This is a genomic window from Halalkalibacter oceani (assembly GCF_023715705.1).
GTDB classification, from domain to species: Bacteria; Bacillota; Bacilli; order Bacillales; family Bacillaceae_D; genus Halalkalibacter; species Halalkalibacter oceani_A.
The window spans coordinates 1-57258 of record NZ_JAMBOS010000024.1; the positions used below are offsets into that span (position 1 = coordinate 1).

Consider the following 57258-nt stretch of genomic DNA (forward strand, 5'->3'; position numbering starts at 1 on the left):
TATCAAGTAGATTTGTAAAATGAAGGGGGAGCAAAGGATTGCTTCCTCTTCATTTTGGACAGTGAATCCGTCAGTTTTAGGACAATTAGCGCCGTCAAGATCCAGACATTGTAGAACGTCATTAACAACATATTTTTAAAATTTTTTTAAAAAGCAGTAAACTTTGTCCTTGCACTAATTTTCTAAAATACTTTAATAGTATCTTTATGTAATCGGATTTCTTCATTAATAGAATTAAACTCATTTTTCAGATTGGAATTATGAATGCCCTTCTTTTCCTGATTTTAATTAGTAAACTTCCATTTCCAAGTTAGTTCGTATATTTTGTTCTAATTGAATGATAAAGGCTGCCCTCAAGGAAAGATTTCCTTTTAAGACAGCCTTCTATTATCCTGTTATAATTTCATCGCCGGGCCAAAAAATTCATAATGTTTCTGTTCCTCATTGATTCCCCAACTTGTTAAAATCTGATCGACAGTTTTCATAAAACCAACCGGACCGCAGAAATAAAAATCAGCATTCTTTTTTTCAATAATTGTTTGAAGCCATTCTTCATCAATATAACCAGCCTTATCATATTTTGGATCTTCAGAAGCCGGCTGCTCATAACAGTAAAATGCCCGCACATGCTCATGCTCAGCGGTCAGCTGATCCACTTCGGCGCGCAGGGCGTGATGCTTGCCATCCATTGCCGCGTGAATAAAGGTTACGTCTCTTTCTTGCTGTTCCCGCACCGCAGTTTTCAGCATACTGACAAGTGGTGTTAAACCTACGCCTCCACTGATTAGCACTAATGGACGAGCGCTCTTCGAAAGGATAAATTCACCCGCAGGGGCACTGACTAACAGTTCATCACCTTCCTGCAAATGTTGATGGAGATACGTCGAAACCTTGCCTTCCGGTTCTTTCTGATCCTCGCGCTTTACACTAATACGGTAATAATCCTGTCCCGAGACGTCCGATAAGCTGTATTGGCGAATATGCGTATATTGTTCACCCGGAATTTCAAGCTTTACACTGATGTATTGACCCGCTGAAAACGGAGGAAGTATCTTACCGTCAACCGGTTTCAAATAAAAGGATGTGATCACTTCACTTTCTTTCACTTTACGCTCAATCACAAATGGTTTGAAATCCGCCCAGCCTCCCTGCTGCGCTTCCGTCTGCTCATACATCTCTGCCTCGACCGAGATAAAAATATCAGCGATGACCCCGTAGGCGGCAGCCCATGCTTCCAGGATTTCTTCTGTCGCCGCTTCCTGCAATACGTCCTTGATCGCTTGCAGCAAGTGTTCACCTACGATTGGATAATGTTCTGCTTTGACCCCCAGGCTCCGGTGCTTATGGGCGATCTGCTTGACGACAGGTAAAATCGTTTCAAGCTGATCAATATGCACCGCCGCAGCATAGACCGCATTCGCTAAAGCGGCCTGTTGTCTGCCTTTCTTTTGATTCGCATGATTAAAAATGTTCAATAGCTCCGGATGATTGGTAAACATCGTCTGATAAAAATGTGTTGTGATTTTCTCCCCATGCTCCTCTAACACTGGTACTGTTGATTTAATAACCTCAATTGTTTTCTGATCTAACATTTTAACTCCCCCTACCCCATTAGTTTATGAAGCTAGTTTCATTCTTTCACTAATGGAGGTTAAAAGCAATATTTTAAATACTTCTTTAATAATTTGGACACAAATCTTACGCATTACATGCCATTTCTCTTTTTTGATGATACCATTAATGAAAAGAGATTTAATGGATTCAGGTTGCCACCCTTAGAAAGGAAAGATAACATGCGCTTAACAAATTATACAGACTACTCCTTACGCACATTAATTTATTTGGCTGTACGCAAGCAGGAAAAACTGGCGACTATCAAGGAAATCGCCGACAGTTACCACATATCGAAAAATCATCTGATGAAGGTCGTATATGAGCTTGGAAAAGCAGGCTATCTTGAAAACATTCGCGGTCGCAACGGGGGGCTCCGTTTAGGAAAAAGCCCGGAAGAGATTAACATCGGTCAGGTTGTCCGGCTGATGGAAGAGGATTTTCATACAGTCGAATGCTTTGATCCAAGTAAAAACCTTTGTGTGATTTCACCATCCTGTCGTTTAAAGGGAGTATTGGGCGAAGCGATGCATGCGTACCTGTCAGTGCTAAATAAATATACGCTGGCCGATGTACTCGTAAATGAAGAGGAGCTGTTCCAGCTTTTGCGTTTTGAATAGACGAAAACAAGCAGCCGCCCCAAAATAAATCCTTTTTGGGGCAGCTGCCTTACTGATGACTGACAGTGATGCCTAAACGATGCTCTCTCACTTCACTCTGCATTAATTGTTGTTATTGTTGTTGCTGTTGTTGTTGTTGCTGTTGTTGTTATTATTATTGGAAGACTGGTTGTTTCCCGAAGAATTTCTTCCTCCCTTTTGACCTATCTCCTGAAAATGCTCTCTATCATGCTGACGGGCATTTTCTTCTCCACCCTTTTTTCCAATCTCCTGATAAAAGGAACGATCATGATTTTGGCTTGTCTGTTCGCCGCCTTTTCTGCCAATTTCTTCGAAGTGCTCTCTATCGTGCTGGCGAGCATTCGCTTCTCCACCTTTACGACCTGCTTCCTCACGTGTCATGTTTCCAGTAGAATTGTTTGTAGCCATTTCCATCATCCTCCTTGAAAGTTTTATTGGGTGTTACATAACTCTATGTACCAACATTAGTGAAAAGCAAAACCCTAATTTATAACTTAATTTGATAATTAGTGCATTTTATCTATTATATGTAATTTATTATCTTTTTCTTATTACATAGGTTTCCGTCTTCCTCACTATGTAAACGAAACAATGATAGAAATAGGCACATTGGTTTCCTTTCTTCCTATTTATTAGTAAAATAACTACGTGGAGTCCTGACGAAACCGTTCCATTCAGAAGAAACTTCACAAATGCATTACATATTAGCAGACCGATTGAAAACTAAAGGAGGAACAGAGATGACACATTTATTTTCCCCGTTTTCCTGCAAAGGACTTACATTAAAGAATCGTATCGTGATGGCGCCAATGTGCCAATACTCAGTCGAAGCCAAAGACGGCAAGCCGAATGATTGGCATTTTACACATTACACGTCTCGGGCGGTCGGCGGAGCCGGCCTGATTATCATTGAAATGACCGACGTCGAGCCGGATGGCCGGATTACGGACTATGATTTAGGAATCTGGTCCGATGATCATGTTCCGGCTTATGCGAGAATCGTCGAAGCGTGCCATAAGCACGGCGCAAAAATGGGGATTCAAATCGCCCACGCAGGCCGTAAAGCGGAGGATGCCGAACTTCCTGTTTCCTCATCAGCAATTGCCTATGATTCAACCTTCAAAGTGCCAAAGGCGTTAGCCAAGGATGAGATTAATGCCCTTGTGGAAAAATTCCGCCAGGCGGCAAAAAGAGCTGTTCAGGCCGGTTTTGATACGATTGAATTGCACGGGGCGCATGGCTATTTGATTCATCAATTTCATTCCCCGCTTATTAATAAGCGTGATGACGAATATGGAGAGAATCTGGCCAAATTCGGCGTCGAAGTCATTCAGGCGGTAAAAAGTGAGCTGCCGGCAGAAATGCCATTGCTGATGCGTGTCTCGGCAACAGAGTTTTCAGCTGGCGGATATGACGTTGCCCACATGTTAGATATCTGCAAGCAGTATGAAGCTGCCGGTGTCGATATTTTTCATATTAGTGCCGGCGGGGAAGCTCCGCTCGAAGTTGCCGGAATGGGTCCGCACGGCAAACCAGGTACGCACTCCGGTTATCAGGTACCATATGCGCAGGCGTTTAAGCAACAATTTGACCTGCCAATCATCAGTGTCGGGAGACTGGACAGTCCAGAACTGGCTAATGCGGTCATCGGCAACAATGATGCCGACTTAGTAGCGATTGGTCGCGGTCTGCTGCGCGATCCATATTGGCCGCTTCATGCTGCCCGCACGCTCAACCATAAAATCGACATTCCGAAACAATATTCGCGAGCATAATCGTTTTTTAACTGGGGGAGATCCTTATTATCTGGTTAACGATTTTACTTTGTTTAATTTGGGGATTTAATTGGGTCGTTATGAAAACGGCCCTTGATTATTTTCCTCCTGTCCTTTTTTCGGCCATTCGGTTCTGTTTAGGGGCGGCAGTCCTATTAGCTGTTTGCTATTATAAGCGGATCCCATTGCCGCAAAAAGGCGATTGGAAATGGTATGCGATTTGCGGCCTGCTTCAGACCGCCTACGTCTTTACGATCAACCAACAGGCTCTTCAGTATCTTGATACAGGAATTACCAGTTTATTATCTTTCACGATGCCGTTTTGGTTCGCCTTCCTTGCCCACTTTTTTCTCGGTGAACGGTTGACAGCCCTAAAGATCACAGCACTTTTTTTAGGGATTATCGGGCTTTTTTTCATTCTCGAAATTAACCCACTTCAATTTGAATGGAGCGGACTGGCCTTTATCATGCAGTTGCTCGTTCTATCGGGGTCAGTCGGCTGGGCGGTTTCAAACATTATCGTAAAGAAGATTCTCCAGAATCATAATAAGATCCAATTCACGACTTATCAGATGGCGATTGGAGCCGTCGGATTATTGGTCTACTCCCTTCTCTTCGAAAGAGGAGAATCCATTCAATGGGGGATACCTGCTGTCTTAGCCTTGCTGTTCGCTGGAGTGATCGCCTCTGCGTTTGCGTTCGTGCTATGGTTTTATTTACTTGAAAAGGGCGAGGGTGGCAAGGCGTCCCTATCATTACTGCTCGTCCCGATGATCGGCGTCCTTTGCGGCTGGCTTCTGCTCGGGGAGTCGATTCATCCTATTTCAATCGTCGGGATGGTGTTGATCCTCCTTGGAATCGGGCTCGTTAACCTGAATGAGAATCATCAGCTCCGCTCCCCGTTAAAGCTGAAAAAGAAAGCGATGTAAGCCGGTATACAAAAAAAGAGCTTGAGATAAAAGGATAGCTTTTCCCTTTTATCTCAAGCTCGAAGCAATGCGCAAAGTCTGAGCCTGCTTGTTACATCCTTACCGAGGACACTCGCTTTGATAAAGATTTGCCCAGAACGGGGCCACTGCCATGTTTTTCATTCTCATCTTCGTCTTTCTGTCCCAACCCCGATGCTTCAACTAACGTTTATCGACGGGATTGTTCCTGCTCCTCAGCTTCTTCCGGCTCAGTTCCTTCCGCCTCGGCTTCAACCTCAATTTCTTCTACCCCGGTTTCCACGTCAGCTTCATCACGGAAGTCTTCGAAGTCTTCGATTTCTTCAGCTATTTCTTCAAAGTCGCTGTATTCCTGAGCTGCATTGCTATCGTCAAGCTGGAATTTATTCACCTCGGCTAACAACGTTTGTGAAAGTTGCAGAAGTTCAGTTGCCGAGATATTCACTTCTTCAATCGCCTTAATTTGATTTTCACTTGATGCCATCACTTCTTCACTTGATGCAGCGGACTCTTCCGATACTGCGCTTATATCCTGCATCGCCGCTACTAAATTACGAGATGATTCCGTCGCGGTCGTAAGAGCATGTCTAATTTTCTCTGTACTCTCTTCAATTCCCGTTACATGCTCAACAATATCGTGGAACGATGTTAGCGTCTGATCGACGGTTACTTGCTGGCGCTGATTGTATATTTCCAACTTCTGCGCTTCCGAAGTTGACGCCGCAATTTTTTCATTGATCGTCTTAATGACTTTCTGGATGTTATTTGTTTCACCCTTTGTCTTCTCTGCAAGCTTGCTTACTTCATTCGCGACGACAGCAAAGCCTTTTCCAGCTTCTCCTGCCCGCGCCGCTTCGATTGCCGCATTCAGAGCAAGCAATCCAGTACTCTCTGAAATTTCCTCAATCGTCACAAGAATTTTAGCAATTTGCTGAGACTGGTTCGCTACGTCCTCAACACTGTTGATCACCGTTTGAGCCAGAGCTGTGTACTCTCTTGACGTCTGATCAAGCTCGTTGACGACTTCGATACCGGCCTGTCCACGCTCACTCGTTGTTTGTGCCTGAACGGCAATATCTTCAGCATGTTCATTGATCGTATTAATTTGCGCAGTCATACCATCAATTAAGCGCGAGCCCTGCTCAATATCGCTCGACTGCTGCTGCGCTCCTATCGCTACCTGCTCAATTGCCTTACTGACCTCATAGCTTTGCGCCGTCGTCTGTTCAGAAACAGCGGATAAAGACTCTGACGAGGCCGACAGTTGATTGGCAGCACTCTTAACCTCAATCATCGACTTTTGCACTTGGGCCGCCATCTCATTAAAGGTGCGTGCTACTTTGCCAAGCTCATCCTTCCCGCTGTCTTCCACCCGGTAAGCCAGGTTTCCATCGCCGATGATTTCCGCTCCGCTTTGCAACTGCTGTACTGATTTTGAAATCGAACGCAGGACGATCGAACCAATTCCGACAAGAAGGAGCAGAATAACCGCACTTACAGTCGCCATAATGATCATCAACATTCCCATCAGGCTTTCTTTTTCCTGAACAATCCGCTCATAGCTTTCTGTAAGAACATTGTTAATGTTTCCGACTTCAATATCCATCGTACCGATGATTGATTGGAAAACCTGGGAGGATGAAAGCTGGGAAATAATCAGCTGCTGAATTGAATTAAATATCCCGGTATAGGAATTTAACGCATTGATCAGCTCCTCCTGCTGGGCCTCCGGATAATTGCCGCTCATAATTCGCTCGGCAATCTGTTCTCTTACTTGTGAAAATTCACTGACCGGAATCTGGTCGGCGATAAAGTCTTTTTCAATCATCCGCAATTCTTGGAACAGCTGTAATGTTACTGTATCATTTTGCGCTCTCAGCAACGCGTCAAATTGCTCCGCCGCCTGGTTCAGCTCCCCACGTTTGCCGCTGTCAGGCCCATATCCGATTTCCTGCTGCGTTTGAACGAGCTCCTGAAAGCGTGTCGAATACATCGTTGAATATTGAGTTAAAATCCGGCTGCTTTCACTGATCGCGTCATTGTTCGTCATGCCGGCAAGCTCATCGACCGCTGCCTGCAGCTGTGTGATTTCACTTTCCACCGCGACAACATTTTCCTCATTGAAGGATTGCAAAAATTCAGATTCGTTAACCCGAGCCTGGTTGGCATGTAACAGGATCTTCTGTCCTAAGTTTACCGCCTCAACAATCCGGTCGGTTTCATTATCCATGACTACTAGTTCATTATAAGCATAATAAACAGCTCCAAGTAATAAGACAAATCCAATTACCGCAGTTAAAATAATTCCAATAAGCTTCTTACGAATACTCATACTGCCCTCCTTAGTCCTTCTTACACAAAAAAGTATACTTTTCTAAAACATCCTGCCAATTATGTATAACACTCCTTCATTTGGAATGGTACTATTATACCTTACCACAATGAAAATAGTTCTATAAAGAAATTTTTTCATATTTACTTATTTTTCGTCAGCAATTTACAAGATCCTACCCTCAAGAAAGCGGGAGTGAGAGATAATTGTTTTTTTCGTTTGCCAAAGCCTTTAAGCAATGCAGAGAACCGTCACGATTCTTGCAGTGGGTTTCTCACTCCGGATTTGTGGCATGTGGGGTCAGTGACTTCCATGTATCATCCCGAATAGTCCTTTTTGATCAAAAAAAGGAATGATCGCCCTCTATAGGCAGACCATTCCTTTTGTAAAACAGCAGCTTCAACTTACTTTTTTCTTCCAAACCCCGAGAATCAGTGCGGTGACCACGGCTCCTGCAACTATCGCCAATGCATAAAGGAGCCAACTTCCGTACACAAGACCGATGACAAATGCCCCACCATGCGGCGCAGGCAGCCCGATGCCGAAAAATGCCGTTAACCCGCCGGCCACCGCCGCCCCGATAATCGCCGCAGGCAGCACCCGCCCGGGATCCGCCGCAGCAAACGGAATCGCTCCTTCCGTAATAAAGGAAGCTCCTAGCAGGTAGTTCGTTTTTCCTGCTTCACGCTCTTGTTTGGTGAACTTGCTTTTAAAGAAGCTCGTCGCCAACGCGATCCCAAGCGGAGGCACCATCCCTCCCGCCATGACCGCGGCATGCGGTCCGAAGTTGCCGGCATCAATCATTGCAATGCCAAAGGTAAAAGCCGCTTTGTTGATCGGACCTCCCATATCAATCGCCATCATACTCGCTAGGATGACGCCGAGCAGAACGATATTGGTTGTTCCCATCCCTCCAAGCCAGCTTTCGAGTGCGGAGTTAAATGCGCTGAGCGGACTAACGAGAAAAAGCATCGCCATCCCGGTTAGAAAGATATTCAGCACCGGATAGAACAAAATCGTCCGAACCCCGCTGAGCGCGTCAGGCAGACCGGCCAGCATGTTTTTAACCATCAGCGCGATATAGCCGCCGAGAAAACCGGCAATCAGCCCTCCAAGGAAACCGGCTTCGCCGTTGAACGCGATTAAGCCGCCGACCATCCCGGCGGCAAAACCAGGCCGGTCAGCAATACTCATTGCAATAAACGCCGCAAGCACCGGGATCATTAATGCAAAAGCCGTGCCACCGCCGATCGCATCAAGCATCGCTGCTAATGGATGATCTAAGTCGATATCGATCATAAAGGAGATCGCGATTAAAATTCCACCGCCGACAACGAACGGAAGCATATTGGAAACCCCATTCATCAAATGCTTATAAAAGCCCCCGCCGCTTGTTCCTTCTTCCTTCCTATCCTCCTGCTTCGAGCCATGGTACACTGCCGCATCCCCAGCTAAAGCCTTCTCCAGCAACTCCTTCGGCCGCTTGATCCCATCAGCCACGGGTACCTGAATCAGCCGCTTTCCGGCAAAACGCTCCAGCTCAATTTTTGTATCGGCGGCAACGATGATTGCCTCAGCCTGCTCGATATCCTCAGCGGTTAAGCGGTTCTTCACCCCGCTCGAACCATTGGTTTCTACCTTACATGAAATATTCTGCTCGTTTGCTGCCGACTTCAGCGCATCCGCCGCCATATACGTGTGGGCGATTCCTGTTGGGCAGCCGGTGACAGCGAGTATCTGGTAGCCTTGCTGCCCGTCTTCCTCGTTCTGCTCTTCCTCAACCGCCTCCTGCTCTTTTATGTCAATCGCATTGATGACATCATCCACGCTTTCAGCCTGAAGAAGCGCTGCTCGAAAGCCTTCATCCATCAAAAAAGTCGACAGACGCGAAAGTGTCGCCAAATGCTGCTCATTTGCCCCGGCAGATGCGGCGATCATAAACAGCAAATGAGTCGGCTGTCCATCAAGCGCATCATAATCAAGCCCGGCTGTCGAACGGCCAAAGGCGATCGCTGGGGTGCGAACCGCTTCACTTTTGGCGTGCGGAATCGCGATCCCGTCGCCAAGCCCCGTAGTACTTTGGTTTTCCCTCTTCCAAATCGCCTCTTTGTAGCCCGCAGCGTCTTCAAGACGGCCGGCTGAGTCGAGCTTGGCAACAAGCTCATCAATCGCGCTCGCCTTATCCTTGGCCTCCATCTCTATAATCACGGTGTCTCTTTTTAATAGATCGGAAATTTTCACTTTACTCACCCTTCCCATATGCTGGCTTTAATCGTCGCCGCTAATCTCTCCACTTCTTCCCGTTGGCAAAATGTCGAAGAAAACGCCGTGGCACTGCCGGCCGCGACTGCAAAGCAAAAGGCCTCCTTGAGGGCAAGCCCCTCTTTCTGCGCCGCTAAAAATCCAGCCACTACCGAGTCTCCTGCCCCGACCGAATTTTTCACGGTTCCCTTCGGTGGAGAAACGGCAAAAATCTGGCCGTTGGCGCCAAGAATCGCCCCTTCTCCGGCAAAGGAGACAAGCACATAGTGAACCCCTTGTTCATGAAGCTGCCTGATAAAGGGAAGCGCCTGCTCAGGTGTGGAAATCACCGTACCAAACAACTCGCCTAATTCATGATGATTCGGTTTAATAAATGTCGGCTTCGCCTCCAGCACCTGTCGCAACGGCTCACCACTCGTATCCACAAACACCTCTGCTCCCTTAGCTTGCGCTTCGGCAGTCATCGTTTTATATATTTCATGCGGAAGTGACCCCGGGACACTGCCCGCCAGGACGAGCGTGTCACCTGGCGAAAGAACGGCGAGCTGCTCATACAGCCGGCTGAGAGCCTGTTCATTGATGACTGGCGAGACGCCATTAATTTCGGTTTCCTTGTGCCCTTTTATTTTGATATTAATCCGCGTATCACCCTCGACCGCTGTGAAGCTCGTCCCGATGTCTTCCTCTTCGATCACGCTTTTCACAAACTCACCTGTGAAACCGCCAATAAAGCCTAACGCTTCACTGTGATGTCCAAGCCGCTTTAAGACGCGCGACACATTGATCCCTTTACCGCCCGGTTCCTTCCGGTCAGCCGCGGAACGGTTCACCATCCCAATCTTGATCTCATCTACCCGGACAAAATAATCCAGCGCCGGATTTAATGTCACCGTATAAATCATAGCGATACCACCTCAATATTCGTCATCTGTCTCACATCGCGCTCTTCTTCGACCTTTGAACTTGTAATCAGCGTCACCTCGTCGATCGCGGCAAATTTCGCAAAAGCAACCTCGCCGAATTTCGAGTGATCCGCTACGACATATGTTTGGCGCGAGCGCAGTTTGGCATATTCTTTAATAAAGGCTTCCTGCGGGTCGGGAGTCGTGCAGCCGTCCTGCTTTGTCACCCCGTTCGTTCCGAGAAAAGCTTTATCAAAGCGGAATGTTTCCAGCGTTTGAATCGCTGAGCGCCCGACAAAGGCTCTCGTGCCTGCCTTCACTTCTCCCCCAACAACATGTGTTTCGATTTCCAAATCAGCCAATAGCCCAATGTTCATCAGGCCGTTCGTCACCACAGCAACCTTTTTATTTTTAAGAAACGGAATCATCTCCAGCGTTGTCGTACCCGCATCGAGAAAAATACAGTCTCCTTCTTCGACGAAGGCAGCTGCTCTTTCAGCAATCGCTTTCTTTTCCTGAATGTTTTTGACCGTTTTTTCAGCCAGTGTCGGCTCTTCAAGCTTTTTTTGCAAACGAGTCGCCCCGCCATGAATCCGCTTTAATTTTTTCTGCTGTTCAAGCTCGGTTAAATCCCGGCGGATCGTCGATTCGGAGCTTCCCGTTTCATCGAGCAGTTCCTGGATACTTACCGTCTGCTTTTCCAGCAACAGTCTCAATATTTTTTCGTGTCGTTCTACTGTCAGCATGTACCTTCACCTCATTGCCTTACTGATTTCATTATACACGAAAAACGATTATTTTCAATCAAAAACGATCAACTTCAATCAATAAAACCCAAAGCGTTTACTGTCATTCCGCCTCATTTAGAAACAAAAAAACTGACTCAATAGGTAATCTCCCTTTTGAGTCAGTCTGCTTACTTCAATTCGCCACAGCCGCCTCGGTAAACTGGCTGTTATACAGCTCGGCATAGAAACCATTCTGATCGAGCAGTTCCTGATGCGTTCCCTGTTCGATAATGTCGCCGTGATTCATGACAAGAATTCGGTCCGCGTCACGAATCGTCGAAAGCCGGTGGGCGATGACAAAGCTTGTGCGGTCCTTCATCATTTCGTTCATCGCCTTCTGGATGTTCATCTCTGTCCGTGTATCGACGTTACTCGTCGCTTCATCAAGGATTAGGATCAGTGGGTCCGATAAAATCGCCCGGGCAATCGTCAACAGCTGACGCTGCCCCTGCGAAATATTGGCCGCGTCCTCGCCTAGCACCGTATCGTAGCCATCCGGAAGCGTGCGGATAAAGTCATCGGCATACGCACTTTTCGCCGCCTGAATGATTTCCTCCTCCGTCGCCCCTTCCTTGCCGTAGGCGATGTTTTCCCGAATCGTTCCATTGAACAGCCATGTGTCCTGAAGCACCATCGCAAAACGGCTTCGGACCTGCTCGCGACTCAGCTTCGCATAGTCAATTCCATCCAGTAAAATCCGCCCGCGGTCAACTTCATAGAAGCGCATCAGTAAATTAATCAGCGTTGTCTTTCCGGCTCCGGTCGGGCCGACAATCGCGACCGTTTGACCAGGCTCGACTTCAAGTGTCACATCATTAATGACAGGCTGATCTTTATCATAGCCGAACGAGATATGATCGAAGGTGATACGTCCCTTTATTCGATCTAAGTCGGTAATGATTTCCTTTTCCGGCTTTTCTTCCTGCTCGTCAAGCAGCGTAAAAATCCGTTCTGCTGAGGCTAAGGCCGATTGAATCATGTTGGCAATCCCGGCAGCCTGAGCCATCGGATGAGAAATTTGCTGAGTATACTGGATAAAGGCCTGCACATCACCGATACGAATGCTGCCATTGATAACGAGAATCCCGCCGGCAATACTGACAAGCACATAGCCAAGGTTACCGATAAACGTCATCATCGGCATCATGATTCCGGAAATAAACTGTGATTTCCAGCCGGCCGTATAAAGACGGTCATTCATCTTATCAAATCGCTTAATCGCCTCTTCTTCATGACCGTAGGCTTTCACCACCTGATGGCCGGTGAACATTTCCTCAATATGGCCATTCACCGCTCCAAGCTCTGCCTGCTGATTGACAAAGTACTTTTGCGAGCGTCCGGCAATAAAGCGGATAACGAGAACGCTGAGCGGCAGCGTCACGCAAACAACCAATGTCAGCAGCGGATTAATGACAAGCATCATCACGATAATCCCGACAATCGTAATGACTGATGTGATGATTTGTGTCAGCGCCTGCTGCATCGACGTATTAATATTATCGATATCATTTACCGCCCGGCTGAGCAAATCCCCGTGCGAATGCTTGTCGAAGTAGCGTAACGGCAGCCGCGATAGCTTTTCATTCACTTCCTTCCGCATACTGGCAATCATCCGCTGTGACACACCGGCCATTACATATTGCTGAACGTACATGAATAACGAAGACACGGTGTACAGAACAAGCAGCCAGAACAGAAGCTGCCCGAGAAAGGCGAAATCGACTCCCACCGACTGCACGAAACTGTCAAACAGCGATGACGTCGCATCCCCAAGCAGTTTCGGACTGATGACGTTAAAGAGAGTCCCTATTAACGCCGCGATCCCTACAAGGATCAGCTTACCGGCCTGAGGCTTTAAATAACGGGCGAGCCGACGCAACGTTTTCTTAAATTCCTTCGGCTTCTCGCCGGGCATTCCCGCCGCCTTGTGCCCGCTTCCGAACGGGTTTCCGCCGCCACCGGATTGTCCGGCTTTCATTGTTGGCTTTTTTTGATCGGTCATGCGCTCTCCTCCTCCGATTGCTGGGACGCGACAATTTCCTGGTAAACGCCGCAGGTTGACAGTAGTTCCTGATGCGTGCCAATTCCGGCGACTTTCCCTTCATCCAGCACGATAATTTGATCGGCATCGACGACCGTGCTCACCCGCTGGGCAACGAGCAGAATCGTCGCCTCTGCTGTCGTTTCCTTTAAAGCCTGGCGCAGCTTAGCATCGGTCTTATAGTCCAGCGCGGAAAAGCTGTCATCAAACAGATAGATTTGCGGCTTACGGGCCAGTGCCCGGGCAATGGAGAGCCGCTGCTTTTGCCCGCCTGACAGATTGGCCCCGGCCTGATCAATTTCGGCGTGAATCCCCTTCTCACGCTCACGGACAAATTCACCAGCCTGCGCTGTTTCGAGCGCATTCAGTACTGCTTCATCGCTGATTTCTTCGTTTCCAAAACGAATATTGGCGGCAATCGTTCCGGTAAACATCGATGCCTTCTGCGGGACGTAGCCCAGCTTATGACGCAGCGTCTGCTGGGCCATCGCCCGGATATCAACGCCGTCGATTTCAATCGAGCCGCTCTCGACATCATAAAAGCGCGGAATTAACTGAAGCAACGTTGACTTACCGGCCCCTGTGCTGCCGATAATCGCCGTCGTCTCTCCCGGCTTCGCCTGAAAAGAGACCGATTCAAGCGCCGGCTTCTCGGCTCCCGGATAACGGAACGTGACATCTTTAAAAGCCAGCACGCCCCGTCTTTCATTTGCTTCCGCCGCCTCCTGCGGATCCTCGATGTCCGATTTCATTTGCAGCACTTCATTGATACGTCTCGCTGAAGCCTGTGCTCTCGGAATCATCACAAATGCCATCGAAAGCATGACGAGTGAGAAGAGAATCATCATTGCATATTGCAAAAAGGCCATTAAATTTCCGACCTGCATCTCGCCAGCGTTGATCCGGATCGCCCCGAACCAGACGATCGCGATATTCGTATAATTCATTACGATCATCATCACCGGAAACATGCTGGCAAGAATCCGGTTGACGCGAATCCCTGTATCACGGAATTCCTGATTCGCTTCATTAAATCGCGTCTTCTCAAAAGAAACCCGATTAAATGCTCTGACTACCCGTGTCCCAATTAACGTTTCCCGTAACAGCAGGTTAAGCCGGTCGGTTTTTTTCTGCAATTCACTAAAAAGCGGAATCGCGCGCCGGGAAATGAGCCAGATCGCCCCGCCCAGCACCGGCAGCGCCGCAAGGAAAATGAGCGATAAAACGGCATCGCGCGATATCGCCAAAATAATCCCGCCGACGAGCATCAAAGGTGCTCTTGTCATCATCCTCAGCATCATATTGACGACATCCTGGACCTGTTTAATATCATTCGTCGTCCGCGTAATTAAAGAAGCAGCACCGATTTTATCATATTCCTGCAATGAAAAATGCTCGACATGGACAAACAGCTTGCGGCGGATGTCACGCCCGAAGCCGAGGGCGACCTTCGAGGCGAAAAAGGTGACGAAGACCGTCAGCACAACAGCGAGAATCGAGCAAACAATCATCCAGACGCCAATTTGCAAAATATAGCCAATATCACCATTTACGATTCCAATGTCAACAACATCCGCCATCAGTGTCGGCAAGTAAAGCTCTAATAAAATTCCTCCAAGTGTCAGGAGCAGAACGAGTCCAACTTGCCATTTATACGGCTTTATATAGGTCAGTAAATTTTTCATGCTTTTCCCCTCATTTTATCCATGAACTGCTCTTCAATATAATTAAGAGCTTTCGTCAGTAATTCAGCCAATTTATCACTATCTTCCTTCCCAAGATAGGCCGTTAACCCTGAGAAGATACTGTAAATATTTTGTTCTATTTCCTCGGCGGCTACCCATCCTTCCTCTGTTAAATGGATTCTCACCACTCTGCCGTCCTTCGCATCCCGCTGGCGCTGAATCAAACCTTTTTCTTCTAACAGGTTGACCTGCTGGGTAACAAACGGTGACGTTACCCGCAAAGCGACGCTGAGATCGGATACTTTCAGGCCTCTCGAATTGCTTTTTTTTAATAGATAAAGGACTCTGCTTTCACTTGTTTTATGGTCAACAGATCGAATATTCGTTTCAAGCTGTTTACGGTGAAGCCGTATAAAAAGCTGGATAAGCTTTTCCGTTTCCTGATCCATTCCCTTACCCCTTTCCAGCCAAATTAATTAAGTAACTAACTTATTCAGTATTCTTCATCATACTCTTTCCGGCTTGAAAGTCAAGAATCTTTATCAGCCAAAAGGTTTACTCTTTTTCCAGAAGGGAAAACGTACATCAACAGCTGATTGGAGGTGTTGATCCCATGCCGTGGGACACAAAAGATTACCCGAGTTCATTGAAAAATCTTGACCCGGCCATCCGAAAGAAAGCGATTGAAATCGCCAATGCGATGGTCAAGGACGGCTATGAGGAAAGTCGTGCGATCCCGATTGCGACGAAGCAGGCGAAAGAATGGTATGAGAATGCAAGCAAGCAGGAGATCAAGCAGATCAAACAGGCCGGCGATCAGGAACTGCAATCCCACAAGAAGAACAGCAGCAGCCGGCCCGAGCTGATGGATAAAGGGGAACACGTCCTTGCCCATGAGGATGGCTGGGCCGTTCAGGCCGAGGATGCCAAACGACCTTCAGAAGTGTTCAGCAAAAAAGAAGAGGCGATTGACCGTGCCCGAGAAATCGCCAAAAATAAGCAAACTCATCTGATCGTCCATAAAAAGGATGGAGCTGTACAGGAAAAGACCTCCTACGAGCCGAAATAAAGACGGACGAAAAGCTAAGAGGCCGGTCAAAAGGCTCTCTGTTTTCCCTTTTGACCAACCCCTCTAGTCCGCGCTTTGATCAGATATATCAGAAGCAATCCTGCTCATAAACTCCTCTGCTGCGCTGTAGCCCTGCTGCCGCAAATACCAGTTATTCGCAGCCGCTTCAATCAATCCGGCGACATCGCGTCCGGGCTGGAGCTGAATTTCAATGGTCGGTACTTTCACGCCCATATAATCAGTAAATTCCGCTTCCTGCTCCAATTCATTGTTAAGCGCATCCTTCTCCCACTTCGTCAGGTTAATATCAAGCGCAATCCTCGTCTCCTCCTGAAACGCCTTGCGCCCATACATTCGCACAACGTTTAACAAGCCGACGCTCCGCAACGCCAAAAATTCCTTCGTTTTCTCATCATGGGTTCCTAACAGCGTCTGTGGACTGAGCTTCTTTAAGACGACGATATCATCAGCGACAAGCCGATGACCGCGTCCGATCAACGTATGAGCCGTCTCACTTTTCCCTACACCTGAATTTCCGCGCAGCAAAACACCGATCCCGGATACATTGACGCACACACCGTGAATCGACATTTCCGGCGCCATCTCCTTCACTAAATAGGCATCCAAATACGTTATGAACTCCGATGTCGTTTCAGGCTTGTTCGTGATAAGCAGGGGAATCCCCTCTTCGAGACAATACTTCGTCAAATAGGTAAGCCCTTCTTCTCCCGCCGTTACAATAAAGCAGGGGGGATGATAGTGAACAATGTTTCCAATCCGGATTTTCCGTTCTTCTTTACTTAGCTTATGCAAATAATTAATTTCTTTTCTGCCGAGAATCTGTATTCGTTCTGTCGGAAAAAAATCAAAATGACCGACGAATTCCAATCCGGGCCGATGGACCCGTGACTGGGTAATCAGCTTTTCATTTAAGTTCTCGCCCGCCAGCACGCGCAACGAAAATCGCCGCACCAGATTTTCAACCGTTATCGTTTTTCCGCTCATACCCGCCTCCTCCAGCCTTCTAACCTTCGATTATACTCAATATAGAGGAAAAGATCACCCTTGACGCATTATCGCCAGCAAATTTTCAGCATGTCCTCATCAGGCCCTTGCTTCAGCCTTTTTTCCATTCCGCAGCCAGCATGCCGTAAACGACCGTATCGACATAATGATCATAGAGCCATTCCGCCTGGCGAAGCGTCCCCTCCTGAACAAAGCCAAGCCTTTCAGGGACCGCTCTGCTCTTTGTATTTTCGACCGCTGCCCGTATTTCTACTTTGTTCAGCTTCAGTTCAGTAAATGCATAATCCGTCAACGCCTGCGCCACCCGCGTCATAATTCCATTTCCCTGATAGTCCTTCCCTAGCCAATAACCGATATAAGCGGTTTGATTCGCCCGGTTGATCTGATTGAAGCCGGCCACGCCGACAGCCTGGCCGCGATATAAAATGACGGTCTGCAAACTTCTGCCTTCAACGAAACCCTCCAGCGACATTTTGATAAACGCTTCCGTGTCTTCTACCTTTGTCGTCCCATCAAGCCACGGCAGCCACTGGCGCAAATATTCCCTTGAACGCTCGGTTAACTCGAATACTCTTTCACTGTCTTTACCCTCGATCAGCTTCAGCGACAGCTCATCGTCAATTTTATGGATAAACAAATGACCCCCTCCTATCAGCACATCCTTTATCGACGAAGTATAATAAACCTGCATGAGCTAGTCAAGGAGATCTTTGGTTTGACGATTTGCTATAGCCGTTATATTCTCCTTTGCACCCGCACCTGCTTATCTCGTTTATAGGATCATTTTCAATGACGGAGCCGGCTGGCCCCTGTGAAAGAAGAAAGAGGAGGGGCAAAAGGTTGTTTTCCCTTTTGCCCCTCCTCTAAGCAACGAGTTTAGCAGCATTATAATAGCCGGTTAACACTGAGGATGAAAGAGCGCTTTTACATAGCCCTTGCCCCCATTTGTCATGTCACGGAATGCGTTTGGTCCTTCTCTTAGTGGCAATCGATGGGTAATAATCGGTTCCACCCGGATCGCGCCTGTCTTCATAAAATGGACGGTCGCCTCCCATTCCCGGCCTGGAAACGGGGAGGAGAGCGCATTCCACGAGCCATAGAGACGCAATTCATTGCGGACAATTTTCTCAAAATAAAAGCGTTCGACATTCACGTCACCGTAGGGGATTCCGAGAAAAACGACTTCTCCGCCTTTTTTCGGCAAGGCGAGCACTTGCGCCGAAGTGACAGGAGAGCCTGCCGCCTCGACTGCAAGGTCGACGCCTCGGCCGGCCGTCTTCTGATACATTTGTTCGTGGACCGGTGAGTGAGCGGCATGAATGATCACGTCAGCGCCGAGCCGCCTCGCAAGATCGAGCTTTGCTTCGTCGATGTCGATCGCAAAAACCCGCTTCGCGCCAAAAATTTTCGCCCATTGAACCGCCAGCAGGCCGATGCTGCCGCAGCCGATAATCGCGACATCCGCTCCAGCCTGGATTGTCGTTTGATAGAAGCCATGAGTAACGACCGCGGACGGTTCAATGAGAGCGGCGGTATCATAGTCAATCTCTTCCGGCAAGGAAATGACGTTCCGTTCCGGTAGCGTCACATAGGTTGCAAACGCGCCGGGATGCCGTGCCCCGAGCACTGTTAAAGCTTCACATTGCGATAGCTTCCCCTGCTGGCAGCTTGGGCAGCTTCCACAATGAAAGGCGGGACAACCCGCCACCCGGTCTCCTACTTGGACGCTTTGTACATTCGCCCCTACTTCTTTCACGATACCGGAGAATTCATGACCGAATGTCATTCCTTTGACGTAGGGGCCTAGTTTTTTATACCGTGATAGATCAGAACCGCATATGCCGGCAGCCATCACTTCAATTATGACGTCATCTTCGGAATTGAGAACAGGCTCTGGCATGTTCATATAACGGATATCCTGCACGCCATATAAATTTAACGCTTCCATACTACGCCCTCTCCTGACCTTCACTCGTTTTCTTCATTTTCGGCTTTGCGAGAACGCTATAGAGAGCAAAGCCAACGATCAGCGAGTTGAAAATCATTTGGTAATCCACATAAAAGCTGACCAGACCTCTTAATGGACCCAGCATAAAATCAAGCATTAGCTCGACCATGTTTCATCACTCCGATCTTTTTGCACCTTATTGTTCCTCCGGGGTTAAAAGCACTTTAATTGCTTCTCCGCTTTTGATTGCTTGATAGGCATCTTCCCACTGTGTAATCGGAAATTCGTGTGTGACAAGCGCCTTCGCATCGACCTGTCCTTTATTCAGCAGCGCCAGCGACGGCTCCCAATCGGCCGGCTTCTGGCTCCGGCTGCCGACAACGCGGATTTCTTTTTGAATGATTTTCTCCAGATCGAAGGACACTTCCGCTGTCGCAAACAACCCCACCTGGCCGTACTGCCCTTTCTTCCGTAAAAGATCAAGTCCCTGCTTAGCGGCCGCCGCTGCCCCTGAGCATTCATAAACGACATCAGCGCCATATCCGTCCGTCAAAGAGCGGACGAGCTCTTTCACATCCTCTTCCTGCGTGTTGACGACATAGTCGATTCCGAGCTCCTTCGCCTTTTTGAGCCGGAGTTCATCATTGGTCAACCCCGTAATGATGACCCGTGCTCCTCTGCTTTTTGCGACCTGGGCCGTAAAGAGCCCGATTGGTCCTGGCCCAATGACAACGACAAGATCACCGTTTTCAATCTTCGTTTTTGCCACAGCATGATACGTGCAGGCGAGCGGCTCCGTCATCGCTGCGGATTGATAATCAACACCTTCCGGCAGATGATGCAGGCTCTCTTTTCTGGCGATCAAGTATTTGGCAAAACCGCCATCGACCTGTGTACCCAATCCTTTGCGATGCGGACAAAGATTATAATCGCCTGACTGGCAATAGCGGCATTCCCCGCAAACCTCGAATGTTGTCTCCGACGTGACGCGGTCACCCACCTTGAAATCCTTAACCCCCGCGCCGACCTCGACGATTTCTCCGGAAAACTCATGACCGAGCGTCACCGGGGTCCGTACTTTATAGTGGCCTTCATACGTATGAATGTCCGAGCCGCATATCCCGGCGTACTTCACTTCGATTTTCACCTGGTTCACACCCGGCACCGGTTCTGGTTTTTCTTGAATATGAAGATGGCCAAAGCCGTCTTCTGTTTTGACCAATGCTTTCATTCTGTCGCCTCCTAGCCTGTTGCTCTTTGCTCCTATCAGCTGAATAAAGCAAAAAGCTTTACGATAATATAATTGATCATGTTGCCGCCCTGATCGATGCTTGAAATCAGTCCCGCCCCTTCAGGGATGTTGAAATTGCTGTCGATCGCCATTTGCGTAAAAATCGGCGCAACATCTGTCGCAATGTAAAGGGAAATCGCAATCATAATCGTACCGACGATAACCGAATGGACAATATTCCCGCGTGCCGCTCCGACAATAAAGGCGACAATAAACGGGATCGTCGCTAAATCACCAAATGGAAGCAGCGCATTTCCCGGCAGCACGACCGCCATAAATACCGTGATGGGTACTAAAATCAAGGCAGTTGAGATCACCGATGGATGCCCTAACGCGACAGCCGCATCCAGTCCGATATAAATTTCCCGATCACCAAAGCGCTTATTTAACCATTCACGCGCCGATTCTGAAACAGGCATTAGCCCTTCCATTAAAATTTTGACCATCCGTGGCATTAAAACCATCACCGCCGCCATGGCGATCCCGATCTCGATCACATCACCGATGCTGTATCCTGCCAGGAAGCCGATAGTCGCCCCTAGGACAAGACCGATAAACATCGATTCTCCTAAAATACCAAAGCGTTTTTCAATTGTTTCCGGATCGACATTCCACTTTTTCACCCCGGGAATCCTTTGCAGACCTTTGACTAAAAAAATTCCCGGCGCGTATGAAATCGTACTTCCCGTTGCGATTGAAACCCCCGGCAAGTCGTAAAACTCGCCGATCATCGGTGCCGTCCAGTCAGCAATTTTCAGGCAAACAATTTGGAAAAGAACGGCCGCAAGTAACGCCAGCACAACCTGGTTCGTAATCGTGTAGACCATCGCCGCTGTGAAAGTATAATGCCAGAAGTTCCAAATATCGACATTCATCGTCTTCGTTGTTTTCGTCGCGAGCATAATCACATTGACCATTAAGCCAAGAGGAATAATAAATGCAGCAACAATCGAGGCCCAGGCAATTGACGATGAAGCCGGCCAGCCGATGTCAATGACATTTAATTCGACGCCGAGCCGGTCCACCATTCCCTGCGCCGCTGGACCTAAATTGTGAACGAGTAAATCAACGACCAGAAAGATTCCAACGAAAGCGATTCCAATTGTCAGCCCCGAGCGAAATGCTTTGCCCGGCTTTTGCCCAAAAATCATCCCGAGGATAAAAATCGCGACCGGTAAAATAACCGTTGCTCCTAAATCTAAGAACGCTTGAATGAAATTCACGAAGCCCTCCATCTGTCTTCCCCCTTTTTTCCGAGCAGAGTCCGGCTTCCTCCAGGAGGGGAAGCCGAGTCATTTATTTCATCTCTTTCCTACGCTTTCAGCGCTTCGAGAATCTGTTTCTTTGTCTCGTCTGTTCCGATCCCGGTTAAAAATGAGCGGGCGTTAATAACCGGAAATGGATATTCCACTTTCGTCATCGCTGTCGTGACGAGAAGATCTGCTGTATCTTTATGACTTGCCACTTCGGCAATTTTAATTTGGACTAAATCGATTGTTAAATTATGCTCTTTCGCCATCTCTTCAATCGCGTTGTTGACAACCGTCGATGTGGCGATCCCTGCCCCGCAGGCCACTAATACTTTTTTCTTTTTCATCGTTATTCACCTCCTTCATCCGATAAACTAGTTAATTGATCTGTTAAGTATGTTTTTAACGTTGTCGAATCCATTTCGTTGACAATCTTCTGAAGCTTTTCTTCACTTTGTAGAATAAGCATTAATTGCTGTAACAGCTTAAGCTGGGAATGTGCCTCATCCATCGCCAGCATGAAGACGAGCTTCACCGGCACTGTTTCTGTCGGAGCTCCCCCCATCACGCCGAATTCAACCGGATGACGCAAGACGGCGACGCTGATCGACTTCCGCCTGACATGCTCAACATCTGTATGGGGAATCGCTACAGCTACTCCGCCAGTTGGGAGACCCGTTGAATATTCTCCTTCTCTTTTAATGACAGCCTCAACATAGCTCTCCTTGACCAAGCCGTGATCGACCATATTTCTTCCCATCATTTCTAAAATATCTTCCTTTGTTTCCCCGACGAGATCTAGCAATATCGTTGATTCATTCAGCACCCATTCGCTCATGATTCATGCTCCTATCCTGATAAACTCTCTTTCTCTCAATCATGTGAATACATCTCGATCAAGTCATAGATTTCAGCAACAGTTTTGGCCTCGATCATCCGCTGCCGGTCTTTTTCCGAAGCGGCCAGCTTGAATAGCTGCCTCAACGCCCGGATGTGTTGCTGCTTGTCAACAGCGGCTATAACGATCATCAACTGGACGTCCTCCTCGGCTGTAAAGGCGACCGGCTTCTGTAAGCGCAATAAGCTCATCCCTACCTGCCTGGCTCCTTGTTCGGGCGCCGCATGCGGGATCGCAAGACCGGGTGCAATGATAATATAAGGATCGCGCACCGGATTACGGACGAGCGCTTCGACATACCGCTCTTCCACAACACCGCCTCGAACGAGCGGCTCTGCCGCAAGGCGCAACGCTTCCTCCCATGATGGAACCGAATGCCTGAGCGAAATATACCCGGGTCGGATTAATTCACGTAAACTGACTTTTTCGTCACCGTGGTCAATTGCCGCCACCTGTTGCTGATTTTGGAACAAATAATAGCCAAGCTCTTTTTTTAATCCTTTTTCATCCTCGATCCTCGTATAGTTCCTGACAATATCGATGACATAATCCAAGTTAATTTCATTCGGATTATAGCCGTGAAGGTCTTGCATCACCTGTTGCTTCAGCCGTTGTCTTTCTTCCCTGCTGAGAAACGTCTTCGTTACATAGAGCGGCTTTTCCGTTTCAAGCTTCGTTTGCGAGAAGACGATATCATAGGAAAGATGATATTCATAAAATTCCCGCATCGATAACGAGTCGAGAAAAATAAACTCCGGGAATAAGCCGCTCAATTCCTGAAACATCAGCCGCGATACAGACACCCCTTGAGGACAGACGACAATCGCCTTAACTTTCTTTTCAATGCTTTCCCCTTGTCGTGTCATCCAGGAGCCGATCAGCATCGTAATATACATCACTTCCACATCGGGCATTTTAGCGCCGATGACCGTTTCAAGCGGACCAAGACTTCTCCGCACTAAATGAAGCAGCTCCTGATATTCCTGGCTGAAGGACTCTTTAACCCGATCCATTTCCGTCAGCTGATATTTGATGCGATAATACGCCGGCTTAATATGCTGTAGCAGCTTTTTGAACAACAAATCCCGTTCCTGAAAGTACACGCACGCACTTTGCTCAAACAGTCTCAGCATATCGGCAATCGCTGTCTGCAATTGCGGGATCACCGGATCACCCTTCACCTCCGACCAGTGAATATTGGAGGTCAGCACATGCAAGGTCATATACAGTCGCTCCTGGACCGGAACTTTTGAACCAGGACGAAAAATCTCGTTTGCCACCTGATATTCCCTCGTCTCCGCCAGTTCCTGATAGCGTGCTGGAAAAGGCTCTAACAGGCAGCCATTTTCAATTCGTCTTAGCACAAGGAGAAAGACATAGGGCATCACTTGAAGCTTTTCGTCAGTAAATTTAATAGCCAGTTCGCTTTCCACTTTTTCGATTTGCTTGTTCAGCTGATCAATTTCAGCTTGTTCAATAGAGGCGGTCGCCATGAACAGCTTTTTCCCGGAATGAATGCCGAAAATGAAATTCGTCACCCTGACCAGCAGCCGGCGAATATGAAGCTCGTTCCCTTCCAACAGATAGCCGGATTTACGAGAGTAACGTACACTCAGCCCATATTCAAAGGCATAGTGATGCACCTGCTTCAGATCACTCAGGATCGTGTTCTTGCTATAACCAAGCTCTGAATGAAAATGAAGAAGGGAAAGCTCCTCTTTACTGCTGATGAGCATGAGAAGAATCAGATAAACCCGTTGTTCCTCTGTTAAAAACTGAATAGTCTCCTGCTCAACGGGAACGTGCTCACGATTTATCTTCGCAAAAACAGAGTGATCAACAACAAAATGACCTTGTCTCGTCCTTTCGATCTCAGGAAGCTCTTCTTGCTTGAGCCAGCTATTTATTTGCTTAATCGTGTACCCTAGCTGACGTCTGGATAATTGATATTTCTTCACTAATAAAGCGCTTGTTACGTTTGGATTACGTGCTAACTCATTAAGGATCTTTTGACTTCGCTCATTGAGTGCCAACCAAATCCCTCCTTGCAAAATCAATTATATCACCGGGAAGCACATGGAAGTATGCGCTTTCATCCCAAATTATGGAGCAACGATTGTACAACTTCGCGCTCTACTATATCATTCAATACCGATAAATGGTAAAAAAACCAACTTCCAAATGTCGTTGGTTTTCGTCATAATAGTTGACTGCGTTCGCGGAAACAAGGTCTTTATTCCCTACTATCTCCTGAACCGCCTTTCACCTGTTCGAACATCACAGCCGCCCTCGGTTTGTTTTTATAGTTCCAATGGTCTATAATAACCTGCCACCCCTCGATGAATGTTAAGAGGATCGGGAGACCGATTTACATAATTATTACTTTCTCTTCACATTAGTTAAATATTTTGATGTTACGGTAAAAAAGATTGAAAAATCGAGTAATAAGGAGGAGGATCATGAAAGTGATCAAAAAAAGGTTAAAAAATTATAGTAGCAGATTGGCAAAAACAGCATTGGCTGCGGCTCTTTTCTTTTCAGCATTCGCCGGGGCGGCTCATGCTGACGCCGCAAACGACCGCGGTTCCGCGAAAAACGTCATTTTATTAATTCCTGACGGGATGGGGATCAGCTACTTAACGACAACCAGAATCTTTAAAGGGGAAGAACTTTCTTTTGAACGCTATGTAAAAGGATTAATGAAAACTTATTCATCAGACACTAATGTCACCGATTCAGCCGCTGCCGGGACAGCAATGGCAACCGGCTACAAAACAAATAACGGCATGATTTCCGTTACTCCGGATGGCTTAGAGCCTGATTCCATTTTAGATGCTGCTCGTGAAAGCGGAAAAGGGACAGGCCTTGTGGCGACTTCAAGAATTACGCACGCCACTCCAGCCGTTTTCGTCGCCCATGACCCGAGCAGAGGAAACGAAGTCGCTTTAGCACAAGATTATATCCCAAATGTTGATGTCATCCTTGGTGGAGGACGGGACATGTTCATGACTGAAGCAGATGGCGGCAGACAGCCGGAGCGCGACTTGATTGCCGAGGCAATTGACGCTGGCTACGAGTATATCGAACATCGCGATCAGATCGCTGATGTGACGTCTGATAAAGTGCTCGGTCTGTTCGCGATGACTGACTTGAAATACGAAATCGACCGCGACACTGAAAGCGTCCCAAGCCTGGCGGAGATGACGGAGCTCGCCATCAATTCTTTAAGTCAAAATGATGAAGGATTTTTCTTAATGGTAGAGGGCAGCCAAATTGACTGGGCCGGCCATGCCAACGACCCTATTGCGCTTATTCATGACATGCTGGCCTTTGAGGAAGCGTTCGATGTTGCTTTGGAATTTGCCAGAAACGATGAAGACACATTGCTAGTTGTTGTCGGCGACCATGAAACAGGTGGATTAAACGTAGGAAATACACCAGGTGGTTACATGGAAAACATTCAAGTGCTGCGAAATGCGACCGGAAGCTCCAATGCTGTTACGGAAGCACTGATTGACGCCGCGGTTCAGACAGATATCAGCTATGCTACTGAGCAAAACGGTGAATACTATGTGCCGTTAAGAGAGATTGTCAGCAGCCTTAATGGTGAACTTGAACTTAAAGGGCGCACCGTTAACCTCGACGTACTTGGAACGAGTACAACAATTAGCTTAAATGGATTGCCTAAAACCTTTGATGGGCCACTCGTTCTCGATAGAGGCACCACATACGTCAATGTCCAGCACTTTGCTGAGCTGCTTGGGCTGCAGGCCGGCATCGGAACAAGCGAGGACAAAACGACTGCTTATTTCGTTGACATTCAAGCCGCAGCTGGTCCTATTCTCGGTCTTGACTTGAACGAAGATGATTTTACTACATTAACAAGCGTCAATTGGGATCAGAGAGGGTCGTTGACCGATGAAGTTGGAACGGTTGTTTCAGCGCATGCCTTGTTGAGCTGGGGATCGCGCCACCATACCGGTGAGGAGCTTCCTCTTTATGCTTACGGAGCAGGTGCCAATCAATTCGTCGGCCTGATTGACAACACGGATTTACCGCGGATTCTGTCTTATTTGATGGATGTTAATCTGTTCGAAAACGAAGATGAATTCATGCAAAAAATTGAGGAACGCAGAAGCTATTAATGATTAACGAAGACCGGGCCTCCGAGCAGAAGGCCCGGTTTTCCTTCTGATCAAGCGCTGTCCTTCCCTCCACACACACGACAAACCCGCGACTCATCCCTGAAATCGCGGGTTTGCATTTGACTGTTTATTCAATCACACGTGCTACCATGACAGAGAATTCAGCTCTCGTAATATCGCGCGATGGTCTAAACGTTCCATCTAAATAACCTGATGTTACTTGATTACTCGTTAAGGCTGCTATATACGGATAGGACCATGAGCCTTCACTCACATCACTGAAAGAGGCGGAACTGTCTCCACTTAGTTCATAAGCCCTTACAAGAATAACGGCCATCTCCTGGCGGCTCAGTCTGCCATCCGGCTTAAATGTGCCGTCCGGATACCCGGTCAAAATTCCGGCACTCTCCACCGCGCCGATATCTGCGGCTGCCCAGTGCCCTGCCGCCACATCAGCAAAGCTACTTTCTCCGTCCTCCAGTCCTAATTCCCGCGCGATTATTCTTGCTGCTTCCGCGCGGCTGATGCTGGCATTCGGTCTAAAGGTGCCGTCCGGATATCCCGAAATTAACCCCAGCTCTACTAAAGTGTCAATATAGTCAGCAGCCCAATGGCCTCCTACATCGGCAAAGCGTGGCTGCTCCTCGGGCTCGTCAATTGGACTCTGCTCAAGCGGCGGCGCGAATTCGGTCAGCAGCTGAGCCTGCGTCTGCTGCTCCAGCGCGTACCCCATTCCGAGCACATCACCATCATCCCAGGCGCGCCCGACCAGCTGCATCGAAATCGAATAGCCGTGTGGATTCAAGCCAACTGGTACGACGACTGTCGGCAGCCCGACGTTTGACGTGAGTACACCCGTGGCCCGGTCCGCAGTCAACTGAGCGGCCGCGCTGTCGTTATTGTAAACATCACTGAGAAAGCCCGGATAAACGACGACATCAACATCATATTCATCCATCCATTCAGCAATCACTTCCTTGTAGCGCGCTCTGTATGCCAGCCATTGCTCTACTTCTTCTTCCGTCATCCGCTCCCGTTCCTCATAGTCACGTTGATTGTATAACAGCACATCCGGGGAAGAACGAACTTGATCACCATTCTGATATGGAAAATCTTCATGCAGTTCGATATAACGGGCCCAGCCTTCGCCATTCATGTTAAGGCTCGGTCGGTCGCCGGCGTTTGGCGGCTCGCTCATCTCAATCATCGTCGCCCCACCTGCTTCAAGATCAGCAAAGTGTTCGAGTGTCGCTTCCCCTGTTCCATCATCAGCAAAGGAGGACTCGAATGAGGAAGGAATATAGCCGATCCGCTTTCCTTGTAAGGCGTCACGATCAAGATACTCCGTCCAATCATCCGGCTTGTAGGCATCCGCATCTGCTGTCAGCATATCAAGCTCATCCGTTCCTGTTGTGACGTTGAGAAGATAAGCCAAATCCGTTACCGTTCTCGCGATAGGACCGACGTAATCCTGGCCCCATGTAAGCGGCATTACGCCATGGACACTCGCCATTCCATCCGTACCGCGGAACGTCGTCAAACTCGCTCCGACCGCCGGTGCATACAAGGATACCCCCGTCTGAGAGCCTAACGCCGCCGGAGCCATGCTCGTTGCGACGGAAACTGCCGATCCACCACTTGATCCAAAGGACGTCTTCGAAGGATAAAGAGCGTTCCACGTTTGCATCCAGCCGCTTTCGCTAAAGCTGCCCGAATTCGCAAATTCAGATGTATTGGTCTTTCCGATAATCACAGCTCCCGCCTGTCTCAACTGCTCCACTTGATAGGCATCCGTAGCCGGCTCCCATCCGGCAAGCGCCCGTGAACCGCCAGTTGTCGGCATATCCTTTGTATCAATAATGTCCTTGATCGCAATCGGAATACCGAGCAACGCTCCTTCTGCTCCATTGCTCCGGGCTTCATCCGCTGCTCTTGCCTGTTCGATCGCATCGTCAGCAACATGGACAAAGGCATGGAACCCTAATTGTCCTCCGTCATAGGCGGCAATTCGGTCCAGATAGGCGCGGGTAATTTCCTCCGATGTTGTCACGCCCGCCTGCAAATCCCGTTGCAGCTCAGCGATTGTTTTGTTCGTTACATCATACTCAGCAGTCGTATACATCTCCGCTTCTGCCGGAGCCTGCGGTACATCCAATCTCGGAAGCTCCGGGCAGGCGGCTTCATCAAACTCCGCCAGCTGTGATAAATCCCAGTTGCCAACCGTACAAAGCTCTTCCGTCGTCAAATTGGAGAAGTCCGGTTGCTCCGCCAGCTGTTCCAGTGACTCCACTGTCTGCTCGGCACCTTCTTCCCCGGTCTCACCGGCAACGACAAATCTGACAAGCGACTTCGTTTCCCCAGGTTCTATCTCCAATTGATGAATAAGCCCGTAAAAGTTGGCCTCATGTCCGGTCGTGGCCAGCGGCGTTTCAAATGGGTTACGCTGCTGATTCCCCGTGCCCTGTAATGCGCCAGCAAACGGTTCTGGGCTTCCCAGCACAACCCCGACTGGATGATCCTCTTCATCAGGAGTCGCCACAAGCAGCCATGCATCCTCACCATCGATCATCAGATCACCGCTAGAGGTCGCTTGAACAGCACCTTGATTGTCTCCAGTTCCATAGCCGAGAGAGCCGCCAAACGATACGTCAACCGTCACAGGCTCATCGGCAATGTTCGTAAACGTATCAAAAAACCGTGCCGTATTCGTCTCCGCAGCAAAATAGATTTCACGTGTAATCAGGACATCTCCGAGATTCACAGATTGATTCGTCTCAAACGTAGCAGCGCCGTCAAACTCCAGCCCGAAGCCACGCATCATTTCCCCATTTAATCGCGGCTCAGGTGAGGCCGATACTTGAACAAAAATATTTCCAAACCCTTGCATCGGTGTTCCAACTGCCCGCCGAATACTGCCTGTGTCCAAATTAGGCGGAGCCGCATCATGAAACTCCCATTCTACGCCATTATCTGAAGGCAGGCTTGTCAGGGCCAGCGCGCTGTTCACCGGCACTAATCCAATGATCGCCACCATCATCACAATAAGTGCGAGAAACCGTGGTTTCCTCCTATGTACATGCCTTACCTCATCGGCTTCAGCTGCCGAGTGTCGGGGTGATCGGATTCGTTCTTTCAAGTCATTACTTGTTGGCATCGTTCTCCATCTCCCTTTTCTAAGTTGTTGAAAATAACTGAATCTTAGCACGCAAAAAAGACACTTGTCTATTTCTCTGTTACATAAGCTAACATATTTTCTTAGCTTACTAGATTCGTCATCCACCCGTTCCTGCGCAAAGCGAAGGCGATTTCAGGCGCGGTGATCCCCTCTCATGAAGGCGACGTCAAAAGAATAGCGAGAAAAATACTTGACTACGCATAAGAAAAAGACCGGGCAAAAGGTTGTTTTTCTACCTTTTACTCGGTCCTTTGGCACTGCTAGTTTTGGTTTAATTGTCTCAAGTCCTGCGCTCATCCCGCAAAATAACCGTCATGATGACCAGGAGCAGATAAACCGGATTTAACAAAATACTGAACACATCTTGAAAGTTGATTAGTCCAGCATGAGGCCTTTTCTATCTCTCTTCTTCATTCTTAAAATTTGACCTTTACGTTAAAGCCTTTATACTTCCCTCCTAATTTTTTCCTAGCCATTGTGTGGACCCGTGATCATCACGATAAAGCCGCTCCCAGCAGACTGACTAACACAGCGCCCAGAATAAGCAGAAAGAACCTGACCCTTGCGTGAATCAGGACATTCCAGTCCATTCCCAGCAAACTTCCTACGACGAGCCCGGCAACTATAAAATCATTAAAGCCAATCCCACTGAAAAAATCACTTAAAATGCTGACCATGCTTTCTGGACAGAAATTAAAATAAACGAACCAGGCCAAGAATGTAATGAACTCGCCCATATATCAAGGAAGGGACCACGTTTTGCAGCATGTAAAGCATCCGCTCTAGTCTGCTGAACCTGCTTCCCCTCACTGAAGACATGGCTTTGCAAAGCAAAAAGGCGGTGTAAAGACATCCGCCTCATTATTTATCACATTGACACAACGTCAGGAGAGCGCCGCTACTTTACGCAGGACGTTTATAAATAAATAATTCATGCTTTTCGATTGATACGTCGTCTGATTAAAGCTACCAGTGAGATAAACATCCATTGCCGGTAAATAGAGCATAAACGAACCACTCGCACCGAGATGACCCCATACCGTATACTTTTGCGTAAACGGAAGAAATTGCAGCTTCATCAGTCCATAGCCATACTTCAAACCGAGCTGCATCGTTTTCCAGCTTTGCATAAGAAGCAAGCTCTCCTTTGTGATCAATTGATTCGTAACGAGCGCTTTCATAAAAAGCAGCAAATCGTTTAGTGTACATACTGTCTGGCCGCCGGAATAGAAACTGCTGAAGCTGCGGTATTGCTCAACATTTATTTTTACATCATCAAGATAAAGATCGGCGACCGGATACTCACTTTTGACAGCAGGGCTGGAGAACTGTGACAAATAAGAATGCCTCATGCCGAGTGGCTGAAAAAGATACTCATGCAATACTTCCTCGTACCGTTTTCCCGTAATAGCCTCAATAATCAGCCCCAGTAAATTATAGCCGGTGTCCGTATAGTGTACGCCTTTCCCCGGTGGAAAGCGCGGCTTTAAATGCGCCTTCGACCACTCCACCGTTTCTTCCGGTGTCCAGAAACGGGCAGGGTCATCAAGTATTTCCTGGAGAAATGACTTCTGGCGCTTCGGCTTATCCTCAAAGAAATCGGGCAGTCCCGATGTATGACACAATAAATGTTTAATTTGAATTTCATTTGAATACTCTTTTCCTTTACAAATATGAAGACCCTCCATCAGACTTTGCGGTAAATAATCAGCAATCGGGGCTTCAAACTTGGCAAGACCTTGTTCGATCAGCATGGCAAAGATAACCGAAGTGAATGTTTTTCCGACACTTGCCGTATGAAAAGGCTGATCCGGATGCGCCGAAATACCGTCCGTCTGTCCTGCTGCCATAGGCCAATGAATGCCAAGACGATCCGAGTGAATTAATAAATGAACATTATGCAGCTTCGGATCCTTTCTTACTTTGGCACTAAGATGGTGCTCAATTTCCTGTTGAATCGCTTCATGCTTCATCCAATTTCCTCCCCTTCTTTTATCTGTCCACATTGACATTTTTCGGAGCAACCCAGACTGATCCTCCACTCGTCATCCTGTTATCCTTGCCACTTTCGCGATCCTCCAGGCCGCCTCGACGATTTGCTCCGCTGAAAGTTTCTTCTCAGCGCATATTGACTCTTTATATATATATCGTTTGTTATATATCATATGATATATATTGACGAAAAAACAGCTTTTTTTGAAAGACAAGCGCATAAAAGGGCTGGGAAAAGGGAGAAAAACAACCTTTTGTCCAGCCCCTCTGAGGCAATTTATCATCGTTTAAGCATTCCATACGATTCTCTCCATCGCCTTCACCGTTCCAAGATGCATGCTCTAATGGGCAAGTAACAGATCAAACAACTCGCCGATCACCTCAGCTTGAATAAAATTGTTCACATCCTCTACCGGCTGCATAAATTTACCAGAAAATGTATCGCAAATCTCCCGCGCCTGCCGATCAAGCTGCTTTATAATCATTGCGGGAGCCGGTGGCGACTCCGACCAATCTGCCGGACTTGTACCCGCTGAAAAAAAAGTCTTATCCTCAGTCGGAATTCGCGAACCAACGCCTGATATTGTAAAAAGCAGCTCGTCCGTAATCGTCAGCACATGGCCAACCTGCCAATGCAGGTTATTCGTAAATCCCGCAGGAACAACGTCCCATTGACTATCGGTCAGACCGGAAACTGCCTCGAGCAATTGGCTGCGAATGTCAGCAAACAGATGTAGCGTAAAGCGATCTGACATAGTGTCCCCCTTTTCTTAGAGCGCTTCGATAATGTCGACTTTTCCGCCGTACCGCAATTCAGGCCAATTTGCCGTTAACGAAGTCGCCTCTTCTAATGAGTTTGCCTCGACAATTGAAATACCGAATATGTCTCCTTCATACTCATCGACCGCATCGCCCGTAACTGTCCTCCTGCCATTCCCCGCAAAACGTGTCACTTCATTTCCATTCTCCTTCAGTTCATCAAGCCAGCGCCACAAGTCACGAATGTTCTGCTCAGCCTTTTCTTCAGGAACATGCCCGCCTCGATAAATAAATAGAAATCTCAACTGCTTCAACCTCCTTTTACTTCAGTTGCATTTTGAAACTATTTTAAATTATAATGAGTGAAAAGATATCAGTCAAGGGGGTCCTCAATATGGACAAAACAAAACGAAGCAGACGGTCGGACTGTCCGATCTCTTATTCTCTTGATTTGCTCGGTGATTCATGGTCGCTTCTGATCATCAGAGATATCGTGTTCGCCGATAAGAAAACGTTCGGGGAGTTTCTTGCCTCCGATGAAGGAATTGCCCGCAACATTCTGACCAACCGCCTGACAACTCTCGTTCAGAAAGGAATTTTAACGAAACAGCCGCATCCTTCAGACAAAAGAAAAGACCTCTATCAGTTAACAGAGGCCGGGCTCGACTTGATTCCGGTTTTACTTGATTTGTCATTGTGGGGAGCCAAGCATGAACCTGAAACCTCAGAAGCCCAAGCATGGCTGGCTAACGTCCAAGCAGACAAGGATACCCTCGTTCAGCTCATCCGCGAAACGGTAAAAGATGGCGGATCGGTTTTCACCGGACCAGATAGTGTTATCGAAAAATTGGAGCGGTTGGAAAAGATGGAATAACAGGTACCATCATCAGCCGTAATCCAATCGTCCATCATCGCAATCGAGAAGAACTCGTTCGCGTCCTATTTATTTATAATGAGATACAACAATAGTGAGAGGATGGGAGATATGGCGAATATTGAACAGCTACAAATGATTCATGCTCCGGCTGCTGAGGTGTATCAGGCACTAACCTCGGCCGAGGGGCTTGCTGAAGTTTGGACGAGAGACCTGCTCGTTCAGAAATACATCGGAGCGGTGAACGAATTTCATTTTGGCAAGGGCGACCTGGCGAAGATGGAGATTATCGAGCTTGTTCCCGAGCAGAGAATCGTCTGGCGTTGCATTGATTCAGACCCTGAATGGATCGGAACAACGATCTCCTTTGAATTGGAAGAGAAAAACGATCAAACTGTTCTAACGCTCTGTCATGCGAACTGGCAGAAGGTCACTGACTTTTACCGCTTCTGCAATTATAACTGGGCGATGTTTCTGTACAGTTTAAAACGGTATTGCGAAGAAGGCGAAGGCATGCCTTATCAAGAGCGAACATTTTAAATAAAAGAAAGCAGCCTTTTCTTCCGCGAAAAGAGAGCTGCTTCCTTTTCCATTTACAACTTGAAAATCTTACAGTTTAAACGACAGACCCGCTTCCGCCAAAGCGGCTCTCAGCTTTGGCAGCGAGGAAGGACCGATGCCATGCAATTGCAAAATTTCCTTTTCCCGATAATTCGCCAGCTCCAGTAACGTCGTAATGCCGGCATGCTCAAGTGCGCGGCGGGCCGGAGCCGACAGCCCCGCCAGAAATCCCGACGTCGGCTTGCGTTTCTGCTCACAAGTCGGACACACCGGGCAGTCGCTGCTTTTATAATAGCGGTGTCCTTGGTCACAGATGCGCAACGTTTTAGTCGAAGTCATCACCATCGCCTCCTTTTTCCTATCATAGCACAGCTAGGCGGAGAATCGCTGTCGCCTCCAAATGGCCAGTGCCACCGCTCCCATCCACAGATAAACCGCGGCATAAAGAACGCGCTGCAACAAGCCGCCTGGCAGGTTCATCCATTCAGGCTGATAAAAAAGAAAGACGAGCGCTGCCGTCGTTCCCGCCCAGCAAATAAATGTCCAAAGCGCCAACAGCGGCTGCGTACGACGAATCGCCAGCCCAAGAATAAGCAGCGCCGGGATTTGCACGATCATTCCCGGGATGGAACCGAGCGTATGAAGCCAGAAATCGACATCAGCCGGAACGATCCCTGCCATCATGTTACTCAGCCCGTGCACAACGAGCAGCCAGAGAGCGGCATCAACCTTCCTTCCGGCCGGCCACCACGCTCGAAGGCCGAGTGCTCCCACAATCGTCGCCAAACCGCTAAGCGTAAATGACCAGTTAATGAGCAAATGATAGGGCGAACATATTTCATTCTCCGTTAGCATGTACGCGCCTGTCCCGCAAACCGTCACTCCGAGATCGCTCATCGGCTGATGAAGAACATCATACGGGGCGGTTACATTCAATATCACGACGTATTCCACCAGAAAATACGCACTTATCAAAAGCCAGCCCAGCCAGCCGCCCCATTTCACAAAGCTGTGGCGGCGGAAAGCAACTATAGCGGCCAGTACTGTCAAGCCGACGATCGCCATCATCATATACGCTCCGGACATGACTGTTCTCTCCCTTCCTTAATCACGACTCTGACCTCGTTCATAGACTGCATAAGCGTCTTCAATAAAGTCGAGAAAGGCTGGCTCCAGCGGATAAAACTGAACCTCCTTCGACAGTTTCGGAGACTTGCGCACGTCCCACAGCTTCGCTAAAAAAAGCGGCTCGTCGCCAAACGCTTCTTCTGTTTTCTCGGCCATTCGCCGGATAATGCGCTGCACAGACACCGCCTCAGGCCCGGCGTCCTGCACTCTCTTTAACTGTCCCAGCAGACCAATCCATTCAAGCGAATCGGGATCTTCACGATTAACATTTGGTAACCGCTCCCACAGCATGTTCTCATCCTCGTCAAAAAACGCTTCACGAAAGCGCCGCTTTTGCGCTTTCCCCTGCCCGCTCAATTTAATCAGCTGCTCCAGCATTTCCATCCTCACTTCGCCCTCCAGTGCATGGGTGTGCAGTAAGCCACGCAAGGAAGCCTCCATTTTATCCAGCTTCCGGCGCTCCTCCTGAACATACTTCATTTGCCTGCTCAAGCCTTCCGCCCAATTCCACTTCGGATCGGTTAACACATCGCGAATTTCCCGCAGCCGAAAGCCCACCGACTTCAGAAATTGGACCTGCTGCAGCTTTTTCACATCATCTTCACTGTATAAGCGGTGTCCTCCCTCCGTCCGGCCGCTCGGCTTCACAAGCCCGATCTGATCGTAATAACGCAGCGCGCGCACTGTCATACCAGTTTGCTTCGTTAAAACCTGGATCGTAATCATCTCACGCTCCTTTCCCACCCCTATCAGTGTCAATTTTGAAACCCTCGAAGTCATTATACAAGATGACGCAGCGTCATCTTCAAGCGCAATAAATAGTTTACTATTTACTAATATAAATTCTATATATTCCTTAAATGGCATAATCGTTTTAACAACATGATTGCTTTTGACATGCATAGATGGAAATACGGAGGTGAATTCCTGGAGTAACTATAGCACTCACTAATTAAACAGTGCTGAAAATTAACAAGTTGGGGAGAGGATGCAACATGAACGCGCAAACTTTCAGCGCCCTGGCTGAGCCCAACCGCCTAGGTATCGTCGACCTTTTGCTGCAAGGACCACTCCCGGTAGGAGAAATTGCGAAGCAGTTACAACTCAATCAGCCCCAAACCTCGAAACATCTTCGGGTCCTTTGCGACGCTGGCCTTGTCGAGGTTCAGCCAGTGGCCAATCGTCGAATTTATGGTCTAAAGCCTGAATCGTTTCAAGAACTCGACAGGTGGCTCGACTCTTACCGTCGGTTGTGGGAAGCCCGCTTAGATCGGTTGGATGATTATCTCAAAGTGTCGCAGGGCAAAAAACCATTAAATTAGCACGAATGAAACACACTCTGTCTGAAAAGGAGAAATTAGGATGTCAAATAACGAAATAATCTCACGAGTAGAAAACGATCGAATTTTAGTCCTTGAGCGCATTTTCGATGCGCCCCGCGATCTCGTATTCAGCATGTTTAAAGAGGCGGAGCATCTGAAGCATTGGTGGGGTCCCAGCGGTTGGGAGCTTCCGGTTTGCCACATTGATTTCCGCCCAGGCGGCATATGGCATTTCTGCATGAAGTGTACTGATCAAAATCAAGGTGATTTTTACGGAATGGAATCTTGGGGCAAAGCCGTTTATAAGGATATTATCGAACCGGAAACGATTATTTACACCGATTACTTCTCGGATGCTGAAGGCAATATCGACGAAAGTATGCCGTCTACCGAGATCACATTAGAATTCATTGAACTCGATGGTAAGTCGAAGCTAATTAACCGTGCTGAATATGTGTCTGCCGAGGCTCTCAAGTCCGTTATGGACATGGGTATGCTCCTAGGCATCACTGAAACCTGGGACCGTCTGGAAGTTTATTTGAGTGGTAAGTGAAGAAACGATAATGAAGATAAGACAAAATTAAGTAGCACGGAGTAGAAATGGAAACACTTGCCAGAAGTCAAATGTAAGAACCCCACTCAAGACGAAGCTGCTGAAAAAGTACGATTTTCACTTTTTCAGTAGTAATGAGTTACAAAAAAGGAAGTTTTTAAAAGTGACCTACTCAAGACGGGCTTTCACTCATTGCTTATGGGCTGGGAAAAAGAGACCGCCCCCTCTTTTGCCCCAGCCCCATTATTTAATAAAATTAACCATATCGTCCGGCGAGATCAGTTCAAAATTCATGGCCAAATTTCGGAAACCACGAGATGTGCCGCCTCACCCGCCAACTTTCATACAAAAGATCCCCTGTCGGCCCTATAAGTTTAACTGCTTAAAAGCCTCACGAATCTTTTCCTCTGTGATTGGTTTTGTGATATAGTATTTGGCTCCACTTCGCAACGCTTGATAAAGAAGGTCCTGGCTTCTATTTCCGCTGATAATGATAACCTTTGCCTTTGGAAAAGCCTTCAAAAGCAGCTGGAGAGCCTGAATGCCGTCGATTCCCGGCATGGCGATATCCAAAGTGACTAACGAAGGCTGATAGTATTCATACGCTTGAACCGCCTCTGCGCCATTGGATACTTCATCAACGACAGCATGACCTAATTTCAAAAAAATATCTTTTAACAGTAAACGAAAAAAAGGTGAATCATCACAAATTAAAATACGTTCCATTTCATCATTACTCCCTGTACTCTTTTTAAAAATGCAGCATCGCTGTGCGACCCGCTATAAAAAGTTGCGCCCTCTGACATCTGATACTGACCGTATGAAAAAAGTCAACTACATCCGATTGCATATAGAGTCCCTGTCGACTTCCTACGGGGATTTGTGCCTGGATAATCGAACTCATACTTTTCCTATTGTATTTCCAGTATTCATAGAATGTAAGTAGACACTTTCATGTACACCTTGTCTAAGCGCAAAAGAAAAAGCCTCCATGACAGAGACTCTCTAGCAAACAGGGTATAGTAGTGTAATCGTCGTTCCCTTCCCGATCTGACTCGTTACTTTCACCTTCCCCCGGTGGGCATTGATTATTTTTTTAACATGGAACATCCCCAGACCAAAATTCTGGCCTGACTTATGCTTCGTTGAATAAAAAGGTTCAAATATATTTTTCAGCTGTTCTTTGTCCATTCCCCTGCCCGTATCGGTAAAATGTAACTTCACGTGACGTTTCGTCCGTTCCACTCCAATTGTCAGCTGACCTTGCCCATCCATTGCTTCGATTGCATTGCTAATAATATTCGAAACGCATTCTGTCATCAGCGTCCGATCAACATTCAGCACCACGGAAGAGTACTGTTTTTCGAATGAAACCGAAGTGTGATCAAAGCGGTCGATCACTTCCTCCAGGACAAGCGCAATATCAGTCGGTTCAAGCTCGACGGACAGCCTTCTCCGTGTTAGGTAGGACAGCTTTGACACCATCTCCATCAGATGATCATTGGAACGCAACAAGCTGCTCAGATGATCATCGACCACTTCATATTGCTTCGCTGCAAGGCTCCGCTGTATATTAAGCGCATGTAATTTATTTTTTGATATCGCGTTTTTAAATGCATGCTGCATCAAGCTCGTCCCGAGCTGCATCTTCGTGAGCACAGCCGTCGATTGGAAACGGGTGAAGACATTGTATCCATACAAAATCAAGCCTGCCAGCAAGCTGCTTAGACATAAGATCGGAATCAGGATTAACAGCTCTACAGGGGATTGAAAATAGCTGCCCTCCAATTGAAGAAACAATAAAAACGCTTCAGGAATTAAGATGATCATCCCGAGACCAACATATTGCAGCTTCTTGACCTTCTCCTTTTCTATCCTCAACAGTCCTTTGACAAATAAGACAATGGAAGCGAGCATATACGGAATTCCCCAGCTCAAAATATAAGAATAGTTGATCCAGGAAGTCGTGTACGCATCGGTAAAGACAAACGCCAGCAACACCGGAATGAGCAGCATGCCGGTAATTGCCGCTTTCTGGTAACCGGCGAAATGAATGAAGAAGATAAGAATCAAGTAGTACGGAAACGCATGAACGCAAATATTCAAAAAGGCCGTAACCACAAACAGCACAGCCAAGGCCATGTCACCTGCGCCTAAGGATATTAAATGCGGGAGTACAATTTTTTCCAGTCCAACTTGCAGTCCACTCATACCTACCGTAAACAAAATTAGTGCTCCCCATACGAGCAGACGGTTTTCTCCCTGCTTCGCCAGCAAATATAAACTAATCGGGGTCATCACGAAAAATAACAGCAAGAAAAAAGCAACAATCATTTCCCGGCTCTCCTTACTCCAGCAGCCCCCATTTATGGCACTTATCTGCTAACTCCTTCGTCGGGCGGCTCCAGTGAAATTTCTCCAATATCCGTCCGACTCGCTTTTTCACCGCTGACAGACTTACACTGTTCATATCAGCAATTTCCTGCTGCGTCTTCCCCTCCAGAATAAGCTTCAACATTACGACATCATACGGATTTAGCAGCTTTTTTTTCTTATCATATACGAGTTTTTTTAGCCTCGGCCCGTACTTCGTAACCTGCTCACTCATCGCATTGGCAATCACCGCAGGAATTTGTTCAAATTCATTTTTATAAACAAAATCATATGCCCCGTTCAAAAATGCTTCATTAAACACTTCATCATCATCTTCCAAAGAGCTTACCATAATGACTTTCACCGCCGGATACTTGTATGTAATATCCAGTGCAGCATCCAGGCCAGTTGCATTCTCCTCCCCTAATAGAATGTCCATAAGCACGACATCAACCGGTGTTTCATCGAGCGCCGCCATACAGGCTGCCATATTGTCTACACAAGAAGTGATCGTAAACCCGGTTTCGTTGGAGAAGTACGCTTGCAACCCTTTGCTCCAGTCCAGATCATCTTCGACCAGCATCACTTTCGCCCGATTCAAGCTACTCACTCTCCCTTCTTCTCTATTAAGCTATTATCCTATATTTTCATCTCGAAATGGAGTAGACAATTTCGTGTGTACCAGATTATTATATGCCTTTCCGCCAACCATAAAAGTGATTTTCCCAAGCCTCTTTCTCCATTGTAGCATTGAAGATGTTAATGCGATTATTCTCTCTGTTCAAAGAGGACCTCTATGTTCCTTTCCTCGATCAATAACAATTTGCTCCGTCTATTGCAGGCGATGTCACTTTTTCAAATGAATGAACATAAAAACACAATCCGCTTATATAAATGGTACTATTCCGTTTATTAAAGAGGTGATTGATTATCAAGCTATCCAGCCCCTATCACGAATATGTCTGTGAGACCTTTCAAGCCCTGACAGATGCTTTAGTCCCCGAAACTCCTCCAATGCAGCACGGTTCGTATGTTATTGATTCGGATTTGAATGTTCATGAGTATGTCATTCATGCGCTTAATCATGAAATTACGATTCAACAGCAGTTCTTTCTGACTCCGATCCCGCTCGCTTATCCAACTGCCTTGATGCTGGATTCAGCGGCGGCACAGCTCATAGCTGCCGGACAGCTGCAAACTCCTTCGAAAAAGTCGAATGCCAGAGGGGCATTTTCCAGTCTTGTCCGCCAGGATCGAATCAGAGTGTTAGCTGCGCTTGAGGAACTGAGAGTCGATGTTAATGCTTTACCATCTCCTTACACGAATAATGCCGGAATGGTGAAATACGTTACAGACGCCTTGAACCGTTTGTCCTTATTTGGTTATTATTCCGAGTGGTCGGCTTACGGTTCGACAAGACTGCTGCCACCTGACCAGCGGCGCCTTCAATTTTTCCCTTTAAGTTGGCAGCAAGTCGGATACCCTGGTGTTTCGTTAGGGTATCGTGACTTTCGCGGGTTTTTGATGAAAATGCCGAGAAATGGGGAAAGCGGAAAATGAAGAATCCAGATGTTATTATTATCGGTGCAGGCGGCGGCGGGGCGGTTGTCGCCAAGGAGCTAGGGGAATTAGGCATTCAAGTACTCGTCCTTGACGCCGGTCCATGGTTTGGTAACAAAAAATGGGCTGATCCGAATCAACAGCGCGGCTTGGCTAAAGAAAGCTCCGACCCGGCAGATTTGGACGGCGCGCTCTACCGCAAACAGTTGACGAGACGAGAAAATGATATGAATGATATCGTCGGTGGAAAGTTCCGCTGGGGTCCCGCCGATCGCAGGCGCAGTCCTTGGAACAGAGAGGTCCCTGATCGGGCGGTTTTGTGGCAAAATGCAGGGATTGGGGGAACGACTCTTCATTACTATGGCAACTCCCCGCGCGCGTACCCTGAAGCAATCAGCGAGTGGCCCCTTAGCTATGAAGAGCTGATCCCCTACTATGAAAAAGTAGAAGACACTTTGCCAGTGGAATTTGCTCCGACGACATCAAAGGAGGCCTTGTTCTATTATGGTGCGGAGCAGGCCGGGTTTTCACTTAATCAGACATTGGATGTGACGGAAAACGGGTATCGGCCCCAGCCGAATGCGATCCTGCCACCAAATGAGCATTTGATGAATCCAGAATATTCATTAGAACAATTAAGTCATATGGAGGGCTGTACGTTAAGTGGACATTGTGCGCAGGGTTGTCCTTATGGGCCTTCCCTTGAACGGATGGCAAAACGATCAACCAATATAAGCTATGTGCCACTGGCGATGAAAACGGGGAATGTGACCTTTCGTCCGAATACATTCACAACAAAAATCTTAACGGAGACCGGGGCTGATGGTCAGCCCTCTGCTGTCGGTGTAAGATGCCGCGATACATGGACTGGAGAAGTCGAGGAGATTCGGGCCAAAGTGGTCGTTATGGCTGCGGGGACTGTCGAAAGCCCACGCCTGTGGCTCAATTCCGACTTGCCTCATAACCCTTGGGTTGGGCGGGGGTTGACGAATCATTTTATGGACACAGTCACAGGTACGTTTGATGAGCAAACATTAATGAAGCTGCTCGACAGCCCGATGGCGGCTCCCTTTATCGGACATACATCGGGAGCGCGCCTTGATTATCCTGGGCTCGGAATGATTGAAACATTAGGGGAAAGCCCTGGGCTGAGCGCACAGGTTGTTTATGGTACGAGCGAGGTCGGATATAGTGAATTTGTTGCTTCGGACTTTTGGGACCAGGAAGGCAGAATCGTCGGCGATCAGCTTGCTGAAGCGATGAGCAACTACAAAAACAGCCTGACGATTGCGATCTTTACAGCTGACGACGTTCATTACCGAAACAGAGTCGAAATCGTTCCTAATATTACGGATGAACATGGCCCAATCCCGCTTGTTCACTATGTTCCCGGCAAACAGGACAGACAAAGGCGGACGGAATTGGCCAAAATTGCCGCGGCTATTTTACGACAGGCCGGGGCCCATACAATCCACCGAAGCGTTCTCCCCCCTAATGTTTACATTCATCTAGAAAGTACGATGAGGATGGGGTTTGTCGTCGATTCATCATGCGAAGCCTATCAGGTTCAGCGCCTTTACATCACAGACAATAGCAATCACTACAATTCAATTGGAGGCCCCAACCCGACCTTAACGACACAGGCACTTGCCACACGCACCGCAGAACTGCTGGCAAAAAAATATTTTTCGTAATCAACACCCGTAGACATATTGGCGCCTCGTGAAGTTGACAGTTATTTTATATAGAACGGAATTAAGAAATGAGGGGGAAATGATGAAAAACCCGGATGTCATCGTCATCGGTGCGGGTGGCGGGGGTCCCGTAATCGCCAAAGAGCTTGGGGAAGTGGGTATCCAAGTGCTCGTCCTTGAAGCTGGTCCCTGGTATGGAAATAAAAAATGGCCCGAGCCTAATCAACATCGCGGGTTAGCGCAGGAAAGTTCCGACCCGCAGGACCTGGATGGATCTCTTTACCGCAAACAAGTAACAAGACTTGAGCATGACATGAATAACCCGGTGAACGGCAAGTTCCGCCTCGGGCCGGCGGATCGCAGGCGGAGTCCCTGGTATCGAAACCTTCCTAACCCGGGCTTATTATGGCAAAATTCCGGAATCGGCGGCACAACGCTTCATTATTGGGCAAACTCGCCACGCGCCTTTCCTTATGCGATCGATGAAGGGTGGCCGATCAGTTATGAGGAGCTGATTCCCTATTATGAAAAAGTCGAGAATACGTTGCCGATAGAATTTGCGCCGATGACCGCAAAAGAAGCGCTGTTCTTTTATGGGGCGGAACAGGCGGGCTTTTCGCTTAATCGGACGTTAGATGTGACAGAAAGCGGATACCGCCCCCAGCCGAATGCGATTTTGCCTCCAAACGAGAATTTAATGAACCCCGAGTATTCATTAGAACAATTAAGTCATATGGAAGGCTGTACGCTGAGCGGACATTGTGAGCATGGCTGCCCTTATGGCCCTTCCCTTGACAAAATGGCAAAACGATCGACGAATGTCAGTTATGTTCCTCTTGCAATGGAAACAGGAAATGTAACGTTCCGTCCGAACACTTTTACGACAAAAATATTGACTGAAATGGACGCCAACGGCACTGTCTCCGCCATCGGCGTCAGATGCCGGAACACATGGACCGGCGAAGTCGAGGAAATCCACTGCAAAGTCGTCGTCATGGCCGCCGGTACAATCGAAAGTCCGCGCCTATGGCTTAATTCCGATTTGCCACAGAATTCCTGGGTAGGCAGGGGATTAACGAATCATTATATTGACACTGTAACCGGGATCTTTGATGAAAAAACATTAATGGAGGTCATTGGCAGTCCCACTATCGATCCATTCGTCGGCCATACATCAGGCGCAAGACTCGACTATCCAAGGCTTGGAACAGTACAAGATATGGGCTTAAGTCCAGGTCTGCTGGCAATGATGCACTATGGCTCAAGCCAGGCTGGTTACAATGAGTTTGTCGCTTCCGGATTATGGGACCAAAAAGGAAGACTCACGGGCGCCGATCTGAAAGACAACATGGATGACTATCGAAGATCCCTCAGCCTTTTGCTCATAACGGATGATGAAATCCAGTTTCAAAACAGAGACCCTCACACAAAGGACGAACATGGCCCTGTAGCCGCCGTACACTATACACCAAGCAAAACAGAAGAAAAGAAACGAATTCAATTAACCAAAATAGCGATGAACCTCCTGCGCAAAGCAGGAGCGCGTAAAATTCACCGCAATGATATCGCCGCCAACTTCTACATCCATCCTAAATCGACAATGCGAATGGGAAAGGTGGTTGACTTGTCATGCGAGGCCTACCAGGTCAATCGCCTCTATCTCGCTGACAACAGCGTACAGGCCAACGCGATCGGCGGGACCAATCCGACATTAACCAGCCAGGCACTTGCTACACGAACAGCGGAATTGTTGGCTCGGAAGTATTTTAGCAAGTAGGCACATATGACACCCATTCGTTTGATGTAGAAAAAACACGCACACTTTTCTCTTAGGGTGTGCGTGCTATTGAGAACGAAAGCACATGTTACGCGTATTTTGATAAAAAAAGCATTGGGTCATTTGGCCGCTCTAAAAAAGTGTTTCCCCTTATGCCCGCAAAATCTTCTCCATTACTTTTCCCTTTGCCAGCTCATCGATCAGCTTATCCAAATAGCGGATTTCTTGCATCGTCGGTTCTTCGATAGTTTCCACTCGGACGCCGCAGACCACCCCTTTGATCAAAGCCCGGGAAGGGTTCATTTTGGGAGCTTCGGCGAAGAACGTCTCAAAGTCAGTTTGCGTTTCCAGTTGCCTTTCTAACTCTTCCTGACTGTACCCGGTCAACCAGCGGATAATTTCATCGACCTCTGACTTTGTCCGTCCTTTTCTCTCTGCCTTCGTAACATAATGGGGATAAACACTGGCGAAACTCATTGTATAAATCCGGTGTTTGGTCATGATGTACCTCGCTTATTATCGTTTTCCTTATCTTAACATGAAGACGAACCGGGCAACACCTGACTGTCGCTTCCAAAAGATGGATAAGATGCTTTCTTAATCCCTCAATTCGGCCTGTCTTACCAACTCACCCTCAATTTTTGAATCTGTTACTTACATAGCGTTTACCCAGCATCACATTAAAATTGCTGCCTATGGAATTAGTTAAGGTGACGCTTTTGGGAAGGAGCATTAGTTAACCTTCTTGTTGTATTTAATTGATTAATAATGAAGCTGAAAAGGTTGGGAAATTACCATTCACTTTGAGTCGATCTCTCTTCCGAGTTTTTTCAGGATGTCGCGATTCAAAGTCTCGCGCCAGTTTTCCGTGTATGTGTTGGCACTGCGCAAGAGTTCGTCGCAAAATGATGCAACATCTTCACCGGTTATTTCCAAAACATGCTTGCCGTCCGCCGCTCCTGCTTCAAACAGCTCGATCAGGTCATAGTGGATCTTCATCATGTCATAACCGGCTCCCGCCGCGAACATCCACATGTGACCTTGAATTTTCTTAAATACGTATTGATAATCTTTCGGCAGCGCCTCCACCCTTGCCATCTGTTGCTTATACTCACGCTTGCTCTCAAACATTTTTTTGATATTTAAATAATTGTCAAAAAATCCAGACATCCTCTTATTCCTCCCTTAATTGATTAATTTTCTCCGAGACAAACTCCCACTTTTTCCAGAACCTTTGCAACTCCTCGCGCCCCGCTTCGTTAAGCACAAAAAATTTTCGCGGCGGACCCATATCAGATGCCTTTTTGCTGACCTCTACCAACTTGTTTTTTTCAAGGCGGACCAGGATAGTGTAAACGGTCCCCTCAACCACATCTGTAAAGCCGAGAGCGTTTAACTTCCGGGTGATTTCATACCCATAAGTTTCTTGACGGCTTATAATTTCAAGGACGCATCCTTCAAGCACTCCCTTGAGCATCTCTGTCAGGTTTTCCAGTATACTCACCTCTTACTATTCTGTATAACTAATATTCAGTATTACTTACTACCACTACATAGTATTACAGAATAGCTATTTTGTAAACAGTATTTTAAAAAAACGGTCCTATCCCCGGGTCTCTTCCAACAGTCCATGTACAAAATGTGATCAATCCAATGAACTGATTTTCAAAAAACAGACTCCGGACCGGCTTTATATGCTTTGGGTCCCAAGCGAGCAAAAGGAAGACCGCTCCTTATGAGCAACCTTCCTCCTGCTGGCGATATAAAAATAAAAATGTCTGTTTTAGTTAAAAATCATCTTCCATTTCCCGTCTATCTCTTTTAGCTCTATTTTGGCATCAGCTAATTCCAATTGTCTTCCATATGTACTCATTACAATAGCCTTATCTAGTAAATCAGAATTTCCTTCTAAAATGTCGTGATAAAAAAATCTTGTAAGACGTAATAGTCACCGAAATCATGCTGTACTACGAAGTAATTCTCTATAGAAAAATCCTCTATCTGTTTTATAAAAACCTTATACGTATGCTTAGCAAAAATCGTATATAAGAAATAATAGGTTCCACTATCAGATTCAAGGTCTTGCAAAATGAGATGACGTCCTTTCTTGAGCATTTTCAGGATTAAGTGATGCTTCTCCATACTCATTTCAATACCTAGGTACGATAGCTCTTCCTCATTTTCCTCGTGAAAATCGTTTACAGTTAAACCGTTTAGAATATTATCGACGTTCGCCAATGTTACATGCATAGAAGTTATCCCCTTTTCAACAACATCTACAGGATCATGAGGTTAATGTCATTACCCTAAGAAAGTATGGATCAGCTTAAGGCAATTTTGAACAATCTTTTCCGGCGCTTTTTCATTAATAGGAAAGCCTCGTACGCTTAACATATGAAATTACATATATTTGGAATATACATCCCCCTGCAAAAAAATTAAAGTATCGCGTCATGACAATGGGGTCACTTCACCTTTCCCTTTAATCCAGTGATCATAACTTCCATCCCAAACTGAAATTCTTGATCCATGTCTGGAATGGTCAAGTTTATTGAAGGTGTCTCTAGAACGGGATTAGCGGACTCTTTATTAGCGATTTCTAAAAAACGGTACTCCTCTAGAATGAATGAAATCGTGTACGTGTTGAAGAACCATAGAGCTGAGAAAGCCTCTTTATGCCCCATACCTGCCTTCTTAAAGATATCATGCATCTGCTCAATTAATTGTATGCGATAAGGAGTAGTCGGAGCGGTTTCAGCTATAACAATGGCGGAATCTCGAATAGATAAAAGTTTGCCCCGCCATTCTTTCGCGAGCATCATTATTTGTTCATCCCAGTCTGCCTCTTTATCCGGAAGCTGAATGTTTTTACAAATTTCATCAGCCACCAATTCGAGCAATTCGTTTTTATTTTTTATGTGCCAGTATAATGAGGCGCTCTTAATTCCTAACCTTTCTGCAATATTTCTTATCGTGATGCTTTTATAACCTTCTGTCTGCAGGATCTCTAGTGCAACATGTACAATTTGGGACTTATCTAACAATTTATGATGTGCATCGTTATCCGTCATCAACTCTAAGCACCCCTTTCAATCAAATGTTATCCATTATTTTAGCCTATTTTTAGAAAAAGTTGAATTGTTACTTGACAGTGTATCATTTCCGAGATAACCTATCACTGATAGTTAAACTATCGTCGATAGGTTGGCTGTACATTTATATGAGGATAAGGAGAGAAAAGATGATGAAAAGTAATTTAACTTTTGTTGCATTAATTTGTTTGATCACGGTGATTGGTTTTGAACTGGGTGGAGCGATTTATGAAGGAGTCGTTGTTGCTTCCCAGTGGAGTACTTATCCACCAACATCCTTTGCCATTCTTCAAGGAGATTATGGGTTGCCTGTTGAGCACTATTGGATACCTCTGCACATGATGGCTCAAATCCTAATCATCGTTGTGTTGATCCTGTGCTGGAAGGCTAAAAGAGTGAGGAATACAGTACTTATGATTGTGGGTCTTTACTTAATACTCAGAATTCCTACTTTTTTGTACTTTATTCCAGAACTTAATGTGTTTTCAACGACCGATCCAACAGGGCCCTTTTCTCAAGAGTTGAAAGACCGGGCGGATCTATGGGCGAACCTTAGTACAGGTAGAACGATTATTATTGCCAGTATATATGTGCTTTGTTGGATATCTCTTGGTCGCTTTAGACAACACAATCAAAAAATCTTGATGGATGCACAGGTAAATGTCTAATCTTATCTCATTCAAGAGGGGATGCTATAAATTATTCAGACATTGATTTGGCTTTCCCCTTCTCTCCTAGCCTTGGCATTACAAAAAGACCATCTCATCGTTTTTTTTATCTAAGGAGTCAAGGGGATATCCAATTCTTTTGCGAATTTTCCGATGATGTTATTTCGATAATGCAGATCGCTGCGGTTGAATTGATCGCGTATCGCTCACCGACATCATTCGCCTTACTTCCATGATAACTATAAATTTTAACGCGTTATTCCGTGTCGACCTCTTTCCAATCCGGTTCCTTTCGAACAAAAAGCTTTAACGTCATAATTGCGAATGAAAAAGGGATGATTCCTAAAATAACGATTTCCATCAGTCCAGGTGTCGTCGATGTTAATTCTTGATTATGCGGGCCAAACAGTTGTTGCATAGTTTGAAAAGCAACATGAAGACCTACCGCACCCCAGACATTTTCCGTCATAACACGAACCATGCCGATGATAATACCAACAGCGAAAAAGAAGACCATGCGCTCCACACTTAGTGCGGCACCGATGCTTACCGCGAACAAGACAAATAGTAAACTCTGAACGCCAACCGCCTTCCACTTAGCAAGTGACGTATTTAAATTCCGATAAAAATAGCCCCGGAAAATAAGCTCCTCCGGCAAAGCCTCGTACATAAATACGAGGATGAGCAACGCAATGATAGTCAGTACTAATGAGCTAACCGAAACGTGGAACTGTATCTCTGTCCAATCAAACAAGACAAAAATAATGAGCGCGATCCCTGCTGGAATCAAGTAGCTGAGTCCTCCAAAAACAAACGGCTTCCAGCCCTCCTTGAACGACGTAAGCCGCAATCCTGCCCATGACCGTTTATCCACATATTTGCGTGCAAAAACAATTAAGGGCAATACGAGACTGAATATTAGTACTGCAGACAGTACATGGGTCGTCCGATCATATTCTCCCCCTGCGCCCATCCAAATACGTATGGCTTTGGATAGCCACCAAACCATACATGTGAGGACGAAAACAGTAACAATGCGCCAAACAGTTGGCAAACGTTGATTCGTCATATGTACACACGCTCCATTCTTTCTTACACTATTTCAAGTGATCTTACTTGATTGGTGTTATTCCACTATAAACGACATACACTCGCAATTGTAGTGACCTAAGTCACTGACCGAAAACATGGAAAGACTGACCCGGATAGATGGGTTTGATCGCCGCAGGGCTCCCACGATGACTCCAATCTGCTCTCCTTGTTCCAAGTCCCAATTCTAACCCGATCTCCATCACGCATGCCCTTTATTTCCCAATCAAAATCACTCTGATAAAACTGACAGCTTGGATCACTTCCCTCGAAATAAGTATGAGCCAGGTTAGCCTCTTCTCAGCCATTCCTGCTTTCCTAACACGATACTTTCGAACTAAATCACCGTTTGCTTTCAATGACCCCAATTTTCATTTTTTAATGAGCAGCCAAATCCTTCCCTGTAAACTGTCTTGGCTTTTCAACATCAAGCGGAATGCGTTTGGGTTTCGGAGATATGACCGGTTGCGGAACCGGATTTTACTTCATCACCAATTCAAAGATCACTCATTCGGGGTGGGATAAGGAGCCCGTCCTCTCGCTACCACAACATTTGACGTAGAACCTCTTTAAATAACAAAAAAACAACTCAGGCCCCCGCCTTAAGTTGTTTGATAAAATAAGTTACAAAACATTAGATTATTGGATACAATGCTCGTTTGATTACGGTTCCCGGATAGCAATACTGGGATTGCCTGAAATGCTCTTTACTCATTTCTTGCGAGTTTAAGGGCACGTTGTAAAAAATCCGCTTCAGACATTTCTCCTTCGATACTTTTTAAGATCATTTCTTCCCCACCCTCAGGTAAGTATTGACCTTCAATTTCTAGAGACGCTTTAGCATTGCGAAATGCATATTTCGTTTCTTCATTAATCATTGAAGTGATTGCCATAATGATCCCCTTCCTTCTAAGAGGTACTTACCTTTATTACACCCTAAAACTTACTGTTTTTACATAAGAAATGATAAGCTCACTCAACTCTTTACCTTTTTAAAAACAAAAAACGGCATCTCTGCCGTTTAAAAGTTGATGGAGCCAAGGGGGCTCGAACCCCTGACCTCTATGCTGCCAGCGTAGCGCTCTCCCAGCTGAGCTATGGCCCCGTATTTGGATTTGTATCGGACAACATCTAATTTACCTCTCTTCCGCAAAAAAGTCAAGCATAAATTAGATGGGAGGCTGATTAGAAAATCAGCTCCAGCACCCACCAGGCGACACCGGCTATGACGGCGACGATTAGGGAGCTCATGAGATTTTCCAGTGTTAGCTTGCGTTGCTTGACAATATCGAATATAAGCCAGCCGCAAAAGATAGCAAATGCAAAGACAATCGCAGAAACCAAGTCGCTCTCTCCTTTTTTCACTCATGCTATTTATCGTAACAGAGCGTGACTGATCCGGCAAGAGCTTGGCAATACTAGCTGACAGGAGAATTAGAAATGAGGAGACGTTATGCTACAGTGGTGGATGTTTCGAACATTAATGGGAAAGGTGCCGTTTCTCGTAAAATTACTATTGGCGATTCTTTCCATTGCCTGCCTGATCGGCGGAGTCGTTCATTTGCTTGAGCCGTTGAAGTTCCCAACCTGGTTTGATGGGATTTGGTGGGCATTGGTCACGGTGTCCACGGTCGGCTACGGTGATTTTGTACCGGTGACAATTGCCGGAAGAGCCTTGGCGATTTTGCTGATTTTCGTCGGGGTTGGGGTGATGACGTTACTTGTCACGACTCTTGCCTCCATCGCATTTTCAACAAATCAATCATTTCGTTATGGCGAGCTCGCTTTTTTGGGTGAGGGACATATTATCGTCATTGGCTGGAACGAGCGAAGCAAGCATACGATTGAAAATGTCCGGGAGGTTCAGCCGGGAACGCCGATCGTGCTGATTGACGAAACATTGACTGAAGCGCCTCCCGGCTATAAACAGCTTCACTTCGTCAAAGGCAACAGCAGTGAAGATGCTGTGCTGAAACAGGCCAATATCGGCCTCGCTCAAAGTGTGCTGATTACTGCCAAGCAGCAGGGAAATGAATTTACGGCTGACGCGCGGACGATCCTGACGACGCTGGCGGTCAAAAGCCAAAATCGTGATGTCTATACGATCGTCGAAATTTTGACGAAGGAACAATTAGAAAACGCCTATCGGGCCGGGGCTGATGAGTGCATTGAATCAACCACGCTGACAGGCGCTGTTCTCGTATCCAGCCTTCTCCATCACCATATGAGTGATGTTGTCGGCGATTTACTGAAATTTGATCAGATGAATCAATTATCGTTTCAGCCGGCTTCTGATGATCAGGTTGGCTATCGCTTCATTGACGTCTTGAAAGCGGGCTATGACGACGGTGAGCTACTGATTGGCCTTAAACGCCGGGAGCGTGTGCTGCTTCATCCGCCTGCCGAAACACTCGTCCAGGTTGACGACGAATTAATTATGATTATCCGGCGCCTTAATAAAGTAAGGTGAGCTCAAGCTCTTGAATAAGGTTCCGGGCCGTCGGCATAAATTTCGGATCAAGTGAAGCATCCTTATCCACCGGCTTCTGGAATTGATTGACAACGCTGTTGTACGACATTCGAAACAAGCCGTCGAACGGATCCGCATCCTCCTCCAGGTCCTCTTGATACTGATGATTGAGCAAGAACGGCTGCCCGAGTTCAACCGTCACGCCGCGCTGTTCCAATTCGCCGTCCACCGCCTTAAAGGGCACGCGTAAAAACGTGTAGCCATCCTGTTCATCAATTTTATAATCAAAGTAACCGTGATCATACTCCCAGCCGCCGCCTATGCGATAACCAAGCGGCTTAAGCTTTTCCTCCAGTACACTCAGCTTATATTGTTTCCCCTCGACAGAAGAAGGAAGTGCAAGCATCCGGCTTCACCCTTTCCAAGAAATTCACTCTTGGTCGTAGTGTAGCCTGCTCTTGCTGCTTTTATGTAAAGGAGAGTAAAATCGCCGGCAGCGGCTGTCTTGCAGGGTGTATTATTTTAACCTTGCCTCAAGCTCGGCTTTTTCTTTCTCGAAGCCGGGCTTTCCGAGCAGCGCAAACATATTTTTCTTATACGCCTCGACGCCGGGCTGGTCAAACGGATTAACGCCAAGCAGGTAGCCGCTTATTCCGCACGCCTTTTCAAAAAAGTAGACGAGATAGCCGAAATGGAATTCATTTAATTCCGGTATGTGGACAATCAAGTTAGGCACGCCGCCATCAGTATGAGCGAGCATCGTTCCTTCAAACGCCTTTTTATTGACGAAATCAATCGTTTCCCCGGCCAAATAATTTAAGCCGTCCAAATCGCTGTCCGTCGTCTCAATCGTCAGTTCCTCTCTGACTTTCCCAACATGCAGCACTGTTTCAAACAGGTCACGCCGCCCATCCTGAATATATTGGCCCATGGAATGAAGATCGGTCGAAAAATCGACCGCAGCCGGAAAGAGACCTTTGCCGTCCTTTCCTTCACTTTCGCCATACAGCTGCTTCCACCATTCACCGACAAAGTGCAGCGCAGGTTCATAATTGACCATTATTTCAATGCTCTTTCCTTTGTTATAGAAAATTTGCCGGATCGCGGCGTATTGATAAGCTTGATTTTTTACCAAATCAGGAGTCGCTAAATCTTCGCTTGCCTGACGTGCGCCATTCATCATCGCTTCAATATCAAGCCCGGCTGCAGCAATCGGCAAAAGCCCGACCGCCGTCAGCACGGAAAAGCGGCCGCCTACATCATCAGGGACAACAAAGGTCTGATAGCCTTCCTCATCGGCTAATGTTTTCAGGGCACCTTTTTTCCTGTCAGTCGTGGCGTAAATTCGCTTTCTTGCTTCCTCTCGTCCGTACTTCTGTTCAAGATATTGACGGAAAATCCGGAAAGCGATCGCCGGCTCGGTTGTCGTTCCCGATTTAGAAATCACATTGAGCGACACATCCTTTCCGTCAAGCAGCGTCAGCAAATCCTTGATGTACGTCGAGCTCATATTGTGACCGACGAAAAAGATTTGCGGTGCTTTACGCTCCTCTTTCCCGAGAAGATTGTAAAAAGAATGCTGCAAGGCTTCAATCGCAGCGCGCGCTCCTAAATAAGAGCCGCCAATTCCGATCACGAGCAGCACGTCCGAATCCGCCTTTATTTTCTCGGCCGCTGCCTGAATCCGGCTAAACTCTTCACGGTCATACGCTGACGGTAAATCAACCCAGCCAAGATACTCATGACCCGCTCCGGTCTTCTGATGAAGAGCCTCGTGAGCGGCTGTGACCGCGTTTTGCATGTACGTTAATTCATCCTGCTGAAAAAATGAAAGGGCTTTTGAATAATCAAACTGAAGTGTCATCGTTCCATCTCCTTTATCCAAACAAACATGAGGTCATCCCCACTTTAACGAATCCAGCCTAAAGAAGCAAGTTGTATATACAAGATTACCTGCATTCCTATTTGGGAAACCTCTTTGACATTCAAAAAAGCGGGATTGAGACAAAACTAGCTTTGTGCCTATTGGCAATCGCTTCACACTACAAGCCCGTTGTAAGAAACCCACTCGCAGTAAGGCTTTCAAAATCAGGCAGCGACCGCCCTCATTACGAAAAAGCCGTAGAAAAAGGGAAAATCAACCTTTTTCTACGGCTATGCCTTATAAAGCAGCTGTTAAAATATTCTCCACATCTGCCTGCGCTAACTTTTTGAAATTCCCGAACTCCCCGCGATTTGAGGCGATTTCAGCCATTCGCGTTACCTGGCTATCATCGATATCGTAATCAGCCAGCTTGTTTGGCGCACCGAGCGACGTCCAGAATTCAGTCAGGCGAGCGATGCCTTCCTTCGCAATGTCCTGATCACTTTTCCCTGCCGGATCAACGTTAAATACGCGGGTTGCCAGCTGAACATGGCGCTCGATCCGTTCGTCCAAGGTATAAGCAAGCCAGTGCGGAAATAAGATTGCCAGACCGCCGGCATGAGGGATATCATAAACCGCGGATACGGCATGCTCCATATTGTGGGTGGCCCAATCACCTTGCAGCCCCATTTGCGTAATCCCATTCAAGGCCATTGTTCCGCAATAAAGAATCGTTTCACGATGCTCTTCATTTTCTAAATCATCAAGCAGCTTTGGCGCTGTCTCGATTACTGTGAGTAAAATCGATTCCATAATCCGATCCTGCAACGGTGTATGATCCGCCTTGTGAAAATAAGCTTCAATCACATGGCTCATCATATCGACGATGCCGTAAACGGTTTGATCGCGCGGAACCGTTAGTGTATTTTTCGGATCTAGAATTGAAAAGGCCGGATAGGAATAGACGCTGTTCCAGCCAAGCTTTTGATTGATTTCCCAATTCGTGATCACTGAATTTGGATTCATTTCCGAACCTGTCGCCGCCAACGTTAAGATCGTCCCTAACGGCAATGCCCCTGTCGGCTTTTCCTTCTTCGTGATCACATCCCAAATGTCGCCGTCGAACTTGGCTCCTACCGCAATCGCCTTACTCGCATCAATGACGCTTCCTCCGCCAACAGCCAGAACAAGCTCAATATCATGCTCACGGCACAGGTCGATCCCTTTTTGAACAGTTGTCAAACGAGGGTTAGGTTCCACTCCGGCAAGTTCCACTACGGAAGCACCGATTGACTGAAGCTGGCCGATCACCTGATCATACAGCCCATTTCGTTTGATGCTGCCCCCGCCGTATACGAGCAGCACACGTTGCCCGTACTCTTGTACCTCCGCAGCCAATGCGCTGTTTTGTCCTTTGCCAAATATTAATTTTGTCGGATTGCGAAAAATGAATGGATTCATCATACCCCTCCTTGTTTATCGTCTCTTCTATTATTACCAATTGCTCAAAAAATGTAAACGATTGGCACTTACGATAGATGCATAATTGTTAAACTGTTATCTCATGCTATGGGTAAGACACAACCACAACTTGTTGTGTACATTCTTCGACAATGGAGGTGAATAAGTTGAGCGGTATTCAACGCACAGCGTTAGTATTAGCCATTATCGGCGCAATAAACTGGGGTCTGATTGGCTTCTTCCGCTTTGATTTAATTGCTGCAATCTTCGGTGGACAGGCAGCGGCATTTTCACGGGTCCTTTACGCAATTGTTGGTTTAGCTGGTCTCTATTGTATCTCTATTCTATTCAAGCCTGATGAAGAGCTTGAACGCGTTCCGGAAACCCAACGTTAAGTAGCCGGCAATGGATGATGCGCTGCCCGTCAGCCCGGAGCAAACCACTCCCGGACGATTTAAAATGGGCAGAGCAGTGCCGCACATTACGTAAAGAGGGTGTCCCGCTTGTGGGACACCCTCTTTTCTATTATTTTTTCGCGCGTTTGTTAAGGTCGGCTTGAATTTCATTTGATTGCTTCAACCATTCTTTAAGCTTATCCTCAAGTGTGTTAAAGCCCTGCTGCTGGCTCTTTTGTGGCTGTGGCTTACGTCCTCCCGGTGCGCCGCCCCCTGCGTTACGCGGCTTAGCCGGACGAGCCGGACGCTCAGGTGCCTCTTGTGTAGCGCGAATGGAAAGAGAGATCTTTCCTGAATCTTCCTCTACGTTCATAATTTTTACTTTTACTTCATCGCCAACTTTCAATACGTCGTTAATGTCCTTTACAAAACCATGAGCTACTTCTGAAATATGAACAAGCCCCTGCTTTTTGTCATCAATCGCTACGAAAGCACCGAACGGCTTAATGCCTGTAACCTTTCCTTCTACAATACTGCCTACTTCATAATTTGACATACACATACATCTCCTAAATAATTTTTAACCTTTTGATTTTAACACAGAAAGGTCCTTTACGCAAAAAACAGTTCCTTTTGAACAATTACCCGTTTTCCGGGAAAGAAAACAAGGGACAGACAAAAGGTTGTTTTTTCCTTTTGCCCAGCCCCTAAGCACGGTTTGAGGCGTTCAAAAACCTACCCCTTCAGCCGGCCGTGTGTCAGAACACGCTCCTGCAAAGTAAGCTTCAGATCCCGTTCATATTTTTCCAGCTTATATTCACTCGCCTTATCAATCAAGGTAATGACCGTGCCGGCTTTCCCCATTCTTCCAGTCCGTCCAGCACGGTGCAAATAGCTGTCAGGATGGGCGGGAGCGTCAACCTGGATCACATGGGTGATGTTCTCGACATCAAGTCCCCGTGCCGCGACATCCGTTGCCACGAGGATATGGATCTCTCCTTGTTTAAATTGCTGCAGCGCCTGCTTGCGCTCCTCTTTTGACTGTTCAGAGGAGAGAGCTAACGCCTTCACTCCTTTATAAGTAAACTTATCAACGGTCTCATAGACGGACTCCAGCTGATTGACGAAGACAAGTCCCTTCGTAATGTTTTCTGCGTGAATAATCCGTCTGGCGACATCAATTCGATCCCGCTTGTCCACTCTGACAAAGAGATGCTCAACTGATTCCGTCTGCAGCAGACCACCTTCGGCTTCGACCTGGATGACAAACGGAACGGCATCGGCGATCTGCGCCTGAAAATCGGTTGGAATCGTTGCTGAGACAAATAAAAACTGCGTATCACGGCCGGCGCGCTTGGCGATTTGCAGCGTCGCTTCCCAGGAGGGGCGCTCGGCGATCATCCGGTCTGCCTCATCAATCGCGACGACTTTCACTTCATGAACCTTCAGCTTCTTCATTTCAATTAATTCAAGCAGTCTGCCAGGTGTTCCGACCGCGATTTGCGGCTTTTGCTTTTTTAGACGTTCGACCTGGCGTTTAATATTCGCCCCGCCAATAAAGGAGCCGATTTGCAGCGGATAGTCGGCTGTCAGCTCCTTCGCCACTTCAACGATTTGCATCGCCAGCTCCTGTGTCGGTGCCAGTACAACTGCTTGCAGCCCCTTTTGCGCGGCGTCGATGTTGGCCAGCATCGGCAATAAGAATGCCAATGTTTTCCCGGTTCCTGTTTGTGAACGGGCAATGAGCGACTGACCGGCTAACGCCTCAGGCAGCATTTTTTGCTGAATATCGGTTGGCTCCGTGATCCCTTGCTTGGCTAAAGACTGCTGCAAGTAATCG

At 47.1% G+C, this 57258-nt stretch carries 57 protein-coding genes and 1 tRNA gene (1 of these 58 only partly in view); 15 read left to right on the forward strand and 43 right to left on the reverse strand.

The genetic code is table 11. The features are described from left to right. Positions 1–395 precede the first annotated feature (395 nt). The gene (gene hmpA / locus M3212_RS17110) at positions 396–1592 is read right to left on the reverse strand and encodes an NO-inducible flavohemoprotein (RefSeq protein WP_251195192.1); all 1197 of its coding nucleotides are present in this window, start codon (positions 1590–1592) and stop codon (positions 396–398) included. Between the two features lie 201 nt (positions 1593–1793). Here hmpA and M3212_RS17115 point away from each other — a divergent pair, with 201 nt between their 5' ends. After that, complete coding sequence (locus tag M3212_RS17115; RefSeq protein WP_251195193.1) at positions 1794–2231, forward strand: Rrf2 family transcriptional regulator; 438 nt, start codon at positions 1794–1796, stop codon at positions 2229–2231. A gap of 102 nt (positions 2232–2333) precedes the next feature. Here M3212_RS17115 and M3212_RS17120 read toward each other — a convergent pair whose 3' ends face one another. Next, a complete protein-coding gene (locus M3212_RS17120) occupies positions 2334–2669 on the reverse strand; it encodes a general stress protein (protein ID WP_434084057.1) in 336 nt (111 codons plus the stop codon). A 323-nt stretch (positions 2670–2992) separates the two neighbouring features. Between M3212_RS17120 and M3212_RS17125 the strand changes: the two genes are divergently transcribed. Both M3212_RS17125 and M3212_RS17130 read left to right on the forward strand, forming a co-directional pair. Then, complete coding sequence (locus M3212_RS17125; protein WP_251195194.1) at positions 2993–4027, forward strand: NADH:flavin oxidoreductase/NADH oxidase; 1035 nt, start codon at positions 2993–2995, stop codon at positions 4025–4027. A 29-nt stretch (positions 4028–4056) separates the two neighbouring features. Then, the gene (locus M3212_RS17130; RefSeq protein WP_349774204.1) at positions 4057–4956 is read left to right on the forward strand and encodes a DMT family transporter; all 900 of its coding nucleotides are present in this window, start codon (positions 4057–4059) and stop codon (positions 4954–4956) included. Between the two features lie 208 nt (positions 4957–5164). On the opposite strand, the gene M3212_RS17135 is transcribed toward M3212_RS17130, so the two are convergent. From M3212_RS17135 to M3212_RS17165, 7 genes are all read right to left on the reverse strand, one after another. After that, positions 5165–7306, reverse strand: a complete 2142-nt coding sequence (locus tag M3212_RS17135) for a methyl-accepting chemotaxis protein (protein ID WP_251195196.1) — start codon at positions 7304–7306, stop codon at positions 5165–5167. Between the two features lie 399 nt (positions 7307–7705). After that, complete coding sequence (locus M3212_RS17140; protein ID WP_251195197.1) at positions 7706–9547, reverse strand: PTS fructose transporter subunit IIABC; 1842 nt, start codon at positions 9545–9547, stop codon at positions 7706–7708. Between the two features lie 5 nt (positions 9548–9552). Then, complete coding sequence (gene pfkB, locus M3212_RS17145; RefSeq protein ID WP_251195198.1) at positions 9553–10470, reverse strand: 1-phosphofructokinase; 918 nt, start codon at positions 10468–10470, stop codon at positions 9553–9555. Then, positions 10467–11216 (reverse strand): DeoR/GlpR family DNA-binding transcription regulator, encoded by a 750-nt coding sequence (locus M3212_RS17150; RefSeq protein WP_251195199.1) that lies wholly within the window; start codon positions 11214–11216, stop codon positions 10467–10469. Before M3212_RS17150 ends, pfkB begins: the two co-directional genes overlap by 4 nt. A 175-nt stretch (positions 11217–11391) precedes the next feature. Next, positions 11392–13260, reverse strand: coding sequence for an ABC transporter ATP-binding protein (locus M3212_RS17155; RefSeq protein ID WP_434084058.1), 1869 nt, complete (start codon positions 13258–13260; stop codon positions 11392–11394). After that, positions 13257–14984, reverse strand: coding sequence for an ABC transporter ATP-binding protein (locus M3212_RS17160; protein WP_251195200.1), 1728 nt, complete (start codon positions 14982–14984; stop codon positions 13257–13259). The genes M3212_RS17155 and M3212_RS17160 overlap by 4 nt, the downstream gene beginning before the upstream one ends. Beyond that, on the reverse strand, positions 14981–15433 hold the full coding sequence (locus M3212_RS17165) for a MarR family winged helix-turn-helix transcriptional regulator (RefSeq protein WP_251195201.1): 453 nt from the start codon (positions 15431–15433) through the stop codon (positions 14981–14983). The genes M3212_RS17160 and M3212_RS17165 overlap by 4 nt, the downstream gene beginning before the upstream one ends. Positions 15434–15597: 164 nt before the next feature. Here M3212_RS17165 and M3212_RS17170 point away from each other — a divergent pair, with 164 nt between their 5' ends. After that, complete coding sequence (locus M3212_RS17170; RefSeq protein WP_251195202.1) at positions 15598–16053, forward strand: DUF2188 domain-containing protein; 456 nt, start codon at positions 15598–15600, stop codon at positions 16051–16053. A gap of 63 nt (positions 16054–16116) precedes the next feature. Here the strand turns inward: M3212_RS17170 and hprK are convergent, their stop codons facing one another. The 9 genes from hprK to M3212_RS17215 form a co-directional block, all read right to left on the reverse strand. Next, complete coding sequence (hprK, locus tag M3212_RS17175; protein ID WP_251195203.1) at positions 16117–17058, reverse strand: HPr(Ser) kinase/phosphatase; 942 nt, start codon at positions 17056–17058, stop codon at positions 16117–16119. Positions 17059–17170: 112 nt separating this feature from the next. Further along, positions 17171–17716, reverse strand: a complete 546-nt coding sequence (locus tag M3212_RS17180) for a GNAT family N-acetyltransferase (protein WP_251195204.1) — start codon at positions 17714–17716, stop codon at positions 17171–17173. Between the two features lie 261 nt (positions 17717–17977). Further along, complete coding sequence (locus M3212_RS17185) at positions 17978–19027, reverse strand: galactitol-1-phosphate 5-dehydrogenase (RefSeq protein WP_251195205.1); 1050 nt, start codon at positions 19025–19027, stop codon at positions 17978–17980. A gap of 1 nt (position 19028) precedes the next feature. After that, positions 19029–19196 carry a hypothetical protein gene (locus tag M3212_RS17190; RefSeq protein ID WP_251195206.1) on the reverse strand — a complete coding sequence of 56 codons (168 nt, stop codon included), beginning with the start codon at positions 19194–19196 and terminating at the stop codon, positions 19029–19031. A gap of 27 nt (positions 19197–19223) precedes the next feature. Continuing rightward, complete coding sequence (locus M3212_RS17195; RefSeq protein ID WP_251195207.1) at positions 19224–20258, reverse strand: zinc-binding dehydrogenase; 1035 nt, start codon at positions 20256–20258, stop codon at positions 19224–19226. Between the two features lie 35 nt (positions 20259–20293). Beyond that, complete coding sequence (locus tag M3212_RS17200; protein ID WP_251195208.1) at positions 20294–21553, reverse strand: galactitol-specific PTS transporter subunit IIC; 1260 nt, start codon at positions 21551–21553, stop codon at positions 20294–20296. Positions 21554–21630: 77 nt separating this feature from the next. Then, positions 21631–21915, reverse strand: coding sequence for a PTS sugar transporter subunit IIB (locus M3212_RS17205; RefSeq protein WP_251195209.1), 285 nt, complete (start codon positions 21913–21915; stop codon positions 21631–21633). Positions 21916–21917: 2 nt separating this feature from the next. Next, positions 21918–22406 carry a PTS sugar transporter subunit IIA gene (locus M3212_RS17210; protein ID WP_251195210.1) on the reverse strand — a complete coding sequence of 163 codons (489 nt, stop codon included), beginning with the start codon at positions 22404–22406 and terminating at the stop codon, positions 21918–21920. Positions 22407–22441: 35 nt separating this feature from the next. Next, on the reverse strand, positions 22442–24499 hold the full coding sequence (locus tag M3212_RS17215; protein ID WP_251195211.1) for a BglG family transcription antiterminator: 2058 nt from the start codon (positions 24497–24499) through the stop codon (positions 22442–22444). A 426-nt stretch (positions 24500–24925) separates the two neighbouring features. Between M3212_RS17215 and M3212_RS17220 the strand changes: the two genes are divergently transcribed. After that, positions 24926–26611, forward strand: a complete 1686-nt coding sequence (locus M3212_RS17220; protein WP_251195212.1) for an alkaline phosphatase — start codon at positions 24926–24928, stop codon at positions 26609–26611. 127 nt (positions 26612–26738) lie between these two features. On the opposite strand, the gene M3212_RS17225 is transcribed toward M3212_RS17220, so the two are convergent. The 5 genes from M3212_RS17225 to M3212_RS17240 all read right to left on the reverse strand — a co-directional run bounded on the left by M3212_RS17225 (position 26739) and on the right by M3212_RS17240 (position 32842). Continuing rightward, positions 26739–29765, reverse strand: a complete 3027-nt coding sequence (locus M3212_RS17225) for an amidase family protein (protein ID WP_251195213.1) — start codon at positions 29763–29765, stop codon at positions 26739–26741. A 515-nt stretch (positions 29766–30280) separates the two neighbouring features. Next, positions 30281–30523, reverse strand: a complete 243-nt coding sequence (locus tag M3212_RS22430; RefSeq protein WP_434084059.1) for a 2-hydroxycarboxylate transporter family protein — start codon at positions 30521–30523, stop codon at positions 30281–30283. 147 nt (positions 30524–30670) lie between these two features. After that, entirely contained in the window at positions 30671–31759 is a 1089-nt protein-coding gene (locus tag M3212_RS17230; RefSeq protein WP_251195214.1) for a serine hydrolase domain-containing protein, read from the reverse strand. A gap of 360 nt (positions 31760–32119) precedes the next feature. Next, positions 32120–32533, reverse strand: a complete 414-nt coding sequence (locus M3212_RS17235; RefSeq protein WP_251195215.1) for a DinB family protein — start codon at positions 32531–32533, stop codon at positions 32120–32122. 15 nt (positions 32534–32548) lie between these two features. Continuing rightward, positions 32549–32842 (reverse strand): YciI family protein, encoded by a 294-nt coding sequence (locus tag M3212_RS17240; protein WP_251195216.1) that lies wholly within the window; start codon positions 32840–32842, stop codon positions 32549–32551. Positions 32843–32931: 89 nt separating this feature from the next. Here M3212_RS17240 and M3212_RS17245 point away from each other — a divergent pair, with 89 nt between their 5' ends. Further along, on the forward strand, positions 32932–33411 hold the full coding sequence (locus M3212_RS17245) for a winged helix-turn-helix transcriptional regulator (RefSeq protein ID WP_251195217.1): 480 nt from the start codon (positions 32932–32934) through the stop codon (positions 33409–33411). Between the two features lie 111 nt (positions 33412–33522). Further along, positions 33523–33951 carry an SRPBCC family protein gene (locus tag M3212_RS17250; RefSeq protein WP_251195218.1) on the forward strand — a complete coding sequence of 143 codons (429 nt, stop codon included), beginning with the start codon at positions 33523–33525 and terminating at the stop codon, positions 33949–33951. Positions 33952–34020: 69 nt separating this feature from the next. Here the strand turns inward: M3212_RS17250 and M3212_RS17255 are convergent, their stop codons facing one another. From M3212_RS17255 to M3212_RS17265, 3 genes are read right to left on the reverse strand one after another with little or no spacing between them, the layout of a single operon-like run. Next, positions 34021–34311: an RNA polymerase alpha subunit C-terminal domain-containing protein gene (locus tag M3212_RS17255; RefSeq protein WP_251195219.1), complete on the reverse strand. Its 291-nt coding sequence runs from the start codon at positions 34309–34311 to the stop codon at positions 34021–34023. Positions 34312–34344: 33 nt separating this feature from the next. After that, positions 34345–35058 carry a DUF998 domain-containing protein gene (locus M3212_RS17260; RefSeq protein WP_251195220.1) on the reverse strand — a complete coding sequence of 238 codons (714 nt, stop codon included), beginning with the start codon at positions 35056–35058 and terminating at the stop codon, positions 34345–34347. Positions 35059–35076: 18 nt separating this feature from the next. Further along, a complete protein-coding gene (locus tag M3212_RS17265; protein ID WP_251195221.1) occupies positions 35077–35826 on the reverse strand; it encodes a MerR family transcriptional regulator in 750 nt (249 codons plus the stop codon). Positions 35827–36095: 269 nt separating this feature from the next. Between M3212_RS17265 and M3212_RS17270 the strand changes: the two genes are divergently transcribed. Further along, on the forward strand, positions 36096–36422 hold the full coding sequence (locus tag M3212_RS17270; protein ID WP_251195222.1) for an ArsR/SmtB family transcription factor: 327 nt from the start codon (positions 36096–36098) through the stop codon (positions 36420–36422). Positions 36423–36462: 40 nt separating this feature from the next. Next, positions 36463–36975: an SRPBCC domain-containing protein gene (locus M3212_RS17275; protein WP_251195223.1), complete on the forward strand. Its 513-nt coding sequence runs from the start codon at positions 36463–36465 to the stop codon at positions 36973–36975. A gap of 366 nt (positions 36976–37341) precedes the next feature. Here M3212_RS17275 and M3212_RS17280 read toward each other — a convergent pair whose 3' ends face one another. The 3 genes from M3212_RS17280 to M3212_RS17290 all read right to left on the reverse strand — a co-directional run bounded on the left by M3212_RS17280 (position 37342) and on the right by M3212_RS17290 (position 39958). After that, the gene (locus tag M3212_RS17280) at positions 37342–37701 is read right to left on the reverse strand and encodes a response regulator (RefSeq protein ID WP_251195224.1); all 360 of its coding nucleotides are present in this window, start codon (positions 37699–37701) and stop codon (positions 37342–37344) included. 279 nt (positions 37702–37980) lie between these two features. Beyond that, on the reverse strand, positions 37981–39309 hold the full coding sequence (locus M3212_RS17285; protein ID WP_251195225.1) for a sensor histidine kinase: 1329 nt from the start codon (positions 39307–39309) through the stop codon (positions 37981–37983). Positions 39310–39322: 13 nt separating this feature from the next. Further along, a complete protein-coding gene (locus M3212_RS17290) occupies positions 39323–39958 on the reverse strand; it encodes a response regulator transcription factor (RefSeq protein ID WP_251195226.1) in 636 nt (211 codons plus the stop codon). 314 nt (positions 39959–40272) lie between these two features. Here M3212_RS17290 and M3212_RS17295 point away from each other — a divergent pair, with 314 nt between their 5' ends. The 3 genes from M3212_RS17295 (at position 40273) to M3212_RS17305 (ending at position 44379) form a co-directional block, all read left to right on the forward strand. Then, entirely contained in the window at positions 40273–40908 is a 636-nt protein-coding gene (locus tag M3212_RS17295) for a hypothetical protein (protein WP_251195227.1), read from the forward strand. Beyond that, positions 40905–42602 (forward strand): GMC family oxidoreductase N-terminal domain-containing protein, encoded by a 1698-nt coding sequence (locus M3212_RS17300; protein WP_251195228.1) that lies wholly within the window; start codon positions 40905–40907, stop codon positions 42600–42602. Before M3212_RS17295 ends, M3212_RS17300 begins: the two co-directional genes overlap by 4 nt. A 79-nt stretch (positions 42603–42681) precedes the next feature. Further along, entirely contained in the window at positions 42682–44379 is a 1698-nt protein-coding gene (locus M3212_RS17305) for a GMC family oxidoreductase N-terminal domain-containing protein (protein WP_251195229.1), read from the forward strand. Positions 44380–44529: 150 nt separating this feature from the next. Here the strand turns inward: M3212_RS17305 and M3212_RS17310 are convergent, their stop codons facing one another. From M3212_RS17310 to M3212_RS17330, 5 genes are all read right to left on the reverse strand, one after another. Continuing rightward, positions 44530–44880: a DUF2200 domain-containing protein gene (locus M3212_RS17310; RefSeq protein WP_251195230.1), complete on the reverse strand. Its 351-nt coding sequence runs from the start codon at positions 44878–44880 to the stop codon at positions 44530–44532. 297 nt (positions 44881–45177) lie between these two features. Then, complete coding sequence (locus M3212_RS17315; RefSeq protein ID WP_251195231.1) at positions 45178–45549, reverse strand: DUF1048 domain-containing protein; 372 nt, start codon at positions 45547–45549, stop codon at positions 45178–45180. Positions 45550–45553: 4 nt separating this feature from the next. Next, positions 45554–45856: a PadR family transcriptional regulator gene (locus M3212_RS17320; RefSeq protein ID WP_285874638.1), complete on the reverse strand. Its 303-nt coding sequence runs from the start codon at positions 45854–45856 to the stop codon at positions 45554–45556. Positions 45857–46287: 431 nt separating this feature from the next. After that, positions 46288–46629: a hypothetical protein gene (locus M3212_RS17325; RefSeq protein WP_251195232.1), complete on the reverse strand. Its 342-nt coding sequence runs from the start codon at positions 46627–46629 to the stop codon at positions 46288–46290. Between the two features lie 215 nt (positions 46630–46844). After that, the gene (locus M3212_RS17330; RefSeq protein WP_251195233.1) at positions 46845–47450 is read right to left on the reverse strand and encodes a TetR/AcrR family transcriptional regulator C-terminal domain-containing protein; all 606 of its coding nucleotides are present in this window, start codon (positions 47448–47450) and stop codon (positions 46845–46847) included. Positions 47451–47620: 170 nt separating this feature from the next. On the opposite strand from M3212_RS17330, the gene M3212_RS17335 reads away from it, so the two are divergent. After that, positions 47621–48139: a hypothetical protein gene (locus tag M3212_RS17335; RefSeq protein WP_251195234.1), complete on the forward strand. Its 519-nt coding sequence runs from the start codon at positions 47621–47623 to the stop codon at positions 48137–48139. Positions 48140–48395: 256 nt separating this feature from the next. Here the strand turns inward: M3212_RS17335 and M3212_RS17340 are convergent, their stop codons facing one another. The 4 genes from M3212_RS17340 to M3212_RS17355 all read right to left on the reverse strand — a co-directional run bounded on the left by M3212_RS17340 (position 48396) and on the right by M3212_RS17355 (position 50572). Continuing rightward, positions 48396–49208, reverse strand: coding sequence for a CPBP family intramembrane glutamic endopeptidase (locus tag M3212_RS17340; RefSeq protein WP_251195235.1), 813 nt, complete (start codon positions 49206–49208; stop codon positions 48396–48398). 727 nt (positions 49209–49935) lie between these two features. Then, positions 49936–50121 (reverse strand): hypothetical protein, encoded by a 186-nt coding sequence (locus M3212_RS17345; RefSeq protein ID WP_251195236.1) that lies wholly within the window; start codon positions 50119–50121, stop codon positions 49936–49938. 139 nt (positions 50122–50260) lie between these two features. Then, positions 50261–50333, reverse strand: a tRNA-Ala gene (locus M3212_RS17350). Between the two features lie 80 nt (positions 50334–50413). Continuing rightward, complete coding sequence (locus M3212_RS17355; protein WP_251195237.1) at positions 50414–50572, reverse strand: hypothetical protein; 159 nt, start codon at positions 50570–50572, stop codon at positions 50414–50416. Between the two features lie 109 nt (positions 50573–50681). Between M3212_RS17355 and M3212_RS17360 the strand changes: the two genes are divergently transcribed. Continuing rightward, entirely contained in the window at positions 50682–51698 is a 1017-nt protein-coding gene (locus M3212_RS17360; RefSeq protein WP_251195238.1) for a potassium channel family protein, read from the forward strand. Here the strand turns inward: M3212_RS17360 and M3212_RS17365 are convergent. The 3 genes from M3212_RS17365 to M3212_RS17375 all read right to left on the reverse strand — a co-directional run bounded on the left by M3212_RS17365 (position 51682) and on the right by M3212_RS17375 (position 55023). Continuing rightward, positions 51682–52104 (reverse strand): YugN-like family protein, encoded by a 423-nt coding sequence (locus tag M3212_RS17365; RefSeq protein ID WP_251195239.1) that lies wholly within the window; start codon positions 52102–52104, stop codon positions 51682–51684. The two genes, M3212_RS17360 and M3212_RS17365, sit on opposite strands and share 17 nt — an antisense overlap. 111 nt (positions 52105–52215) lie before the next feature. After that, positions 52216–53562 carry a glucose-6-phosphate isomerase gene (locus M3212_RS17370; RefSeq protein ID WP_251195240.1) on the reverse strand — a complete coding sequence of 449 codons (1347 nt, stop codon included), beginning with the start codon at positions 53560–53562 and terminating at the stop codon, positions 52216–52218. A 297-nt stretch (positions 53563–53859) separates the two neighbouring features. Further along, positions 53860–55023, reverse strand: a complete 1164-nt coding sequence (locus tag M3212_RS17375) for an iron-containing alcohol dehydrogenase (protein WP_251195241.1) — start codon at positions 55021–55023, stop codon at positions 53860–53862. A 167-nt stretch (positions 55024–55190) separates the two neighbouring features. On the opposite strand from M3212_RS17375, the gene M3212_RS17380 reads away from it, so the two are divergent. Further along, on the forward strand, positions 55191–55418 hold the full coding sequence (locus M3212_RS17380; RefSeq protein WP_251195242.1) for a DUF378 domain-containing protein: 228 nt from the start codon (positions 55191–55193) through the stop codon (positions 55416–55418). Positions 55419–55548: 130 nt separating this feature from the next. Here the strand turns inward: M3212_RS17380 and yugI are convergent, their stop codons facing one another. Then, a complete protein-coding gene (yugI, locus tag M3212_RS17385; protein ID WP_251195243.1) occupies positions 55549–55974 on the reverse strand; it encodes a S1 domain-containing post-transcriptional regulator GSP13 in 426 nt (141 codons plus the stop codon). Between the two features lie 179 nt (positions 55975–56153). After that, positions 56154–57258 carry the 3' portion of a DEAD/DEAH box helicase gene (locus tag M3212_RS17390; RefSeq protein ID WP_251195244.1) on the reverse strand. Its footprint extends 29 nt past the window's final position, so the window shows 1105 of its 1134 coding nt (coding positions 30–1134); its start codon lies beyond the right edge, outside the window — the gene reads right to left on this strand; it ends in the stop codon at positions 56154–56156.

Excerpts from the sequence above, each read along its gene's own strand:
- M3212_RS17115 (WP_251195193.1), top strand. The coding sequence starts at position 1,794 with ATGCGCTTAACAAATTATACAGACTACTCCTTACGCACATTAATTTAT.
- M3212_RS22430 (WP_434084059.1), bottom strand. The coding sequence starts at position 30,523 with ATGGGCGAGTTCATTACATTCTTGGCCTGGTTCGTTTATTTTAATTTC.
- M3212_RS17255 (WP_251195219.1), bottom strand. The coding sequence starts at position 34,311 with ATGACTTCGACTAAAACGTTGCGCATCTGTGACCAAGGACACCGCTAT.
- M3212_RS17205 (WP_251195209.1), bottom strand. The coding sequence starts at position 21,915 with ATGAAAAAGAAAAAAGTATTAGTGGCCTGCGGGGCAGGGATCGCCACA.
- M3212_RS17280 (WP_251195224.1), bottom strand. The coding sequence starts at position 37,701 with ATGGAACGTATTTTAATTTGTGATGATTCACCTTTTTTTCGTTTACTG.
- yugI (WP_251195243.1), bottom strand. The coding sequence starts at position 55,974 with ATGTCAAATTATGAAGTAGGCAGTATTGTAGAAGGAAAGGTTACAGGC.
- M3212_RS17225 (WP_251195213.1), bottom strand. The coding sequence starts at position 29,765 with ATGCCAACAAGTAATGACTTGAAAGAACGAATCCGATCACCCCGACAC.
- M3212_RS17125 (WP_251195194.1), top strand. The coding sequence starts at position 2,993 with ATGACACATTTATTTTCCCCGTTTTCCTGCAAAGGACTTACATTAAAG.
- M3212_RS17325 (WP_251195232.1), bottom strand. The coding sequence starts at position 46,629 with ATGCATGTAACATTGGCGAACGTCGATAATATTCTAAACGGTTTAACT.
- M3212_RS17165 (WP_251195201.1), bottom strand. The coding sequence starts at position 15,433 with ATGGATCAGGAAACGGAAAAGCTTATCCAGCTTTTTATACGGCTTCAC.
- M3212_RS17320 (WP_285874638.1), bottom strand. The coding sequence starts at position 45,856 with ATGCTCAAGGGAGTGCTTGAAGGATGCGTCCTTGAAATTATAAGCCGT.
- hprK (WP_251195203.1), bottom strand. The coding sequence starts at position 17,058 with ATGAGCGGAAAAACGATAACGGTTGAAAATCTGGTGCGGCGATTTTCG.
- M3212_RS17370 (WP_251195240.1), bottom strand. The coding sequence starts at position 53,562 with ATGACACTTCAGTTTGATTATTCAAAAGCCCTTTCATTTTTTCAGCAG.
- M3212_RS17340 (WP_251195235.1), bottom strand. The coding sequence starts at position 49,208 with ATGACGAATCAACGTTTGCCAACTGTTTGGCGCATTGTTACTGTTTTC.
- pfkB (WP_251195198.1), bottom strand. The coding sequence starts at position 10,470 with ATGATTTATACGGTGACATTAAATCCGGCGCTGGATTATTTTGTCCGG.
- M3212_RS17245 (WP_251195217.1), top strand. The coding sequence starts at position 32,932 with ATGGACAAAACAAAACGAAGCAGACGGTCGGACTGTCCGATCTCTTAT.
- M3212_RS17335 (WP_251195234.1), top strand. The coding sequence starts at position 47,621 with ATGATGAAAAGTAATTTAACTTTTGTTGCATTAATTTGTTTGATCACG.
- M3212_RS17210 (WP_251195210.1), bottom strand. The coding sequence starts at position 22,406 with ATGAGCGAATGGGTGCTGAATGAATCAACGATATTGCTAGATCTCGTC.
- hmpA (WP_251195192.1), bottom strand. The coding sequence starts at position 1,592 with ATGTTAGATCAGAAAACAATTGAGGTTATTAAATCAACAGTACCAGTG.
- M3212_RS17305 (WP_251195229.1), top strand. The coding sequence starts at position 42,682 with ATGATGAAAAACCCGGATGTCATCGTCATCGGTGCGGGTGGCGGGGGT.
- M3212_RS17360 (WP_251195238.1), top strand. The coding sequence starts at position 50,682 with ATGCTACAGTGGTGGATGTTTCGAACATTAATGGGAAAGGTGCCGTTT.
- M3212_RS17300 (WP_251195228.1), top strand. The coding sequence starts at position 40,905 with ATGAAGAATCCAGATGTTATTATTATCGGTGCAGGCGGCGGCGGGGCG.
- M3212_RS17170 (WP_251195202.1), top strand. The coding sequence starts at position 15,598 with ATGCCGTGGGACACAAAAGATTACCCGAGTTCATTGAAAAATCTTGAC.
- M3212_RS17345 (WP_251195236.1), bottom strand. The coding sequence starts at position 50,121 with ATGGCAATCACTTCAATGATTAATGAAGAAACGAAATATGCATTTCGC.
- M3212_RS17135 (WP_251195196.1), bottom strand. The coding sequence starts at position 7,306 with ATGAGTATTCGTAAGAAGCTTATTGGAATTATTTTAACTGCGGTAATT.
- M3212_RS17260 (WP_251195220.1), bottom strand. The coding sequence starts at position 35,058 with ATGTCCGGAGCGTATATGATGATGGCGATCGTCGGCTTGACAGTACTG.
- M3212_RS17375 (WP_251195241.1), bottom strand. The coding sequence starts at position 55,023 with ATGAATCCATTCATTTTTCGCAATCCGACAAAATTAATATTTGGCAAA.
- M3212_RS17150 (WP_251195199.1), bottom strand. The coding sequence starts at position 11,216 with ATGCTGACAGTAGAACGACACGAAAAAATATTGAGACTGTTGCTGGAA.
- M3212_RS17160 (WP_251195200.1), bottom strand. The coding sequence starts at position 14,984 with ATGAAAAATTTACTGACCTATATAAAGCCGTATAAATGGCAAGTTGGA.
- M3212_RS17275 (WP_251195223.1), top strand. The coding sequence starts at position 36,463 with ATGTCAAATAACGAAATAATCTCACGAGTAGAAAACGATCGAATTTTA.
- M3212_RS17185 (WP_251195205.1), bottom strand. The coding sequence starts at position 19,027 with ATGGAAGCGTTAAATTTATATGGCGTGCAGGATATCCGTTATATGAAC.
- M3212_RS17365 (WP_251195239.1), bottom strand. The coding sequence starts at position 52,104 with ATGCTTGCACTTCCTTCTTCTGTCGAGGGGAAACAATATAAGCTGAGT.
- M3212_RS17195 (WP_251195207.1), bottom strand. The coding sequence starts at position 20,258 with ATGAAAGCATTGGTCAAAACAGAAGACGGCTTTGGCCATCTTCATATT.
- M3212_RS17220 (WP_251195212.1), top strand. The coding sequence starts at position 24,926 with ATGAAAGTGATCAAAAAAAGGTTAAAAAATTATAGTAGCAGATTGGCA.
- M3212_RS17250 (WP_251195218.1), top strand. The coding sequence starts at position 33,523 with ATGGCGAATATTGAACAGCTACAAATGATTCATGCTCCGGCTGCTGAG.
- M3212_RS17155 (WP_434084058.1), bottom strand. The coding sequence starts at position 13,260 with ATGACCGATCAAAAAAAGCCAACAATGAAAGCCGGACAATCCGGTGGC.
- M3212_RS17265 (WP_251195221.1), bottom strand. The coding sequence starts at position 35,826 with ATGATTACGATCCAGGTTTTAACGAAGCAAACTGGTATGACAGTGCGC.
- M3212_RS17330 (WP_251195233.1), bottom strand. The coding sequence starts at position 47,450 with ATGACGGATAACGATGCACATCATAAATTGTTAGATAAGTCCCAAATT.
- M3212_RS17230 (WP_251195214.1), bottom strand. The coding sequence starts at position 31,759 with ATGAAGCATGAAGCGATTCAACAGGAAATTGAGCACCATCTTAGTGCC.
- M3212_RS17190 (WP_251195206.1), bottom strand. The coding sequence starts at position 19,196 with ATGGTCGAGCTAATGCTTGATTTTATGCTGGGTCCATTAAGAGGTCTG.
- M3212_RS17285 (WP_251195225.1), bottom strand. The coding sequence starts at position 39,309 with ATGATTGTTGCTTTTTTCTTGCTGTTATTTTTCGTGATGACCCCGATT.
- M3212_RS17235 (WP_251195215.1), bottom strand. The coding sequence starts at position 32,533 with ATGTCAGATCGCTTTACGCTACATCTGTTTGCTGACATTCGCAGCCAA.
- M3212_RS17270 (WP_251195222.1), top strand. The coding sequence starts at position 36,096 with ATGAACGCGCAAACTTTCAGCGCCCTGGCTGAGCCCAACCGCCTAGGT.
- M3212_RS17315 (WP_251195231.1), bottom strand. The coding sequence starts at position 45,549 with ATGTCTGGATTTTTTGACAATTATTTAAATATCAAAAAAATGTTTGAG.
- M3212_RS17200 (WP_251195208.1), bottom strand. The coding sequence starts at position 21,553 with ATGGAGGGCTTCGTGAATTTCATTCAAGCGTTCTTAGATTTAGGAGCA.
- M3212_RS17310 (WP_251195230.1), bottom strand. The coding sequence starts at position 44,880 with ATGACCAAACACCGGATTTATACAATGAGTTTCGCCAGTGTTTATCCC.
- M3212_RS17120 (WP_434084057.1), bottom strand. The coding sequence starts at position 2,669 with ATGATGGAAATGGCTACAAACAATTCTACTGGAAACATGACACGTGAG.